35 protein-coding genes (1 of these 35 only partly in view) are annotated in these 42538 nt (G+C 71.6%); 22 read left to right on the forward strand and 13 right to left on the reverse strand.

Features of this window, described 5'->3' with window-relative positions:
• From N5D62_RS03460 to N5D62_RS03495, 8 genes are all read left to right on the forward strand, one after another.
• A protein-coding gene (locus N5D62_RS03460; RefSeq protein WP_279756135.1) for an FAD-dependent monooxygenase crosses the window boundary here: on the forward strand, positions 1-204 show its 3' end. It extends 1083 nt beyond the left edge of the window; the window shows 204 of its 1287 coding nt (coding positions 1084-1287); its start codon lies off the left edge, out of view; its stop codon occupies positions 202-204.
• A complete protein-coding gene (locus N5D62_RS03465) occupies positions 201-1427 on the forward strand; it encodes an MFS transporter (protein ID WP_279756136.1) in 1227 nt (408 codons plus the stop codon). The genes N5D62_RS03460 and N5D62_RS03465 overlap by 4 nt, the downstream gene beginning before the upstream one ends.
• 72 nt (positions 1428-1499) lie before the next feature.
• Positions 1500-2411, forward strand: a complete 912-nt coding sequence (locus N5D62_RS03470) for a Fic family protein (protein WP_279756137.1) — start codon at positions 1500-1502, stop codon at positions 2409-2411.
• Between the two features lie 179 nt (positions 2412-2590).
• A complete protein-coding gene (locus N5D62_RS03475) occupies positions 2591-3823 on the forward strand; it encodes an ABC transporter substrate-binding protein (RefSeq protein ID WP_279756139.1) in 1233 nt (410 codons plus the stop codon).
• A gap of 88 nt (positions 3824-3911) precedes the next feature.
• Positions 3912-4787, forward strand: coding sequence for a branched-chain amino acid ABC transporter permease (locus N5D62_RS03480; protein WP_279756140.1), 876 nt, complete (start codon positions 3912-3914; stop codon positions 4785-4787).
• A 4-nt stretch (positions 4788-4791) separates the two neighbouring features.
• Entirely contained in the window at positions 4792-6798 is a 2007-nt protein-coding gene (locus tag N5D62_RS03485) for a branched-chain amino acid ABC transporter ATP-binding protein/permease (protein WP_279756141.1), read from the forward strand.
• Between the two features lie 18 nt (positions 6799-6816).
• Positions 6817-7539: an ABC transporter ATP-binding protein gene (locus N5D62_RS03490; RefSeq protein ID WP_279756142.1), complete on the forward strand. Its 723-nt coding sequence runs from the start codon at positions 6817-6819 to the stop codon at positions 7537-7539.
• A gap of 180 nt (positions 7540-7719) precedes the next feature.
• Positions 7720-8787: a histidine kinase gene (locus N5D62_RS03495; protein WP_279756143.1), complete on the forward strand. Its 1068-nt coding sequence runs from the start codon at positions 7720-7722 to the stop codon at positions 8785-8787.
• A gap of 62 nt (positions 8788-8849) precedes the next feature.
• Here the strand turns inward: N5D62_RS03495 and N5D62_RS03500 are convergent, their stop codons facing one another.
• Positions 8850-9632, reverse strand: a complete 783-nt coding sequence (locus N5D62_RS03500; RefSeq protein ID WP_279756144.1) for an SDR family oxidoreductase — start codon at positions 9630-9632, stop codon at positions 8850-8852.
• A gap of 214 nt (positions 9633-9846) precedes the next feature.
• Here N5D62_RS03500 and N5D62_RS03505 point away from each other — a divergent pair, with 214 nt between their 5' ends.
• The 4 genes from N5D62_RS03505 (at position 9847) to N5D62_RS03520 (ending at position 13331) form a co-directional block, all read left to right on the forward strand.
• Positions 9847-10773, forward strand: coding sequence for a LysR family transcriptional regulator (locus tag N5D62_RS03505; protein WP_279756198.1), 927 nt, complete (start codon positions 9847-9849; stop codon positions 10771-10773).
• A gap of 24 nt (positions 10774-10797) precedes the next feature.
• A complete protein-coding gene (locus N5D62_RS03510) occupies positions 10798-12408 on the forward strand; it encodes a GGDEF domain-containing protein (protein ID WP_279756145.1) in 1611 nt (536 codons plus the stop codon).
• A 175-nt stretch (positions 12409-12583) separates the two neighbouring features.
• Positions 12584-12928 (forward strand): hypothetical protein, encoded by a 345-nt coding sequence (locus N5D62_RS03515; protein WP_279756146.1) that lies wholly within the window; start codon positions 12584-12586, stop codon positions 12926-12928.
• Positions 12909-13331 (forward strand): type II toxin-antitoxin system VapC family toxin, encoded by a 423-nt coding sequence (locus N5D62_RS03520; protein ID WP_279756147.1) that lies wholly within the window; start codon positions 12909-12911, stop codon positions 13329-13331. The genes N5D62_RS03515 and N5D62_RS03520 overlap by 20 nt, the downstream gene beginning before the upstream one ends.
• 12 nt (positions 13332-13343) lie before the next feature.
• On the opposite strand, the gene N5D62_RS03525 is transcribed toward N5D62_RS03520, so the two are convergent.
• From N5D62_RS03525 to N5D62_RS03535, 3 genes are all read right to left on the reverse strand, one after another.
• Entirely contained in the window at positions 13344-14636 is a 1293-nt protein-coding gene (locus N5D62_RS03525; protein WP_279756148.1) for an RNA polymerase sigma factor, read from the reverse strand.
• A 114-nt stretch (positions 14637-14750) separates the two neighbouring features.
• Positions 14751-15161, reverse strand: coding sequence for a VOC family protein (locus N5D62_RS03530; protein ID WP_279756149.1), 411 nt, complete (start codon positions 15159-15161; stop codon positions 14751-14753).
• Positions 15162-15372: 211 nt separating this feature from the next.
• Positions 15373-15741, reverse strand: a complete 369-nt coding sequence (locus N5D62_RS03535; protein WP_279756150.1) for a YciI family protein — start codon at positions 15739-15741, stop codon at positions 15373-15375.
• A gap of 280 nt (positions 15742-16021) precedes the next feature.
• On the opposite strand from N5D62_RS03535, the gene N5D62_RS03540 reads away from it, so the two are divergent.
• From N5D62_RS03540 to N5D62_RS03550, 3 genes are all read left to right on the forward strand, one after another.
• Positions 16022-17161, forward strand: coding sequence for a histidine kinase (locus N5D62_RS03540; RefSeq protein WP_279756152.1), 1140 nt, complete (start codon positions 16022-16024; stop codon positions 17159-17161).
• A gap of 28 nt (positions 17162-17189) precedes the next feature.
• Positions 17190-17990, forward strand: coding sequence for a LytTR family DNA-binding domain-containing protein (locus N5D62_RS03545; RefSeq protein ID WP_279756154.1), 801 nt, complete (start codon positions 17190-17192; stop codon positions 17988-17990).
• 87 nt (positions 17991-18077) lie between these two features.
• Positions 18078-19211, forward strand: a complete 1134-nt coding sequence (locus tag N5D62_RS03550) for a GGDEF domain-containing protein (protein WP_279756155.1) — start codon at positions 18078-18080, stop codon at positions 19209-19211.
• Positions 19212-19250: 39 nt separating this feature from the next.
• Here the strand turns inward: N5D62_RS03550 and N5D62_RS03555 are convergent, their stop codons facing one another.
• Positions 19251-20498, reverse strand: coding sequence for a spore maturation protein (locus N5D62_RS03555; protein WP_279756167.1), 1248 nt, complete (start codon positions 20496-20498; stop codon positions 19251-19253).
• A 246-nt stretch (positions 20499-20744) separates the two neighbouring features.
• On the opposite strand from N5D62_RS03555, the gene N5D62_RS03560 reads away from it, so the two are divergent.
• The gene (locus N5D62_RS03560; RefSeq protein ID WP_279756169.1) at positions 20745-21440 is read left to right on the forward strand and encodes a hypothetical protein; all 696 of its coding nucleotides are present in this window, start codon (positions 20745-20747) and stop codon (positions 21438-21440) included.
• On the opposite strand, the gene N5D62_RS03565 is transcribed toward N5D62_RS03560, so the two are convergent.
• The 8 genes from N5D62_RS03565 to N5D62_RS03600 all read right to left on the reverse strand — a co-directional run bounded on the left by N5D62_RS03565 (position 21412) and on the right by N5D62_RS03600 (position 34308).
• Entirely contained in the window at positions 21412-22440 is a 1029-nt protein-coding gene (locus tag N5D62_RS03565; RefSeq protein WP_279756170.1) for a two-component system response regulator, read from the reverse strand. The genes N5D62_RS03560 and N5D62_RS03565 overlap by 29 nt on opposite strands.
• Before the next feature lie 8 nt (positions 22441-22448).
• Positions 22449-25532 carry an MHYT domain-containing protein gene (locus N5D62_RS03570; RefSeq protein ID WP_279756171.1) on the reverse strand — a complete coding sequence of 1028 codons (3084 nt, stop codon included), beginning with the start codon at positions 25530-25532 and terminating at the stop codon, positions 22449-22451.
• Between the two features lie 187 nt (positions 25533-25719).
• Positions 25720-26502 (reverse strand): MetQ/NlpA family ABC transporter substrate-binding protein, encoded by a 783-nt coding sequence (locus tag N5D62_RS03575; RefSeq protein WP_279756172.1) that lies wholly within the window; start codon positions 26500-26502, stop codon positions 25720-25722.
• A 59-nt stretch (positions 26503-26561) separates the two neighbouring features.
• Positions 26562-27251, reverse strand: coding sequence for an ABC transporter permease (locus tag N5D62_RS03580; protein ID WP_279756174.1), 690 nt, complete (start codon positions 27249-27251; stop codon positions 26562-26564).
• Positions 27248-28255, reverse strand: a complete 1008-nt coding sequence (locus N5D62_RS03585) for a methionine ABC transporter ATP-binding protein (RefSeq protein ID WP_279756175.1) — start codon at positions 28253-28255, stop codon at positions 27248-27250. Before N5D62_RS03585 ends, N5D62_RS03580 begins: the two co-directional genes overlap by 4 nt.
• A gap of 353 nt (positions 28256-28608) precedes the next feature.
• Complete coding sequence (locus N5D62_RS03590) at positions 28609-29199, reverse strand: hypothetical protein (RefSeq protein ID WP_279756176.1); 591 nt, start codon at positions 29197-29199, stop codon at positions 28609-28611.
• 61 nt (positions 29200-29260) lie between these two features.
• A complete protein-coding gene (locus tag N5D62_RS03595) occupies positions 29261-30133 on the reverse strand; it encodes a carbon-nitrogen hydrolase family protein (RefSeq protein WP_279756177.1) in 873 nt (290 codons plus the stop codon).
• The gene (locus N5D62_RS03600) at positions 30130-34308 is read right to left on the reverse strand and encodes a YhdP family protein (RefSeq protein WP_279756178.1); all 4179 of its coding nucleotides are present in this window, start codon (positions 34306-34308) and stop codon (positions 30130-30132) included. Before N5D62_RS03600 ends, N5D62_RS03595 begins: the two co-directional genes overlap by 4 nt.
• 73 nt (positions 34309-34381) lie before the next feature.
• Here N5D62_RS03600 and glnE point away from each other — a divergent pair, with 73 nt between their 5' ends.
• The 6 genes from glnE to N5D62_RS03630 all read left to right on the forward strand — a co-directional run bounded on the left by glnE (position 34382) and on the right by N5D62_RS03630 (position 42472).
• Entirely contained in the window at positions 34382-37153 is a 2772-nt protein-coding gene (gene glnE, locus N5D62_RS03605; protein ID WP_279756179.1) for a bifunctional [glutamate--ammonia ligase]-adenylyl-L-tyrosine phosphorylase/[glutamate--ammonia-ligase] adenylyltransferase, read from the forward strand.
• A gap of 26 nt (positions 37154-37179) precedes the next feature.
• Positions 37180-37782: a rhombosortase gene (gene rrtA / locus N5D62_RS03610; RefSeq protein ID WP_279756180.1), complete on the forward strand. Its 603-nt coding sequence runs from the start codon at positions 37180-37182 to the stop codon at positions 37780-37782.
• 9 nt (positions 37783-37791) lie between these two features.
• Positions 37792-38676, forward strand: a complete 885-nt coding sequence (locus tag N5D62_RS03615; protein WP_279756182.1) for a DMT family transporter — start codon at positions 37792-37794, stop codon at positions 38674-38676.
• A 252-nt stretch (positions 38677-38928) separates the two neighbouring features.
• Positions 38929-40470, forward strand: a complete 1542-nt coding sequence (locus N5D62_RS03620; protein ID WP_279756184.1) for an efflux transporter outer membrane subunit — start codon at positions 38929-38931, stop codon at positions 40468-40470.
• A complete protein-coding gene (locus N5D62_RS03625) occupies positions 40467-41600 on the forward strand; it encodes an FtsX-like permease family protein (RefSeq protein WP_279756186.1) in 1134 nt (377 codons plus the stop codon). Before N5D62_RS03620 ends, N5D62_RS03625 begins: the two co-directional genes overlap by 4 nt.
• Complete coding sequence (locus N5D62_RS03630) at positions 41597-42472, forward strand: ABC transporter ATP-binding protein (protein WP_279756188.1); 876 nt, start codon at positions 41597-41599, stop codon at positions 42470-42472. Before N5D62_RS03625 ends, N5D62_RS03630 begins: the two co-directional genes overlap by 4 nt.
• Positions 42473-42538 lie beyond the last annotated feature (66 nt).

The following is a 42538-nucleotide window of genomic DNA, read 5'->3' on the forward strand; positions in this document are numbered from 1 at the left end:
GTCGACCAGGCGCTGCGCCGCGTCGAATGGCAACGCGCGCCGGACCGGTGGGCGACGATCCTGACGACGGACTTCCTGGCCCGCACCTTCGCCTGGCGCTGGCCGGGCCTGCCGGCCGCGCGGGGCCTGGGCCTGGCGGCGCTGCAGGCGCTGCCGCCGCTCAAGCGCGCGCTGGCGGGGCAGATGATGTTCGGCCGACGTTGAGCGCCTCCGCCACCTCTTCGGGCGCCTCCGACTACGCCGAGCCGGGCACCACGGCCTACCGCCGCATCGCGTTCGCGCTCTTCCTGGCGGGGTTCACGACCTTCTCGCTGCTGTACAGCGTGCAGCCGCTGCTGCCGCTGTTCGCGGCCGAGTTCAAGGTGGGCGCGGCGGCGAGCGCGCTGTCGCTGTCGCTGGCCACGGGCGCGCTGGCGTTCGCGATCCTGTGCGCGGGCGCGCTGTCGGAGAGCATGGACCGCAAGCGGCTGATGTTCGCGTCGATGGCGATGGCGGCGGTGCTGAACCTGATCGCGTCGGTGGTGCCGAGCTGGCACGCGATGCTGGTGGCGCGCGCGATCGAGGGGCTGGTGTTGGGCGGCGTGCCGGCGGTGGCGATGGCCTACCTGGCCGAGGAGATCCATCCGAAGGGCCTGGGCCGCGCGATGGGGCAGTACGTCGGCGGGACGGCCTTTGGCGGGATGATGGGGCGGGTCGGCGTGAGCGTGCTGAGCGACGCCTTCGGCTGGCGGCCCGCGCTGTTCGTCGTCAGCGTGCTGGGGCTGCTGGCGGCGGTCGGGTTCTGGTGGTTGCTGCCGCCGTCGAAGCACTTCGTGCGTCGTACCGGCGTGAAGCTGTCGGAGCACGCGGCGGTGTGGCGGGGCCACCTGACGCACCCGATGCTGCCGCTGCTGTTCGCGATGGGCTTCCTGATGATGGGCATGTTCGTGGCGGTCTACAACTACGCCGGCTTCCGGCTGATGAAGCCGCCGTTCTCGCTGAGCCAGAGCGCGATCGGGTTGATCTTCTGCGCCTACCTGTTCGGGATCGCCGCGTCGGCGACGGCGGGTGGCTTGTCGGACCGTTTCGGGCGGGCGCCGGCGCTGCTGTCGGGCATCGCGCTGGCGACGGTGGGCGTGGGGCTGACGCTGCTGAGTTGGCTGCCGGCGGTGATCGTGGGGATCGTGCTGCTGACGATCGGCTTCTTCGTGGCGCACTCGGTGAGCAGCGCCTGGGTGGGCGCGCTCGGCGGGCGGAGCAAGGGCCACGCGGCGTCGCTGTACCTGCTGGCGTACTACATCGGCTCGAGCACGCTCGGCGCGATGGGCGGCTGGTTCTGGGACCACAGCGGCTGGGGGGCGCTGGCGGGGTATGCGCTGGCTGTTCTGGCGGTGGCGGCGGTCGCGGCGTGGACGCTCCAGGCGCGTCAACGGACCCTCGCCGGTTGAAGCAGCTTTAGGTCATTTCCCCTCGATCGCGGATTCCAAGAATCCAGCCTCTCACGACCGTTGAGAGGCCCCATGCACCCCCACGCCGCCCTTGCCCGATCGACGCGGGCGATTCCTCGATTCCCCGAGGAGGAACGTCACTTCTCCCAGCCCGCCCACGCGCGCCCCGCGGCGCCGTTCCGCGATGAGCTCCTCGATCCCGAGCCCGGCCTCGAGCCGATGCGCGCGGCGCGATGCGCCTTCATCCAGGCGCGCGCCCGGCCGCTCGACCAGCATTTCCTCGCCGAGTTCCTCGTCGACTTCACCTGGGCGTCATCGCTGCTGGAAGGCAGCAGCTACTCGGCGGTCGACACCGCGACGCTGCTCGCCTGCGGGGAGCGCAATCCGTCCAAGCCGATGGACGAGGCGGTGCTCGCGCTCAACCACCGGCGGGCGGCGGAGCACCTCTGGGCGCACCCCGATCTCACGCCCGGCAACGTCTGCCGGATGCATGCGCTGCTCACCGACGACCACGGCCTCGCGGAAATCTGCGACTCCGACCACTTCCTGCCCGTCGAGCAACGCGGCAAGCCGCGGGAGTTCCAGGACATCCGCCTGCACCAGTCGGCCTACCTGCCGCCGTTCCGCCCCGGCACCGGCCATGCGACCTCGCTGCTGGAACGGGTCCTCGCCGTCGCCCGGACGCTGCATCCGGTGCAGGCGGCCTTCTACCTGCTCACGCGGGTGGCCTACATCCAGTCCTTCGCCAACGGCAACAAGCGCACCGCCCGGATCGCCGCCAACCTGCCGCTGCTGCAGTCGGGATTGCTCCCGCTGTCCTATGTCGACGTCGACAAGGCCGATTACCTGCGGGGCATGGTCGCCTTCTATGAACTCGGCAGCACGCGGACCATCGAGCACGTGTTTCTCCGCACCTACGCGACATCGATCCGCACCGCCTTGGGGACCGGTGACGACACGTCCATCGACCTGACACGAGGCTGAACACGCCGCTCGGGGTTTGCGAGTACGTAGTCGCATGCGTGCAATTCGACACGCTTGATGCACCATCCCTCGCGAAGGCTGACGCCGGGCGTCGTGCTGTTTGTTGTTCGTTGTGCCCTGACGCTCTCGGGTTGGCGTTCCGCCCCCCCTCTAAGACCAGACCCCATTCGGAGACAAACATGAAGTTCAGCGCGCGTTGGATCACCGCTACCGCCCTGGCCGCCGCCAGCTTCGCCGCCCACGCGGCCGACCCCATCAAGATCGGCGTGTCGGGCCCGTTCACCGGCGGCTCGTCGTCGATGGGCGTCAGCATGCGCGACGGTGTGCGATTGGCAGCCCAGGAAATCAACAAGAACGGCGGGGTCTTGGGACGCCAGATCCAGCTGATCGAACGCGACGACGAAGCCAAGAACGAACGCGGCGTCCAGATCGCCCAGGAACTCATCAACCGCGAGAAGGTCGCCGCCACCGTCGGCTTCATCAACACCGGCGTCGCCCTCGCCGCCCAGCGCTTCTACCAGGACGCCAAGATCCCGGTCATGAACAACGTGGCCACCGGCTCCGTGATCACCCAGCAGTTCAAGGACCAGCCCGACAACTACGTCTTCCGCAACGCCGCCCACGACTCGATCCAGGCGCCGATGATCGTCGAGGAAGCCATCGCCCGCCGCGGCTTCAAGAAGGTCGCCATCCTCGCCGACTCCACCAACTACGGCCAGCTCGGCCGCGCCGACCTGGAGAAGGCCCTCGAGCTCAAGGGCATCAAGCCCGTCGCGGTCGAGAAGTTCAACATCAAGGACGTCGACATGACGGCCCAGCTGCTCAAGGCCAAGGAGGCCGGCGCCGAGGCCGTGCTCACCTACGGCATCGGCCCCGAGCTCGCCCAGATCGCCAACGGCATGACCAAGCTCGGCTGGAAGGTCCCGATGGTCGGCAGCTGGACGCTGTCCATGGCCAACTACATCGACAACGCCGGCCCCGGCGGCGAAGGCGCGCGCATGCCGCAGACCTTCATCCAGGAACCGACCACGCCCAAGCGGCAGTCCTTCATCGTCAACTACCTCAAGACGTTCAACCCGAAGAACAGCCGCATCGACTCGCCGGTCTCCGCCGCCCAGGGCTACGACTCGATCTACCTGCTGGCCGCCGCCATCAAGCAGGCCGGCAGCACCGACGGCCCCAAGGTCAAGGCCGCGCTCGAGGACCTGAAGACCCCCGTCGAAGGCGTGGTGACGACCTACAACAAGCCGTTCACCAAGGCCGACCACGAGGCCATCACCGCCAACATCCCGGTGTTCGGCGAGGTGAAGGGCCAGCGCGTCGTCTACGCCTACGAGGCCGACTTCAAGGCCGCCTCCGAGGTCAAGGTCAAGGACGTCAACGCCAAGGGCGCGATGCCCCAGAAGAAGTGACCCCAGGAACGGCCGCCTCGCGCGGCCGTTTTTCCGTGCGCCGCCCCCGCGGCGGCGCCATCGTCCCCCCAGCAGTCCCGGACTCCGTATGCAGATCCTGACCCAACTGGTGTTCAGCGGCATCGCGCTCGGCATGATCTACGCGGTCATCGCCTTCGGCTACCAGCTGACCTTCTCGACCTCCGACACCCTGAACTTCGGCCAGGGCGACGCGCTGATGCTGGGCGCGCTCGTCGGGCTGACGCTCGTCGGCCACGGCGTCAACTACTGGCTGATGATCCCGATCGTGTGCCTGTTCGGCGCGCTGCAGGGCGCCTTCGTCGAGCGCATCGGCGTGCGCCCCGCCATCAAGATCAAGTCGGAGTTCGGCTGGATCATGTCCACCATCGCGCTGGGCATCATCTTCAAGAACGTGGCCGAGAACGTCTGGGGCCGCGACGACCTGAAGTTCCCCTCGCCGCTGCCCGAGGCGCCGATCAAGTTCCTCGGCGCCAACGTGCTGCCGATGGAGATCCTGGTCGTCGGCGGCGCGCTGGCGATGATGCTGGCCGTGGAGCTGTTCAACCGGCGCTCGATCTACGGCCGCGCCGTCGTGGCGACCTTCAACGACCGCGACGCCGCCAAGCTCATGGGCATCAACACCGGGCTGGTGATCACCTTCTCCTACGCGCTGTCGTCGCTGACGGCGGCCTTCGCTGGCGTGCTGATCGCGCCGCTGACGCTGACCGGCGCCACGATGGGCGCCGTCCTGGGCCTGAAGGCCTTCGCCGTGGCGATCATCGGCGGCCTGACCTCGGGCCTCGGGATCATCGTCGGCGGGATCATCCTGGGCATCGCCGAGACCACCACCGGCTTCTACCTGTCCACCGGCTACAAGGACGTGCCGGGCCTGGTGCTGCTGCTGATCGTGCTGGCGCTCAAGCCGGCCGGCCTGTTCGGCAAGACCGCGATCAAGAAGGTGTGACGTCATGAGCCCCACGTCCTCCTCTTCGTCCACCTCGTCCTCCGCCTCCACGCCGGGCGGCACCGCCGCGCCCCGCGCCCGGCTCGATCCGAAGAAGCTCGTCGCCGGCGCGGTCGCGATCGTCGCGCTGTTCGCGTTCCCGCTGGTGTCCGGCAACCCGTACTACATCCACCTGGTCGAGACGATCATGATCTACGCGATCGTGCTGTTCGGCCTGGACATCGTGGTCGGCTACACCGGGCAGGTGTCGCTGGGCCATGCTGGGCTGTTCGGCATCGGCGCCTACACGGCCGGCGTGCTGATCACCAAGTTCGGCCTGTGGGTGCTGCTGACGCTGCCGCTGGCGGTGGGCATCACCGCCGCGTTCGGCGCGCTGCTGGCGCTGCCGGCGCTGCGCGTCACGGGGCCCTACCTGGCGATGGTGACGCTGGCGTTCGGCACCATCATCCAGATCCTGATCAACGAGATGGATTTCCTGACCAACGGGCCGATGGGCATCACCCTCACCAAGCCCAAGCTGCTCGGCCACCAGCTCGACGAGACGGAGTTCTACTGGCTGGTGGCGGTGCTGCTGATCGCGTCGCTGGTGTTCGTGCACCGCGTGCTGCGCTCGCACCTCGGCCGCGCATTCGAGGCGCTGCGCGGCAGCCCGGTGGCGTCGGACTGCATGGGCGTCTCGGTCTACCGCTACAAGGTCTACGCCTTCGTGATCAGCGCCGGCCTGGCCGGGCTGGCCGGCGCGCTGTACGCCTATTCCGAGCAGTACATCTCGCCCAACACCTACAACTTCGAGCTGACGGTGCTGTTCCTGCTGGCCATCATCATGGGCGGCCGCAAGACCCGCACCGGCGCGCTGCTGGGCGCCGCGATCATCGTGGTGCTGCCCAAGCTGCTCGACGACCTGGAGCTGTTCCGCTACGTGTCGGTGATCTTCGCGATCCTGGTGGTGGCGGTGACGGTGGTGGCGCTGCGCCGCGGCAAGGTGGGCGCGACGCAGGCGGCGATCCCGGTCGTCGGCAGCATCGCGCTGGCGGGGCTGTCCTTCGTGCTGGAGACGATGACCGACTGGCGGCTGTCGATCTTCGGCCTGATCACGCTGTTCGTCGTGTACTACCTGCAGGACGGCATCGTCGGTTTCGTGCGCAACGCGCTGCAGATCAAGGCCCGGCCGGTGGGCGAGGGCGGCCCGGTCGGCGAGAAGCCGGCCGACGCGATCTCGCAGGCGGGCGCGGCCGGCGGCGCGGGCGAGGTCGTCATCGACGCGCGCGGCGTGCTGATGCAGTTCGGCGGCCTGAAGGCGCTCAACAACGTCGACCTGCAGGTGCGGCGCGGCACGATCCACGGCCTGATCGGGCCGAACGGCTCGGGCAAGAGCACGATGATGAACGTGCTCACCGGCATCTACGTGCCGACCGCGGGCGAGCTCAAGTTCGGCGATCGCTCGCTGGTGGGGCGGACCTCGGCGGACATCGCGCTGTCGGGCATCGCGCGGACCTTCCAGAACGTGCAGCTGTTCGGCGAGATGAGCGCGCTGCACAACGTGATGGTGGCGCTGCACCACAGCTTCGGCGCCAACCTGCTGCAGGTGGCGCTGCACTCGCCGCGCTACAACGCCGAGGACGCGCTGGCCCGCGCGCGGGCCCTGAGCCTGCTGGAGTTCGTCGGCCTGGCCGACCTGGCCTTCGAGGAAGCGCGCAACCTGCCCTACGGCAAGCAGCGGCTGCTGGAGATCGCGCGGGCGCTGGCGCTGGACCCGAAGCTGCTGCTGCTGGACGAGCCGGCGGCGGGGCTGACCGCGCCCGACATCAAGGAGCTGATGCGCATCATCGGCAAGATCCGCGACCACGGCATCACGGTGATCCTGATCGAGCACCACATGGACGTGGTGATGGGCATCTGCGACACGGTGTCGGTGCTGGACTTCGGCCAGAAGATCGCCGAGGGCCGGCCGGCCCAGGTGCAGGCCGACCCCAAGGTGATCGAGGCCTACCTCGGCGGCCAGGCGGCCTGAGCGCGGAGCGGAACTGACATGCTGAAGATCGATCAACTGCATGCCGGCTACGGCAAGGTCGAGGTGCTGCACGGCATCACGGTGGAGGTGCCCAAGGGGCGGGTGGTGACGCTGATCGGCTCCAACGGGGCCGGCAAGACGACGACGATGCGCGCGGTCAGCGGGATGATCGCGCCGAGCTCGGGCCAGATCACGCTCAACGGCAGGCGCATCGACGGGCTGGAGTCGTACCACATCGCCCGGCTGGGGCTGGCGCATTCGCCGGAGGGCCGGCGGGTGTTCGCGACGATGAGCGTCACCGACAACCTGCGGCTGGGGGCGTTCCCGCGCTACACCGGCGCGCGGCCCAAGGGCGACGTCGACGCGGACCTGGAGAAGGCGATGGAGCTGTTCCCGCGCCTGAAGGAGCGGCGCCAGCAGCTGGCCGGCACCCTGTCCGGCGGCGAGCAGCAGATGCTGGCGATGGCGCGGGCGACGATGCTGAATCCGGAGGTGGTGCTGCTGGACGAGCCGTCGATGGGGCTGGCGCCGATCCTGGTGGACGAGGTGTTCCGCATCATCGAGCGGCTCAAGGGGCAGGGCGTGACGATGCTGCTGGTGGAACAGTTCGCCGCGGCGGCGCTGGCGGTGGCGGACTACGGCTACGTGCTGGAGAACGGCCGCATCTCGCTGCACGGTCCGGCGGAGAAGCTGCGCACCGATCCGGCGGTGAAGGCGGCGTACCTGGGCGGCGGGCACTGACGCCGGGGCCCTGGGTGGCCGCCTGACAAACGCGACGACTTCGATCGGGCATCCAGCGGCTCCAAGCAGTTGGAATCGCGGCGATGTCCATCGCGAACGCGCAGGTGCGTCGCACCGGCGTGCTGCCTAGAGTGACTGCCTCGCCCCGCTCCGGGGCTTCTCCTCCAGCGAGGTGCAGTCATGACGAACGCTCCCCGACGCGAGCCCGATCGACCGCCGGTCGAGGCGTGGCAGGCGCAGGGCCTCTATCCGTTCTCCCGCGATCCGGAGACCTCGATCGAGGTGCTGGAGCGCCAGCTGTTCGATCAGGTGGCCTGGCACCTGTCGCGCTTCCATCCGGTGTTCCGCTCCCTGGCGCCCGAGGCGGTCGCCTTCCAGTTCCGGCTGCTGAGGCAGGCCGTGGAGTGCGGTCCCGAGGAACTGCAGACGCTGCTGACCGAGGTGCTGGACCTGCCGGCCGAGGACCGCCAGGTGATGGCCGAGTTGCTGAAGGACGTCTCGTTGTCCTCGGTCATCCGCGAGGCCCACGTGGTGACGGAGCGCCTGCTGCTGCTCGATGGCCTGGAGTCGATCGTGTTCGAGAAGGACCTGCAGCCGCATGTCAGGGAGCGCGGCGAACTGCACCGGATCGTCGCCCGCAATCCATGGCTCTTCGGGGAGCGATTCGCGCTGTCGGTGGACAACCGGTCCCTCACCGAAGTGCTGCGCAAGCACCGCGAACGGCTGGGAGACGACGTCCTCATCGATGAGCCCCCCGACGGGACGGCGCAGAAGCGCGCGTTCATCGACCTCATGTTCTCCCGCGCGACGCGCCGCCATCAGCCGTCGACCCTGGAGCACCTCGTCGTGGAACTGAAGGCGCCTCGCGTCCAGATCGGGCAGAAGGAGATCAGCCAGATCTGCGACTACGCCTCGCGCGTGGCCCGTGACGAACGCTTCCGTGCCGTGGACGCGAGGTGGTCGTTCTGGCTGGTCGGCCGGGACATCGAGGAGGGCGTGCTCGATGCGACCGAGCGCCGGAACCAGCTCGCGCTGCCCTTGGCGTTCAACCACGCGGTGCGCGTCGTGACCTGGGCGCAGGTCATCGACGAGAACCGCGCCCGGCTCCAGTTCCTGCAGGAGAGCCTGGACTACAAGGCCAGCCGGCAGGCCGGGCTGAAGCACCTGCAGCGGCGCTATCCCGACTGCCTCGGCGAGGTGGTGCAGCGCGCGCGCGAGCCGCGGACGGCCTATGCGCGCGCCGGGTGACCGCGGGCGAGGCGGCGTCGTCCCCGTCGCGGCGGTGGCCGCCGCCGCGGTCGCCCGACGCCTCAGACGAACATCCCGCCCGACGCCTCCACGCGCTGCGCGGTGATCCAGTGGCTGTCGTCGGACAGCAGCGCGGCGACCACCGGCCCGATGTCGTCGGGCAGGCCGGCGCGGCCCAGCGCCGTCGCCGACGCCACCATCTGGTTGACCGCCTCGTTGTCGCGCACCGCGCCGCCGCCGAAGTCCGTCTCGATCGCCCCCGGCGCCAGCGTGTTCACGCGGATGCCGCGGGCGCCGAACTCCTTGGCCATGTAGCGGCTCAGCACCTCGATGCCGCCCTTCATCGTCGCGTAGGCGCCGTAGCCGGGCAGCGAGAAACGCGCCAGGCCGCTGGAGACGTTCAGCACGCTGCCGCCGTCGTTGAGCAGCGGCAGCAGCGTCTGCGTCAGGAAGAACGGGCCTTTCAGGTGCACGCGCATCAACTCGTCGAACTGCGCTTCGGTCGTGTCGGCCAGCGGCGCATGCACGCCCATGCCGGCGTTGTTGACGAGGTGATCGAAGCGCTCGCGCTGCCATTGCGTCTTCAGCACCTGCCGGAGCGCCTGCGCGAAGGCCGGGAAGGCGCCGCTGTCGCCGACATCCAGCTGCAGGGCCGCCGCGCGGCCGCCCAGGCGCTGGATCTCGTCGATCACCGACTGCGCCTCGTCCTGGCGGCTGCGGTAGGTGACGATGCTGTCGATGCCGCGGCGGGCCAGGTGAACCGCCGCGTTGCGGCCCAGGCCCCGGCTGCCGCCGGTGATCAGCGCGATCTTGCGGGTCGTGGGGGAAGAGGTCGTGGTCGTCATGGTGAGCTCCTGTGAGGGGTGGGGATCGGATGCAGGCACTTTATTGATCGACGCTTGACGTATAAATCGCCTTGAATCGATTTGACCGTTCATCCAGGACGAACAAATGAGCGACCCCGCCACGACCTCAGCGGCCTTGCCGCCCTCGCCAGTCACGCCGGCCTCTCCAGCCTCTCCGGCCTCGCTGCCTTCCTCGACCTCGGCTCCGCCGTCGATGGAGACCTTGCAGGTCTTCGTCCGCGTCGCCGAGCTGGCCAGCTTCACGCAGGCGGCGCAGAGCCTGGGGCTGCCCAAGGCGAGCGCCTCCACCGCGGTGCAGCGGCTGGAGGCCAGCCTGGGCACGCGGCTGTTTCATCGCACGACGCGCCGGGTGCAGCTGACGCAGGACGGCCAGGCCTGCTACGAGCGCTGCAAGGACCTGCTCGCCGACCTGGACGACATGCAGACGATGTTCCAGCCGGCGGCCGCCGGTTTGCGCGGCCGGCTGCGGGTCGACATGCCGCTGCGGGTGGCGCACGACCTCGTCGTGCCGCGCCTGCCCGAGTTCCTGGCCGCGCATCCCGGGCTGGAGGTGGAACTGAGCAGCACCGACCGCCGCGTCGACCTGGTGCGCGAGGGCTTCGACTGCGTGCTGCGCGTCGGGCCGCTGGGGGACTCGAGCCTGGTGGCGCGGCCGCTGGGCGCGATGGCGATGGCCAACCTCGCGAGCCTGGCGTATGTCGAGGCCTTCGGCCTGCCGGAGACGCTCGAGGACCTCGCGCGGCACCGGCTGGTGCAGTACGTGACGACGCTGGGCCAGCGCTGCCCCGGCTTCGAATGGCGCGACGAGGCGGGCGTGACGCGTTTCGTGCCGATGGCCGGCGCGCTGACGGTCAGCGATTCGGGCGCGTACACCGCCGCCTGCCTGGCGGGGCTGGGGATCATCCAGGTGCCGCGCCACGGCTACGAGGCGGAGGTGCTGGACGGCCGGCTCGTCGAGGTGCTGCCGGGCTACCGCGCCGCGCCGATGCCGGTGCATCTGCTCTATGCGCACCGCCGGCAGCTGCCGCGCCGGGTGCAGGCCTTCATGCAATGGCTGGCCGAGCTGCTGGCGCCGCGGCTGTTGCCGCTATCCTCTGCTTCCTCGGCTTCGTCCTCCTGAACCGCCTTGCGCTCCGATCCCGCCTTGGACCTCCACGCCATCTCCCAGCAAGCCCGCGCCGCGCTGCAGTCGGGCGACGCCGTCGCCGCGCAGCCGCCCGGCGAGGAATGGCTGCTGATGGCGCTCGAGCAGGGCGACGAGCCGCAGCAGGCGCGCGCGCTGCTGCACCTGGCGCGCTGCGACCGCGTGCTGCATCACCCGGGCGACGCGCGCGGCCGCAGCGAGCAGGCGGCGCGCTTGTTCCGCCAGCAGGGCGACGCCGATGGCGAGGCCGGCGCGCTGTCGGTGCTGGCGCACAGCGCCTCGCTGGCCGGGCATCACGAGGAAGCGATCGAGGCCGCCTTGCTCGGCCTGCGGCTGGCGCAGCAGCGCGGCGACGGCGCGGCGCTGGTGGTGGCGCTGCAGGACCTGGGCGCCTGCCATGTCTGGGCGCGCAATTTCGACAAGGCGGCCGAGGTGCTGCGCCAGGCGGCTGATGCGGCCAATGCCTGCAAGCCGCGGCTGAGCCCGCTGACCGCCTGCCTGTGGCTGGCGATGGCGACGCTGCTGGCCTTCGCCGGCGAGCGCGAGCAGCGCGGCCAGTTGCCGTCGCTGGGTCCGCTGGAGGGCCACCTGATCAACGCGCGGCACCTGCTGGCGGAAGGCGATGCGGAAACGCAGTGCTGGTGGACGCTGATGCAGACGATGGCGCAGATCTGGAAGGGTGCGTCGGCGCTGGCGCAGCCGGAGCTGCAGCAGGCGCTGGCGCACCTGCCGGAGCAGGACCGGCACTGGCTGGCGGCGCTGGCGTGCTGGGTGCAGGCGGAGCTGGCCTGGGCGCGGCGGCTGTGGCCGCAGGCGCGGCGGGCGGCGGCGCAACTGGTGACGGCGTCGGATGCGGTGCAGCACGAGCCGCTGGCGCAGCTGGGCGAGTTGATCGCCAGCCAGATCGAGGAACAGCAAGGGCAGCCGCAGCGCGCGCTGCAGCGGATGCGCGCCCTGCGCGAGCGCGAGGCGCGGGTGCGGATCGCCAGTCTCGCGAGCCGCGAGGCGACGGTGCAATGGCAGCTCGACGCGCGGCGCAGCGAGCGCGACCGCGCGCAGCTCGCGGACGAGGCGCAGCGGCTGGAGAAGCTGTCGATGGAGGACCCGCTGACGGGCCTGGCGAATCGCCGCAGCTTCGAGGCGCACACGCGGGCGCAGATCGCGTCGGGCGGCGTGCTGAGCCTGGCGCTGATCGATGTCGATCACTTCAAGCAGGTCAACGACCGGCACTCGCACCTGGTCGGCGACCAGGTGCTGAACCAGATCGCGCGGCTGATGCGACAGCATGTCCGCGAGCACGATGTCGCCGCGCGGCTGGCCGGCGACGAGTTCGTGCTGCTGCTGCGCGGCGCGTCCGAGGAGGTCGCGCAGCAGGCTTGCCTGCGGCTGGACGAGGCGGTGCGCCGGCACGACTGGAGCGCGATGTCTGACGGCCTGCGGGTGAGCATCAGCATCGGCGCCGCGCAACGCCAGGACGGCGACACGCTGGAGACGCTGATGGCGCGCAGCGATGCCGCGATGTACGCGTTCAAGCGGGAGCGCAAGGGCACCGCGACGGCCGGCGCCTGGCTCACCGACGAGAGCGAAGGCGAGGGCGATTCGCCGGATTGAGAGTGCGTCGACGGCCGGGAAGGCCGTGGCCATCGGGGATCTGACGCGCGAGTCGAGAAATACACAAGAACTTGCGTGGCGATTCCGCCGAAAACGAGGGGGTGGGTGAACGCTGACCTGTCCGACCCGTGCCAAGAATGATTGCTTCCTTTGCACCTGCCTGTAAGGAGGCTTCATGACTGTGCTTGTAGACGTCGCGATCAGCGCTCATGACACGCGACTACCGCCCGCGCTCGCCGCGGGCAATCAAACGCTGAATGCGTTCGACGTGATTCCTGGCCCCTACTCGGTGACCGCTCGACGGCAGCTCGAGGCGATCAACCGCTTGATCCGTCTTCGAGACGAGGGGCGTTTCAGGCCTCGACCGGACGAGGCGAGCAGGGGGCACATGCGGCACGACGTGCCCGAGCGGATGCTGGCGATCTATTCGAAGCATCGCCAGCTCCTGGAGGAGCCGCCAGGAGGCGGAGATGTCGTGGCCTGGATCCGGGAGTTCCGCGATGAAGACGGTTGTCGTTGATTCGAATGTCGCGTTGGGCTGGTTGGTGCTGCGAAAGGACAACGAAGCGCTCCACCGCTATGCGGGCCGATTGGCCGAGTCCTCCGCGACTGCGGAGACGCGGCTCATCGCACCGTACGTCTTCACCGCCGAATGCGCCTACACCCTGCTGAAGCGAGGACGGGCGCAAGGATGGCCGGAGGAGGAACTCCAGATGTATGCCGAGTTGATCGACATGTACCCGGTGGCGATGGACGAGGACGTGATGCCTCTACCGGAGCATGTGGATTTCGCGATGGAACACAACGTGCAAGGTTATGACGCCCTGTATCTCGCACTGGCCATGGAGAAGAAGGCGGCCCTCGCCACCGCGGACAAGGGACTGCGCGCGGCGGCGGAAAGGGCGGGTGTCGAGCTGTTCTGACCCGCAGGGGCCTCAGTGCCCCTGCTCCCTCGCCCGCTTGAGCAGCAGTTCCTTCTCGCGCTCGTTGCCGGTCATCGCGGCGGCGCGTTCGAACTCCGCCTTCGCTTCCGCGTTCCGGCCGAGCTTGGCCAGCAGGTCCGCGCGCACGCTCGGCAGCCAGTGGTACTGCTTGAGCGCCGGTTCCTCCATCAGCCGGTCGACGATCTCCAGCCCCACCGCCGGGCCGAAGGCCATCGACAGCGCCACCGCGCGGTTCAACTCCACCACCGGCGACGGCTGCCGGATCGCCAGCGCCTCGTAGAGCGCCGCGATGCGCGGCCACTCGGTGTCCTCGGCGCGCGCCGCCCGCGCGTGGCAGGCCGCGATCGCCGCCTGCAGCGCATACGGCCCCAGGCCGTCGCCGTCGTCGGCCTGCGCGGCCAGCCGGTCCGCCGCCTCCAGCGCCGCGAGCCCCCGCTCGATCGACGCCGCGTCCCACATCGACCGGTCCTGCTCCAGCAGCAGCACCGCCTGTCCCTGCGCGTCCACCCGCGCCGCCGCGCGCGACGCCTGCAGCTCCATCAGCGCCAGCAGCCCCTGCACCTCGGTCTCGCGCGGCGCCAGCCGCACCAGCATGCGGGTGAGCCGCAGCGCCTCGTCGCACAGGTCCTGTCGGATCAGCCGGTCGCCGCTGGTGGCCGAGTAGCCCTCGTTGAAGATCAGGTAGAGCACCTCCAGCACCGCCGACAAGCGCTCGGTCAGCGCCTCGCCGCGCGGCAGCTCGAACGGCACCTTCGCGTCGCCCAGCGTGCGCTTGGCGCGGACCAGCCGCTGCGCCACCGTCGGTTCCGATTGCAGGTAGGCCCGCGCGATCTCGGCCGTCGTCAGCCCGGCCACCATCTTCAGCGTCAGCGCCACCCGCGCCTCCAGGCTCAGCACCGGATGGCAGGCGCAGAACATCAGCCGCAGCACGTCGTCGCCGATCTCGCGCGCCGCGCGGTCGTCATCCAGGCTGTCGACGAAGTTCGGCACGATCATGGCCTCGCGCGCGTCGAGCTCATGCCCGAGCTGCTCCAGCTTGTCGCCGCTGAGCTTCACGTGCCGCAGCCGGTCCAGCGCGCGGTGCTTGGCCGTGGTCATCAGCCAGGCCGCCGGCTTGTCGGGCAGGCCCTGCGTCGGCCAGGTCTCCAGCGCGGCCACCAGCGCGTCCTGCGCCAGCTCCTCCGCCAGCGGGACGTCGCGCGTCAGCCGCGACAAGGCGCCGATGATCTTGGCCGACTCCTGGCGCCAGACGGTCGTGATCGCGCGGTGGGTGTCCTGGTTCATGCGCGCGATCGTACGGCCTCGCGCCCCGGGACCCCGTTCCGCATGGCCGCGCCCCCTCGCCGGCGGACGCGGGGGGCCGCGGGCGACAGGCCCGGCGGCCGGGGCCGTCGACGATCAGGCGCCCGGGAACTGCGTGATGTCCATGTACATCAGCTCCCAGATGTGCCCGTCCGGGTCCGCGTAGGCCTGGGAGTACATGAACCCCATGTCCTGCGGCTCGCGCGGCACCGTGCCGCCGGCCGCCCGGGCCTTGGCGATCAGTTCGTCCACCTGCGCGCGGCTCTCGCAGGACAGGCAGGTCAGCACCTCGGTGGCCGTGTGCGCGTCCGAGATCTTGCGCGGCGTGAAGGTCTGGAAGAACTCCTCGACCAGCAGCATCGCGTAGATGTCGTCCGAGATGATCATCGACAGCGCCTGCTCGTTGGAGAACTGCGGGTTGAAGGCGTAGCCCATCGCCGCGTAGAAGCGCTTGCTGCGCTCGACGTCCTTGACGGGCAGGTTCACGAAGATCTGTTGGTGTCGCATGTCGGAACTCCTCAATGGGGGTGAAGTCGCGGAGCGCGTGCTGGGGTGCCGGTGGTCGCATCGTGCCCTCCTGATCGCGGCGCCCCGTCGCTGGGGCGTCCACACAGGCACGACGCGCCAGCGCCGCCGGTTTCGACAGGACGCGACGCGCGACTCAAAAAAAATCCGGGCCGACCGGCCCGGATGTCGCGCGGGGAAGGCGGCACCGCCCTCAGGAAGCCTTCGACTCCTCGAAGCACGGCACCATCGAGCGGACTTCCACCGTGCACCATTCCGCCGCCGGGCATTCGCGGGCGATGGCGATCGCCTCCTCGCGGGTCTTCACGTTCAGCCAGAAGAAGCCGCCGACCATCTCCTTGGCCTCGGCGAAGGGGCCGTCGAGCGCCGTGATCCGGCCGTCGCGCTTGTTCACCCGGGTCGAGCCGTTGACCGACTGCAGCGACTGCGCCGCGTGCAACAGCCCCTGGGCCCGCAGCTGGTCGGCGTAGGCGGTCATGCGGTCATAGGCGTCGCGGCCTTCCTCGGGGGTGCGGGCCTCGCGCTGGCCGACAGGTTCGTTGATCAGCAGGACGTAGCTCATGGGGGTCTCCGTGCAATGCGGTCAAAAGGGGCGATCGTCGGTGAGCGGCGGTCGATCCAAGGTCGATCGGCGGTCGATCAGCGGGCTATTGGACACCACACGCCCAAGCCACTGCCAAAGGTCAGGGCTTGCGCCGCCACCGGCATTTCCGTGGCCCCGGCAGCCGCGACGTCGTGGCGACCGGGCCGGCCGCGCCGGGCGCCGTCGATCCGTCCGCCGCGCTGTCGATCCGTCGTTTCCCCCGGCGGGACGGCCGCGCCGCCTCCCTACACTGCGCCGCATGACTCCCGCCTCTCCCCGTCCCCTCTGGCGCGATGGCCGCCGCCTGCGGGCCTCCTGGCATGCCTGGCTCGGCAACGACCTGCAGGCCAGCGGCCCGGCCTGGCTGCAATGGCTGTGGACGGTGCTGTTCTCCTGCGTGCTGGCGGTCGGCTTCACCGTGCTCGGTTTCGTGGCCAACGCCCGCGTCGCCCGCTGGACCGATCCCGCCGCCTGGGCCTGGTGGTACGGCAAGAACGTCATCGTCTGCGTGACCATCGGCCTGGTCATCCAGACGCTGTTCACCTTCCTGATGCCGCTGGTGGGCGGGCGCGCCCGCGTGCGGGCCTGGCCGGCCTGGCGCCGGACCGTGTTCTTCAGCGCCGTGCCGATGCTGGGCGTCGTGATCGGCTGGGTGCCCGGCATGTGGCTGGCCGGCACCTGGCAATGGGTCCGGGTGGACTGGTCGCAGGGCGGCAAGGTCATCGGCGTGACCGCGGCGCTGTCGCTGGCGATCACCTTCGTGCTGCACCAATGGTTCGGCGCGAAGAACCGCCAGCTCCAGACCGAGCGCCGCGCCACCGAGGCCCAGCTGCGCCTGCTGCAGGGCCAGATCGAGCCGCATTTCCTGTTCAACACGCTGGCCAACGTCCACTCGCTGATCGACTACGACGCGCCCAAGGCCAAGGCGATGCTGGGCGCCTTCACCGCCTACCTGCGCGCCTCGCTGGGCGGGTTGCGGCGCGAGACCGGACCGCTGGAGGACGAGCTCGCGCTGGCCGACGCCTACCTGACGGTGCTGCGGACCCGGATGGAGGACCGCCTGCGCTTCGAGGTCCACGCCACGCCCGAGGCCCGCGTCGTGCAGCTGCCGCCGATGCTGCTGCAGCCGCTGGTGGAGAACGCGGTGCACCACGGCCTGGAGCCCAAGATCGACGGCGGCACGGTGCGCGTGGACGCGACGCTGCGCGACGGCCACCTGGTCGTCGAGGTGCGCGACGACGGTGTCGGGCCGGGCGTGTCGCGCCGCGGCGGCAACGGCATCGCGCTGTCCAACATCCGCGAACGGCTGATGGCGCAGTACGGCGACCGCGCCTCGCTGACCCTCGAGCCCGCCGACCCTGGCTGCCGCGCCACGCTGCGCGTGCCCCTCGATCACTGATTCCACCGACTTGACCGACCGCCCCCCCATGACCGCCATCACCGCCCTGATCGCCGACGACGAACCCCACCTGGCCCGCGCGCTGGCCGCGCAACTGGCCGAGGTCTGGCCCGAGCTGGACATCGTGCATGTCGCCCGCAACGGCGCCGAGGCCGCCGAGCGCATCGCGGCGTTGCAGCCGGACCTGGCCTTCCTGGACATCCAGATGCCGGGCCTGACCGGGCTGGAGGTGGCCGAGGGCATCGAGGGCGCCACGCGCGTCGTCTTCGTCACCGCCTACGACCAGTACGCGGTCCAGGCCTTCGAGCAGGAGGCGATCGACTACGTGCTCAAGCCGGTCGAGGCGGACCGCCTGACCCGCACCGTGGAGCGCGTGCGGCGCGCGCTGGCGCAAGCGGACGGCCGGGCCGACGCCGGCGTGGACGCGCGGCTGCTGGCGGCGCTGCAGCGCCTGCACGGCACGGGCAATGGCGCGGACGGGGCCGGCGCGTCGCGGGCCGCGGGCCCGCTGCGCTGGGTGCGCGCGACGCAGGGCGACCTGATGCACCAGGTGCCGGTCGACGAGGTGCTGTTCTTCCGCGCCGACGACAAGTACACCTGCGTGCAGACCGCCGCGACCGAGTACCTGATCCGCACGCCGATCCATGAGCTGGCCGCGCAGCTCGACGGCGAGCGCTTCTGGCAGGTGCACCGCTCGACGATCGTGAACCTGGACCACGTCGCCGGCACCCGCCGCGACGAGCTGAGCCGGCTGTTCGTCCGCGTCCGCGGCCACGCCAACGAGCTGCCGGTGAGCCGCGCCTACGTCCATCTGTTCAAGGCGATGTGACCGCGCCGGGCGGCCGGTGCGCGGGCCGGCCCCGGCCGCCCGCGCGCGGGGCGTCGCGTCATGGGAGCGGCCTACACTGCCGGGCTCATGCAACTCGACCCCCGCTCGATCACCGTCATGACCGCCTTGATGGCGGCCGTCATGGGGGCGGTGCTGCTCGGCGTGCGGCGCAACTACCCGTCGACGATCCAGGGCCTGCTGCCCTGGTCGCTGGCGCCGATGACCTGCGCGCTGGCCGCCGGCGTGTACGCGATGCAGGGCGCGCTGCCGGACTTCGTCGTCGCGCAGACCGGCAACGCGCTGCTGCTGACCGGCTGCGGGCTGTTCTATTTCGGATCGCAGCGCTTCTTCGGCCGGCCGGTGACCTGGCGGCTGTGGGGCGGCATCGCGCTGCTGAGCCTGGCGGTGCTGACCTGGTTCCTGATCCGGCCGGATTACCGCGTCCGCATGGTCGTGTTCACCGCGACGATGACGGCCTGCGTGCTGGCGCATGCCTGGCTGGTGCGGCGCGACGGCCGCGGCTTCGCGGCGCGGCTGATCGCCGGCACGCTGGCGCTGCAGGCGGCGGTGCTGGTCGGACGCGGGCTGGCCAGCTTCTGGGTCGACGGCGCGCAGTCGTCGCGCTTCGCGATGACGACGGTGCAGACCGCCTACATCGCCAGCTACTGCTTCAGCGTGCTGCTGCTGAGCGTGGGCGTGCTGCTGATGGCCAGCGAGCGGGTGCGCGAGGAGTTCGAGCTGCTGGCCACCCGTGACGCGCTGACCGGCGCGTTGACGCGGCGCGCGGTGCTGCAGGCCGGCGGCGAGGAATTCGACCGCTGGCGCCGCTACGGCCAGCCGCTGTCGCTGCTGCTGCTCGACATCGACCACTTCAAGCTGGTCAACGACCGCCACGGCCACCAGACCGGCGACCGGGTGCTGGCCGAGGCGGTCGCCGCGATCCGCGGGCAGTTGCGCGCGACCGACCGGCTGGGCCGCTACGGCGGCGAGGAGTTCGTGATCCTGCTGCCCTCCACCGATGCCGAGGCCGCGCGCGCGTCCGCGGAGCGGGTGCGCGAGGCGCTGGCGGCGCACGTGCCCGCGCCGGACGTGCCGCCGTGCACGGCCAGCATCGGCGTGGCGGTCGCGCAGCTGGGCGACGTCAGCATCGACCAGCTGCTCGCGCGCGCGGACGCGGCGCTCTACCGCGCCAAGGCGAACGGGCGCGACCGCGTCGAGTGACGCGCGGCCCGGCCGTCTTTCGGCCGTCCTCCGGCTGGATCACTTGAAGAACCAGTACCCGACCAGGATCGCGCCCACCAGGCCGACGACGTCGGCCAGCAGCCCGCAGGTCAGCGCGTAGCGGGTCTTCTTGATGTTGACGCTGCCGAAGTAGACAGCGAGCACGTAGAAGGTGGTCTCGGTCGAGCCCTGGATGATCGCGGCGAGCTTGCCCTCGAAGCTGTCCACGCCGTAGGTCTTGAGCACGTCCACCATCAGCCCGCGCGCGCCGCTGCCCGACAGCGTCTTCATCAGCCCGACCGGCAGCGCCGGCACGAAGTCCGTCGGCAGGCCCAGCGAGGCCACGCCGGCGGCGATGCCCCGCACGACGAACTCCATGCAGCCGGTGGTGCGGAACACCGAGATCGCCACCAGGATCGCGATCAGGTAGGGAATGATCTGCACCGCGACGCCGAAGCCCTCCTTGGCGCCCTCGACGAAGGACTCGTAGACGTTGATGCGGCGCCAGGCGCCGACGGCGATGAACATCACGATGATGCTCAGGATCACGCCGCTGCCCAGCAGCCCGATGTACTGCGACATCACCTCCGGCGGATAGCTGTGCAGCCAGCCGAAGACCGCCGCCATGATCGCGACGAAGCCGCCGACGAACACCAGCACCGGCGCGCTGAACAGGTTGATGCGCTGCACCCACGCCACCGCGATCAGGCCCGACATGAACGAGATGAAGGTCGCCACCAGCGTGGGCAGGAAGATGTCGGCCGCGTTGAAGCCCACCAGGCCCTGGTCCACCGCCATCGCCTGGCGGATCGCGATCACCGAGGTCGGGATCAGCGTGATGCCCGCCGTGTTCAGCACCAGGAACATGATCATCGCGTTGGACGCGGTGTCCTTGCGCGGATTGAGATCCTGCAGTTCCTTCATCGCCTTCAGGCCCAGCGGCGTGGCGGCGTTGTCCAGGCCGAGCATGTTGGCCGAGAAGTTCATCACCATCGAGCCGCCGGCCGGGTGGCCGCGCGGCACCTCCGGGAAGATCTTCGCGAAGAACGGCCCCATCGCGCGGGCGAACAGCTGGATCACGCCGGCGTTCTCGCCGACCTTCATCAGGCCCAGCCACAGGCTCATCACGCCCACCAGGCCCAGCGAGATGTCGAAGCCGGTCTTGGCGGTGTCGAAGATGCCGGTCAGCACCTGCGTGAAGATGGTCAGGTCGCCCTGGACGAGCCGCGCCAGCGCGACCGCGAAGCCGATCAGGAAGAACCCGATCCAGATGAAGTTCAGCACCATGGGCGCGCATTATTCCGGCGCCGCGCGCGCCGGGCCGCGGCGACTCGGGATTGCGAGCATCACCTTCTGGCGGACGGCCATAACCGCCGCCGCCGCGCGCCGAACGCCACGCCCGCGACACGCTGGCGGCTGACGCATGCCGGTCGGCGCGCCCCGTGACGAGCCCGGGTCCGGGTCATTGAGGGCGCAGTCGACCGTCCGAAGAATGCGCCGGCCCTCCAGATGGCGGAGGGCTGGAGTGTTCCGATGACGATCGCGTACACGATGATCTCGCCGCGGGTGGCGCTGACGACGCTGCGCTGCGGCGCGACCGCGATGTACGCGGGCGACGGGCCGGCCCTGGTCTTCACCCAGCGCCGCACCGGGGCGACGCGCATCGGCACGGTGGCGATGGGGCGTGCCCGCCTGGCGATGCTGCCGCCGAGCGGCCTGGCGCTGGTTCATTTCAAGGGGACCGATCCCTTCGGCACGACCGGTGCGCCGCTGGCCAGCTACGCCGAGGAAGCGGCGCTGCTGCGCGATCCCGCCTCGTCCCCGGCGCCGCGCACCGAGGGCACGCGCCTGTACGTCCATGGCAAGCAGGTCGTCGACGCCTATCCGTTCGGCCCCACGCTCCATTCCGAGCGGGCGTATCACTTCGCTCGGCAGGTGCTGGCGCTGCGCGCGTTCACGGCCGACCGCCGCGGCACGCCGGGCGATTTCCATGCGCTGGAGAACCCCTCCACCGGCGAGCTGGCGTTCTACCGGCTGCGCCGCGTCGAGGCGGACGGGACCTATCCCGCGCCGCCGTCGCACGGCCAGGACGATCACTGGTGGGAGCACCTCGGCACCGCGCTGCCGTCGCGGCAGCAGGCGCTCGCCGGGGTGGCGGGCGCGGCCGCGTCGTCGGACGCGGCCTCCGCGCCGGGCGCGGTCACTCCTCCTCGAGGAAACGCTCCCTGACCTCGAGCACCTGCGGCAGCACGCCGATGAACTGCTCGACCAGCGCCGGATCGAAATGCCGGCCGGCCTGCGCGCGCAGATGGGCCACTGCCTGCTCGACCGGCCACGCCGGCTTGTAGGGCCGCACGCTGGTCAGCGCGTCGAAGACGTCGGCGATGGCGACGATGCGGGCCTCCTGCGGGATCGCCTCGCCGGCCAGCCCCTCGGGGTAGCCGCTGCCGTCCCACTTCTCGTGGTGCGCCAGCGCGATGCGCCGCGCCAGGCCCAGCAGCCCGGTCGTCTGGTCGCCCAGGATCTCGGCGCCGATGGCCGGGTGGCGCTTCATGACCTCCCACTCGGCCTCGGTCAGCGGACCGGGCTTCTGCAGGATCGCGTCGGGGATGCCCAGCTTGCCGACGTCGTGCATCGGCGCGGCATGCAGCAGGTCGTCGGCGGCGTGGTCGGTCCAGCCGGCCGCCCGCGCCAGCAGCTGCGCGTAGTGGCTCATGCGCACCACGTGCCAGCCGGTCTCGTTGTCCTTGTACTCGGCCGCGCGGCCCAGCCGCTGCACGATCTGCAGGCGCGTCTCGCGCAGCTCGTCGGCGCGCACCAGCGACAGGTGGGTGCGCACCCGCGCCCGCACCACCGGCGGGCTCAGCGGCTTGGCGATGTAGTCCACCGCGCCGGCGTCGAAGCCCTCGGTCTCGTCGCGCGTGTCGGCCAGCGCCGTCACGAAGATCACCGGCGTGCGCCGCGTCGCCGGCTGCGACTTCAGCACCCGGCACACGTCCAGCCCGCTCATGCCCGGCATCATGATGTCCAGCAGCACCAGCTGCGGCGCCTCCGCCCGGGCCAGCTCCAGCGCCTTGTGCCCGTCGCGCGCGAACAGCAGCCGGTAGTCGTCCTGCAGCACGTGCCGCAGCACCTGCAGGTTGGCCGGCTCGTCGTCGACGAGCAGCAGCTTGGGGCGGTGGTCCAGGGGCGCCGCGTCGCGCGGCGCGTGAAGGGAGGCAGTCGTCATGGGAACGGTCATGGCGTCGCCGTCGCGGCGGGCGCGGCGAGGCTGAGCTGCGTGCGCAGCGACTGCAGCAGCTGCAGCGCGGCGTCGAAATCGAAATCGTCCAGCGCGCGCGCCAGCGGCCCGACGCGCTCGGCGCCGAAGGCCTCGCGCAGCGCGGCCAGCGACTCGTCGTCGAGCTCGCTGCGCTTGAGCGCCGCGGCCAGCCGGTCGATCAGCTGCTTCTTCGTGCGCAGCGTCTCGGCGGCCACGGCCAGTTCGGCCGAGGAGGTGGCGGCCAGCGGCGCCGGCGCGCTGGCGGCGAAACCGGCCGGCCCGCCGTCGAGCTCGCCGATCGCGTCCAGCGTGTCCTGCAGCGCCAGCGCCAGCGCGTCGACCAGCGCCATCAAGTCTTCCTGCCGGCCCAGGCGGAGCGCCGATTCCACCGGCTGCGCCGCCGCGAGCAGCCGCGGCATCGCCAGGCTGCCGGCCACGCCGCGCCAGCGGTGCACCAGGCCGCGCATCTCGATCCACTGGCGGCCGTGCGTCAGCTGGTGCAGCCGCGCGACGCCGTCGCGCTGCTCCTCGGCGAAGCGGCGCAGGCCGCGCTGCCAGGCGGTGACGCTGCCCCACAGCCGCAGGCCCTGCTGCCAGTCGAGCGCGCCGGCGGCGATGCCGATGGCGCGCGTCTCGACCGCGTGGCGCGTCGCCGGCACCGGTCCCGCCGCCGCGGCCGAGCGGCCCGGCGTCAGGCCCAGCACCCGGGCGATCTCGGCGAACAGCCGGGCCGGTTCCACCGGCTTGACCGCGAAGCCGTCCATGCCGGCGGCCAGCGCCGCCTGGCGGTCTTCCTCCAGCACGCTGGCCGTCAGCGCGACCACCGGCGTGTGCCCGCGGCCCTGCGCCTGCTCGAAGTTGCGGATCCGGCGCGTCGCGCCCAGGCCGTCGAGCCCCGGCATGTGGACGTCCATCAGCACCGCGTCGAAGCGCTCGTCGGAGAAGGCCTTCAGCGCCTGCAGCCCGTCGGCGGCGAGCGTGACCTGGTGGCCCTCGCGCGACAGCACCAGCTGCAGCAGCTCGCCGTTCTGCGCGACATCGTCCGCCACCAGCAGCCGCAGCGGCGGCAGCGCCACGGCGGCGTCGGGCGCGTCGGATTCGGCGCGCGCCGCGTCGCCCGCCGGCAGCGGCAGCCGGACGTGGAAGGTGCTGCCCTGGCCGAGTTCGCTCTCGACGGTGATGCGGCCGCCCATGCGCTCGACCAGCTGGCGCGAGATCGTCGTGCCCAGGCCGGTGCCGCCGAAGCGGCGCGTGGTCGAGGCGTCCGCCTGCGCGAACGCGTCGAAGATGCGGTCCAGCCGGTCGGGCGCGATGCCGATGCCGGTGTCGACGACCGCCAGGTGCACCTGGCCGCCGTCCTGGCGCATGCGCAGCGTGACCTGGCCGTGCTCGGTGAACTTGATCGCGTTGCCGACCAGGTTCAGCAGCACCTGCTGCACGCGCAGCGGGTCGCCCAGGAAGAAACGCGGCGCGGCGTCCGGATAGTCCAGGTGCAGCGCCAGGTTCTTGCGCTGCGCCAGCAGCCGGAGCGAATTCAGCGCTTGCTCGCAGACCACGCGCAGCGAGAAGTCGACCACCTCCAGCTCCATCGCGCCCTTGTCCAGCTTGGCGGTGTCCAGGATGTCGTTGAGCAGCGCCAGCAGCGAACGCGCCGAGCCCCGCACCGTCGTCAGGTGGCGGCGCTGCGCGTCGGTCAGCGTGGTGTCCAGCAGCAGCTCGGTGAAGCCCAGGATCGCGTTCATCGGCGTGCGGATCTCGTGGCTCATGTTGGCCAGGAAGGCGCTCTTGGCCGCGGCGGCCGCCTCGGCGCGCTCCTTGGCCTCCTCGAGCTGGCGCTGCAGCCGCTTCGGTTCGGTGATGTCCAGGATCACGCCGTCGATCCACTGCGGCGCGCCGTGGCCGTCGCGCACCGCGCGGCCGCGCTCGGAGACCCAGCGCTCCCCGGCGTCGCGGGTGTGGACGCGGTACTCGATCGCATAGGGCGCGTCGGCGGCGATGGCGATCTCCACCGCCGCGTTCACCCGCGCCTGGTCGTGGCGATGGATCAGCGCCGCGAAATGCTGGCGCCCGGCCAGGAAGTCGTCGGCGGTCCAGCCGGTGAGGGCCTCGACCGCATCGTTGATCAGCAGCATCGACCAGTTCTCGTCGAGCCGGCAGCGGAAGGTCACGCCGGGGCTGTTGGCGATGACGGTGCGGTACTTGGTCTCGCTGTCGCGCAGCGCCTGCTCCATCAGCAGCATGCGCTGGCGCTCGGCCAGCAGCTCGGTGTTGAGCCGGCGCAGCGCCAGCAACCCGTTGGCGCCGGCGGTGATCGCGCTGATGGCCAGCGCCATCACCGTCACGGCCAGGGCCAGCCAGCCGGCGTTGGCGATGCTGCCGTTGCAGGGGCCGTCGGCGGTGCCGACGAACCGCGCCGCGCCCATCGCCGTGTAATGCATGCCGGCGATGGCGCAGCCCATCACCACGCCGCCCAGCGCGATCGCCCAGGGCTTGCTGAGCACGCCGGCCAGGCCGAAGCGGATCCACAGCGCCAGCATCGCCAGCAGCACCGCCACCACGATGGAGGCGGCGAACCAGGCCGGGTCGTAGCGCAGCGCGACGGACATCTCCATCGCCGCCATGCCGGTGTAGTGCATCGCGCCGATGCCGGCGCCGACCAGCACGCCGCCGACCGCGAGCCGCCAGACATCCAGCCGGTGGCGGGCCAGCAGCGCCAGCGCCACCCAGGACGCGATCAGCGCCGGGACCATCGAGGCGGCGGTGAGGCCGGCGTCGAAGCCGACCTGCGCGCACAGCTGGAAGGCCAGCATGCCGATGAAGTGCATCGCCCAGATGCCGCCGCCCAGCGCCAGCGCGCCGGTGGCCAGGATCATCTGGCGGCGCCAGCCGACGGCCGGCTTGGCCATGCCCGCGACCTGCAGCGCCAGCGCCGAGGTCAGCGAGGCCACGACCAGCGACAGCAGCACCATCGGCCAGTCGTGGCGGCCGCTGAGCAGCAGCGTGGGATCGCCGTCCCGGAAGAGGAAGAACTGCGGCAGGACCGCGGAGAGTTCGGACACGGAAGGGTCGGGTCGTGCGCCCGCGCGGGCGTCCGGACCCGGGCAAGGGAGGAGGGCGCCATGGTGCCGCGAAGCGGCGTTCGACCACCGGCACAAATGCGCGGTAACCGTCTCCCAAATGCAAGCGCCCCGCAGGTGCGGGGCGCTATGCGGCTATCGCTACGCCGCATCGGGCGGCGAGCGGGGATCAGAACGCCGGAACTACCGCGCCTTTGTATTGGGTCTGGATGAAGCGCTTGACGGCCTCGCTCTGCAGCGCGGCGGCCAGCTTCTTCACGGCCGGGGCGTTCTGGTTGTCGTCGCGGGTGACCAGCCAGTTGGCGTACGGCGATTCGCCGCCCTCGATCGCCAGCGCGTCCTTGGACGGATTCAGCTTCGCTTCCAGCGCGTAGTTCGTGTTGATCAGCGCCAGGTCGACCTGCGGCAGGATGCGCGGCAGCGTGGCGGCCTCGATCTCGCGGAACTTCAGCTTCTTCGGGTTCTCGGCGATGTCCTTGGGCGTGGACAGGATGTTGGCCTTGTCCTTGAGCTTGATCACGCCGGCCTTGTCCAGCAGCAGCAGCGCGCGGCCGCCGTTGGTCGGGTCGTTGGGGATCGCGACGGTGCCGCCCTCGGGCAGCGCGGCCAGCGTCTTGTGCTTGGTCGAGTAGGCGCCGAACGGCTCCACGTGCACCGCGGCCACGGCCACCAGGTGGGTGCCCTTGCCCTTGTTGAACTCGTTCAGGTAGGGCTTGTGCTGGAAGAAGTTGGCATCCAGGCGCTTCTCGGCGACCTGCACGTTGGGCTGCACGTAGTCGGTGAAGACCTTGACCTCGAGCTCGACGCCCTGCTTGGCCAGCTCGGGCTTGACCAGGTTCAGGATCTCGGCGTGCGGGACGGCGGTGGCGGCGACGCTCAGCTTCTCGGCCGAGGCGGTGCCGGCGGCGGCCAGCGACAGGGCCGCGATGGCGGCGGCGATCAGTTGTTTCATGGGTCCAACTCCTCTGATGGATCGTGTGTTCGAGTGAATGACGCGAGGCCCGGCGGGCCTCACCGATGCGAGACGCGCGCGACCAGCCAGTCCCCCAGCATCTGCAGCAGCTGGACGAGCACCAGCAGCAGCACGACGGTGACGACCATGACCTCGGTCTGGAAACGCTGGTAGCCGAAGCGGATGGCCAAATCGCCCAGGCCGCCGCCGCCGATGACGCCGGACATCGCCGTGTAGCCGACCAACGTGATCGCGGTGACGGTCAGCGCGGAGACGATGCCGGGCAGCGCCTCGGGCAGCAGGCCCTGCCAGACGATCTGGCGGGTGCTGGCGCCCATGGCCTGGCCGGCTTCGACGATGCCGCGGTCGACGCCGCGCAGGGCGGTCTCGACCAGGCGCGCCAGGAACGGCGTCGCGCCGACGACCAGCGGCGGGATCGCGCCGGCCACGCCCAGCGAGGTGCCGGTGACCAGCAAGGTGAACGGGATCAGCACGATCAGCAAAATCACGAACGGCAGCGAGCGCAGCACGTTCACGACGAAGGACAGCAGCCCGTACAGCCGGGGCGAGGACAGCAGCCGGTCGCGGTCGACGAGGTACAGCGCGATGCCCAGCGGCAGGCCCAGCAGCGCGGTGAACAGCAGCGAGCCGCCCAGCATCAGCAGCGTGTCGCCGCCGGCCAGGGTGATCTCGGACCAGTCGATCGCCTGGAGCGTCTGCAGCAGGGTGGGGGTGGCGGCGAGGCTCATGCGCGCAGCTCCTCGACCTGCACGCCGCGGTCGGCCAGCAGCTTGCGCGCGGCGGCGCGGTCGCCGGCGCTGATCGCGATCGTCAGCTGCCCGTAGGGCTGGCGCTTGATGCGGTCGATGCGGCCGGCCAGGATGCCGAAATCCAGGTTCGCGTGACGGGCGACCTCGCCCAGCAGGGGCTCGTAGGTGCGTTCGCCGTAGAAGGTCAGGCGCCAGAGGCTGCCCCGCACGTGCGCGTAGTCGTCGCGCTGCTCGCCTTCGTCGACATGCTCGGCGGCCAGCACGAAACGCCGGGCCGTGTCCGAGCGCGGATGCAGGAAGACCTGCGCCACCGGGCCGGTCTCGACGATGCGGCCGCCCTCGAGCACCGCGACGCGGTCGCAGACGCGGCGCACCACGTCCATCTCATGGGTGATGAGGACGATGCTCAGCTTCAGCTCGTCGTTGAGCTCCGCCAGCAGGTCCAGGATCGAACGGGTGGTCTCGGGGTCGAGGGCGCTGGTGGCTTCGTCGCACAGCAGCACTTGCGGATCCAGCGCCAGCGCGCGGGCGATGCCGACACGCTGCTTCTGGCCGCCGGACAACTGCGCCGGGTACTTGTCCGCCTGGTCGGCCAGGCCGACGCGGGCCAACAGGCTCGCCACCCGCGGGGCGATGCGCGCGGCGTCCCAGCCGGCGATGCGCAACGGCCAGGCGACGTTCTGCGCGACGGTGCGGGAGCTCAGCAAATTGAAGTGCTGGAAGATCATCGCGATCTTCTGGCGGGCGGCGCGGAGGCCGGGGGCGTCGAGCGCCTGCAGGTCCTGGCCGTTCACGACGACGCGGCCACTGTCAGGACGCTCCAGCAGGTTGATCACCCGCAGCAGCGTGCTCTTGCCGGCGCCCGAGGCGCCGATGATGCCGAACACCTCGCCGGGCTCGATCCGCAAGTCCACGCCGGTCAGCGCCGGAATGCGGCGGCCATCGACCAGATAAGACTTGTGCAGGTTTTGGAGTTCGATCACGGAAGAAAGATGGACGCTCGGCGCAACTGGCTCCAGTTGCGGTCATGCGCCTCTTTGGGGCGAAAACCCGTGATCGTTAGGGATTACCCGGCGATTGGCAAGCAATCAATGCTCATATGCATATTCCGGGGTCGGGAATATGCTGAATTCGAATATGGGGAAGGGTTGGTTCGCGAGGGGTTTGCTGGTCCTGCCGCGGCACGGGCGTTGGCCGCCGAGTCATGGGGCCCGGGCGGCAAGCGCCCAAACCCCACGCCTCACCGTCCCTGCATCACGACCGTACTTGCACGGTTTTGCGACCGAGGACTTCCGCGGTTTTGGGACCGTGGCCCTTCGCGGTCTTGTGACCGGGACTAGCCGGGGAGGGACAGGGAGGCGAGTTCGCGGACCAGATCCGCGATGTTGTTGCGCAGCGCGGCTTCGGTGGCGATGCGCAGCTGTTCCGTCGGGTTCAGGCTGTCGTCGATGCCGGCCTTCTGCGTCGTGCGCAGCGTGCGCTGGTAAAGCACCTTGCCACCCCCAGCCGCCCGCTCGCTGAGCGTGTAGCGGACCGACAGCGCCACCTCCGGCGCCACCGGCACGTTGGGCTGCGCCAGCGCCAGCAGTTCGACCTTCAGTTGGAACCGCCCGGTGTCCGGCACGTCCGGCATCAGCCCCAGGCGTCGCAGCGACTCCTGGTAGGTCTGGTTCAAGGTCATGTCGTTGATCCGCGTGCCCCACCAGCGCGAGGTCTCCTGGCCGCCGACGATCGGCAGCAGGTCGATGTTGCGGCGCAGCTGCGGGCTGACCCAGGAGCGCAGTTGCAGCGACTCCATGTCGGTCAGCGAGGCCTCCAGCGGCCGGGCCGGCGCGCCGCAGCCCGCGATCAGCGCGCAGGCGCAGGCCGCGGCGGCCAGCGGCGCGAGCGCGGAACGGAGGGAACGGGCAGGGCGGCGGGCGGTCATGCCGGGCATCTTGCCTGCGCGCGCCGCGGGGCGATCGTCCGAAGTGGACCGGATTCGCGGGTCAGAGCCGCCGGTGCTGCAGCGCCGGCAGTTGCTCCCGCACCTGCGCGAGCCGCGCCGGATCGAGCTGCGCCACCGCCAGCCCTTCGCCCTCGGGCACGCAGGCCAGCACCTCACCCCAGGGGTCGACGACCATGCTGTGGCCCCAGGTCCGGCGGCCGTTCTCATGCGTGCCGCCCTGGGCGGCGGCGATCACGTAGGCCTGGTTCTCGACCGCGCGGGCGCGCAGCAGCAGCTCCCAATGGGCCTGCCCGGTGGTGAAGGTGAAGGCCGCCGGCACGCTGATCAGGTCCAGCGGCCGCGCGCCGCTGAAGCTCATCGCCCGGTACAGCTCGGGGAAGCGCAGGTCGTAGCAGATGGACAGGCCGATGCGCAGCGCGGCACCGCCGGCGAGGGGCGCCTCCACCGTCACCGGCGCCTCGCCGGCCTCCAGCACGCGGGCCTCGTCGTAGCGCTCGCGGCCGTTGTCGTAGCAGAAGAGGTGCAGCTTGTCGTAGCGCCCCGCCAGCGAGCCGTCCGGCGCGAACACGCAGGTGGTGTTGCGCACCCGCTCGGCCGGCACCGGCTGGCCGTCGATCGCCATCGGCAGCGTGCCGCCGAGGATCCACACGCCGTGCTCGCGCGCCGCGCGGCTGAGCGCGCCCTGGATCGGCGCGTCCAGGTCGCCGGGCTGCTCGGCGAAGGGCAGCTTGTCGGTGTCCTTGTGCCCCATCAGGCAGAAGTACTCGGGCAGCGAGACCAGCGACGCGCCCTGGCGCGCCGCCTCGGCGATCCAGTGGCGGGCGCGCGCGAGGTTGTCCTCGAGCCGGGTGGTCGAGACCATCTGGACCGCCGCGACCGTGACCGGCGCGGCATGCGGGGTGGACGTGCTCATTGGACGGCTTCTCCTTGCGCGGTCGTGTTGTAGCTGCCTTGCGGCTGCGCACGACGCGGCAGTTGCTCGATGCGGGGATCGGACCAGGTGCCGGTGACGCGGAATTCCTCGGTGTTGGCCGCGGCCAGCGGCTTGCGCAGCAGCCACTGCGCCAGGAACGCGCCCAGCCCGATCGCCGGGTTGACCGCCGCGTAGGCCAGCGCCGCCCCGCCGGCATTGATCTCGGGCAGCACCAGCACGTGCAGGTCCTGCGTCTCGGCCGCGAGGTCGGCGCTGCCTTCCATCAGCACCGCCGCCTGCAGGCCCTTCATGCGCAGGTTGTCGCTGCGGGCCACGCCCTTGGCGATGCGGATGTCGCCGGTGACGTTGTCGAAGGCGAACCCTTCGGAGAACACGTCGCGGAAGTCCAGCATCAGCCGGCGCGGGATCGACTGCAGGCTCAGCACGCCCAGCAGCCGCCCGACGCCGGGCTCGGCCTTGAGGAACTGGCCCGATTCCATCGAGACGTTGAGCTGGCCGCCCATGCTCGCGTAGTCCGGCGACAGCGGCGAGCCGCGCCAGGCCACCTGGCCGGTCAGCTCGCCCTTGCCGCCGCGCAGGACCTGGCCCTGGCCGAGGCGCTCCAGCAGCTTGCCGGCGTCGGCGACGTCGAGCTTCCAGTCGAGCTCGGTCCGCCGCGTCGCCTGGCCGGCCTCGGGCGCCCACTTGCCGGAGGCGCTCAGCGTCGCGTCCGGGCTCTTGAGCACCAGCCGGTCGAGCTTCCAGTCGCGCGCCTCGCTCTGCTGCTGCGCGTCGATCTCGAGCCGGCCCAGCCGCTTGCCGCGCAGCTCGAAGTCCTCGACGACGATGTCCAGCGTCGGCACCGAGCGCGGCTGCTTGTCGAGCAGCTGCTCGACGCCGTCGACGTCGCTGCGCGGCACCGACAGCCGCGACAGCCGCGCGTAGACCCGGCCCGGCTGGTTGCCCTTGGCCGCGCGGACCTCGATCAGGCCGCTGAGCTGCTGCGCGTCCATCGACACGCGCCAGCCCGCGCCCGCGTCGTGCGAGATGCCGGCGGTGACGGCATTGAGCGTGCGGCCCGCCACCTGCAGCGTCTGCGCCTTGAGCGTCAGCTGAGACGGCGCGTAGCCGCCCTCCGGCGCGCTGTCCAGCACCGCGCCTTCCTTCGCGCCGGTCAGCGCCGGCAGCGCGGTCTGCCAGGCGTCGGCATTGACCTGGTCGAAGGTCGCGCGGGCCACCACGCCCTGCGCCGGCAGCTCGGGCAGCTTCTCGCGCACCGCGATCGCGCCGCGCAGCACCTTGGCCTCGTGCCCGGTCGTGTCGCGCTGGTAGACCGCCTGCAGCGGGCCGGCGTCGACCCGGAACTCGTCGCGCGTCGCGCCGGCCGGCGCGCTGACCGCGCGCGTGGCCACGCGCAGCGGCCAGGTCTCTTCCGGCGCTTTGTGCATCGGCGCCGGCAGCGCCACCGCGATGCCCTGCATCGGGCTGGTCACCGTGATCTCGGTCTGGCCGCCCTTGAGCACGCCCAGCTCGAACCTGACCGCCGTCTGCCCCGTCATCGCCGAGGCGATCTGCTGCAGCCCCAGCTCGGGCGTGGCGCGCAGCGCCTCGGCGGTGACCGTGCCCTGCGCGGCGAAGCGCATCGTGCCGTCGGGCTGGCTGCCGCCGTCGAAGGTGGCGTCGCCGCCCAGCACCCGCGCCTGCCCGCCGCGGACCTGCAGGCCCTTCTGGTCGAACTCGATCCGCGCCTTGGCCTGGCCCAGCAGCGGCGTGTCGGGCCGCATGCGGACGTCGTTGCCGGCCAGCGTGACCTGGCCCTTCACCGTCGTGTCGTCGATGTGCATCAACGGCAGCCGCAGGTTGAGCTTGAGCGCCATCGCGCCGGTGGCGGTGGTCGTGTCCAGCGCATGGCTGGTCAGCGCCGCGACCGGCGAGCTCTTCACGTAGCGCAGCGCGTCGGCGAAGGCGCCGCGCGCCTGGCCATCGATCTCCAGCACCGGCGCGTGGTGGTACAGGTCCGCGATCGTGCCCTGGACGTTGACCAGGTCCACGCCCATCAGCTTGGCCTTGCCGTTGCGGATGGCCATCGCGGCGCGGTCGAAGACCAGCTCGGCGTCGAGCTGCTCCATCTGCGGCCAGGGCGACTGGAAGGCCGGCTGCTCGCCCTCGGCCGGATGGCTCGGGACATAGGCCAGCGTCAGGTCGCGGACCTGGCCCGAGACGCGGAACTGGCCCTTGCTGCGCGGCGCGTCGAAGGGGAAGTCGACCAGGTCGCCTTGCATCCGCACCTGGATCTTGTGGACCGTGCCGTCGCGGATCGCGTCGCGGACGTAGCGCCGCGCGTCATGGCCCATCGACGCCGGCAGGTAACGCAGCACGCGCGGCGCGCGGATCTCGTCGATGCGCCCGGTCAGGTCGAGCCGGCCCGAGTCATGCGGCCGCTTGCCTTCGCCGCTCTGCCAGCTGCCGTCGATCTCGGCATGCAGGTCGTCGTTGAGCAGCTGGACATCGCTGAACTCGACGGTCCAGCGGGTGCGCGGCTCGCCCGGCGCGGACGCGGCCGATGCGACGGAGGCCGCCGCCAGCGGCCGGACCGGCGCCGTCGCCGGTATCGCCGTGGCCGGCGCGCGCTTGCCGCCGGCCGCCAGCGGGCGCTGGGCGCGCCAGTGCAGCGTCGCCTGCGCTTGCTTCAGCGGCACGGTCGCTTCCTCGAACACGCCGGGCAGCGTCACCTCGCCGTCGCGGATCGCCAGCGTGGCGGTGCCGCCCTGCTCGGTGGCGTCGAATTGCAAATCGGCGCCGCGGACGCCGGGCCGGCCGGTCGGCGGCGACGAGCCCGGGTCGGCCGGCGGCTCCGGCGCCGCGGCGGTCAGCTGCAGGCCCTGCAGCTGGCCCTTGGCGCGGTAGGCGCGCGGCGCGTCCAGCGTGCCGTCCCAGTGCACCTGGACCGCGTTGAGCAGGCCGCCCGGTTTCATGTCGGCGATCAGCTGGCGCTGCGTCTCGGCCAGCGGCAGCCGCGACAGGATCTGCGCGCCGAGCGCCAGGTCCAGCTGTTGCGCGTGGAAGTCGCCGCCGGTCAGCGCGCCGGTCTTCGCGTCGCGCTTGACTTCGAGCGCCCAGTCCGATTTCGGCCAGTCCAGCCCGTCGCCGGCCTGGAAACCGAGCTGTTTCGCCTCCAGCGACAGCGATTGCGGCGTCTGCTTGAGCACCAGCCGGCCGCCGATCTTGGCCAGTTCCAGCTCCGGCAGCCCCGGCGCGACGCGCAGCCGCACCGCGCGCAGGCCCATGTCCAGCGTCAGGCTGCGGGGCTCGCCGCGCTCCAGCTCCAGCCAGGCTCGCAGCGCGCCGTCGCCTTCGCTGAGTTCGACCGGCAGGTCGACGTAGCGGCGCAGCTCGCGCACGTCGGTGCGCGGCAGGTGGCCGAACAGCTGGCCGCTCCAGCGCTGCAGCGCGCCGGGCCGGTCCAGCAGCGACTGGGTGAACTCGCCGCGCAGCGTGAAGCGGTCGCCCCAGCCGGCCGGCGGCGTCGCGTCCAGCCGCAGCCGGTGGCGGCGCAGGCCGTTGCGCAGCACCAGGTTCAGGTCGAACAGCTCCAGCGGCGGCGCCGCGCGCAGTTCGTCCACCCAGCGGATGCGGCCATGCAGGATCACGAACTCGTGCTGCTCGAAGAACCAGTCGGTGGCGGCCTCGGACGCCTGCGCGTCGGACGGACCGTCCACGCTCAGCCCGGCGATGAAGACGCGGCCCTGGGCGTCGCGGCGCAGCAGCAGCTCGGGGCTGTCCAGCAGCAATTGGGAGAAACGCAGCTCGAGCGCCAGCAGCGAACGCGGCGACAGCGAGGCGCTGACGCGGGGCAGGTGCAGGGATTCGCGGCCGGCGGCGTCGACCACGCGCACGTCGCGCAGGTCCAGCGTGGGGATCCAGCCGGAGGACTTGGCGCTGATCGCGCCGATCTTCACGGGTACCCCCAATGCCTGGGTGGCTTGCTTTTCGAGCTGGGGCCGCCAGTCGTCGATGTGGGGCAGAATCGCCCAGTGCAACGCGAGCCAGGCCGCGATCAGCAGGGAGAAAAGCCCCAGCGAGGTCAGCCCGAGCCAGAGGGCACAACGTGCCCACCAGCGTCGCGTCGCGACCGCGGAACCGGAGTCAGTGCTGGTGACGGCGGACGAAGACATGTAGGAGGGGACGGCGGTCGCCGATTTTGGCACAGCCGTTCCGGCCACGAGCCAGCGAGAGCTTTCTTTACCGATGGATTCAGTTGCCACGGCAAACCCCGATCCGGCCGGCGTTTCTCCGGCCGCGACCGCGGACCATAGCCGTTTCGTTCAGCGCATCCGCCGCCGTTACGCGGCCGATCTCCCCATGCTGCCGCCCGGCCTGCCGGACGACGCCGTCATGCGCGCCGTCGTCGAGCAGCTCCGGCAAGGCGGCCGCCCGCTGCCCGCGGCGCTGCGGGTGATGCGCCAGCTGGTGATGGAACGGCTGGCGGTGCTCGACATCGAGCAGGGCGCCCCGATGACCGACATCACCCAGGCGATGACGCACCTGGCCGAGGTCGCGCTGGACATCGGCGTGGCGCACTGCCGCGCCGAGCTCGACGCCCAGTACGGCGCGCCGCGCGACGCCGTCGGCCAGGACATCGACTTCTGGGTCGTCGGCATGGGCAAGCTCGGCGGACGCGAGCTCAACGTCTCCTCCGACATCGACCTGATCTATGTCTACGAGGAAGACGGCCAGACCGAAGGCCCCGACGCCGGCCCGGGCCGGCAGCGGATCTCCGCCCATGAATACTTCGCGCAGCTCTCGCGTCGCCTGTCGACGCTGATCGGCGACGTCACCGAGGACGGCCAGGTCTTCCGCGTCGACCTGGCGCTGCGCCCCAACGGCAACTCCGGCCCGCCGGCGGTGTCGATGGCGATGCTGGAGGAGTACTTCCTGGTCCAGGGCCGCGAGTGGGAACGCTTCGCCTGGCTCAAGAGCCGCGTCGTCGCGCCGCGCGAGAGCGTCAAGTCCGGCCGCGCGATGCAGTTGCGCAGCCTGGTGACGCCCTTCGTCTACCGGCGCTACCTGGATTACGGCGTCTTCGAGGGGCTGCGGCAGCTGCACCGCAAGATCCGCGACGAGGCCCAGCGCCGCGCCGCCGGCCGCCCCGAGCGCGCCAACGACGTCAAGCTGTCGCGCGGCGGCATCCGCGAGATCGAGTTCATCGTCCAGCTGCTGCAGGTGGTGCGCGGCGGGCAATTCCCCGAGATCCGCACCCGCTCGACGCTCAAGGCGCTGACGCGGCTGGCCGCGCGTGGCCTGATGAAACCCGAGACCGCCGCCGCGCTGGCCAAGGGCTACGACTTCCTGCGCCGCGTCGAGCACCGCATCCAGTACCTGGACGACCAGCAGACCCACTGCCTGCCGTCCGCGGACGAGGACATCGGCTGGATCGCGCGCAGCCTGTGCCTGACCTGCAACAGCCACGCCTGCCCACTGCTGGACAAGCTGATGGAGGTGCGCGAGCTGGTCGCCACCGAGTTCGACGCGCTGCTGCACGACGGCGTCGCGCCGGGCGGCAAGGGCGGCTGCAAGAACGGCGTGTGCGGCGGGCCGCCGCTGCCGATCGACAGCGAGGAGTTCCTCGACAAGCTGCCGCCCGAGCTGGCCGCCAACGTGCGCCGCTGGGCGCAGCAGGCGCGGGTGCAGAACCTGCGCGAGGAATCGCGGCTGCGGCTGGCCAAGCTGGTCGGCCGCGCGGCGCTGGCGGTGCGCCAGGGCGAATGCACGCTCGACGCGGCGCAGCGCTTCGTCGACTGGATCGAGCCGCTGCTGCGGCGCGAGAGCTACCTGGCGCTGCTGGTCGAACGGCCGGCGGTGCAGGGCCGGCTGCTGCGGCTGCTGGGCCTGGCGCGCTGGCCGATGCGCTACCTGATGCAGCATCCCGGCGTGATCGACGAACTGGCCGACGCGCGGCTGCTGCATGAGCGCTTCGACGGCGCGGCCTTCATCCAGGACCTGCAGGCGCGCCACGACGCCTGGGCCGAGCACGGCGAGGCCAGCGAGGACGCGCTGCTGGACAGCGTGCGCCGCGCCCACCATGCCGAGGTGTTCCGAACGCTGGTGCGCGACGTCGAGGGCCAGATCAGCGTCGAGCAGGTCGCCGACGAACTCTCGCTGCTGGCCGACGCGACGCTGCAATGCGTGCTGGACTGGGCCTGGGACCGGCTCAAGCAGAAGCACCGCCCGGCGCCGCGCCTGGCGGTGATCGCCTACGGCAAGCTCGGCGGCAAGGAACTGGGCTACGGCAGCGACCTGGACCTGGTGTTCCTCTTCGATGACGACGACGACAACGCCGCCGAGATCTACGGCGGCTTCATCCGCAAGCTGATCACCTGGCTGACGCTGCGCACCGCGGCCGGCGAGCTCTTCGACATCGACACCGCGCTGCGGCCCAACGGCAACTCGGGCCTGCTGGTCACGTCGATCGCGTCCTTCGAGCGCTACCAGGGCGGCCGCGGCAGCAACACCGCGTGGACCTGGGAACACCAGGCGATCACGCGGGCGCGCTTCTGCGCCGGCGACGCGTCGCTGGCCGAGCGCTTCGAGGCCACGCGCCGCGCGGTGCTGACCGCGCCGCGCGATCCGGCGGCGCTGCGCGACGAGGTCGTCGCGATGCGCGAGAAGCTGCGCGCCGCGCGCGCGGTGCGGGCCGGTTTCTTCGACGTCAAGCACAGCCCCGGCGGCATGGTCGACGCGGAGTTCGCGCTCCAGTACCTGATCCTGGCGCACTCGGCGCAGCATCCGGAGCTGCTGGCCAACGCCGGCAACATCGCGCTGCTGCAGCGCGCCGAGGCCGCCGGCCTGCTGCCGGCCGACGTCGGCCGCGCGGCCGCCGACGCCTACCGCGAGCTGCGCCGCGTGCAGCACCGGGCCCGGCTCGACGAGCAGGCCACCGCGCTCGACGGCGAGGCCGCCGAGGCGCTCGCGCCGCAACGCGACGCGGTGCTGGCGCTCTGGCGGGCCGTTTTCGGCTGACGCCCCGGGACGCAGCGGAGCCGCGGATGCCGGGACGCGCGTGGCTCCTCGTCGCCATGGCGCTGGCGGTGGGCGCGATGGTCGTCTGGATCCAGCCGGCCTCCGTGCAGGCCGCCCTCGAATGGCGGCCCGACCGGGCCCTCCAGGAACCGTGGCGCGCCGTCAGCGCGGCCTGGCTGCACTGGAGCGCCCAGCACCTGATCGCCAACCTCGCCGGCTGCGCGGTGGTGGGGCTGCTCGGCGTCGCCGCGCGGCTGACCCCGCGCGATGCGCTGGCCTGGCTGCTGGCCTGGCCGCTGACCCAGTTCGGATTGCTGTTCGAGCCCAGCCTGGCGCGCTTCGGCGGCGCCTCGGGCGTGCTGCACGCGGGCGTGGCGGTCGCGGCGATCGGCATGCTGCGGATGCGGGCCTCGCATGGGCGCGAACGCGCGGTCGGGCTGCTGATCCTGATCGGCCTGGTGGTCAAGGTCGCGGCGGAGCGGCCGCTGTCCGGTCCGCCGCTGCGCGCCTGGGACGGCTGGAGCATCGCCATCGCGCCGCTGGCGCATCTGACCGGCCTGGCTGCCGGCGTGGCGACGGCGCTGGCCTGTGCGTTGGCCGCGCGGCTGCGGACGCGCCGCCGGGCATGATCCGCCGCCATGCAACGCAAGCAGCAACTCGACGGCACGGCGGTGGTCATCCTGATCGGATGCTGCCTGCTGTGGGGCCTGAACCAGGTCGCGGCCAAGGCCGCGCTGACCGAGATCGGCCCGCTGTGGCAGGCCGCGCTGCGCTCCGGCCTGGCCGGCGCACTGGTCTGGGGTTTCGCCGCGGCGCGCGGCATCGCGCTGTTCCGGCCTGACGGCAGCCTGCCCGGCGGGCTGCTCGCGGGATTGCTGTTCGCGGCCGAGTTCGCCTGCATCTTCATCGGGCTGCAGTACACGACGGCGTCGCGGATGGTGGTGTTCCTCTACCTGTCGCCGTTCGTCGTCGCGCTGGGCATGCCGCTGATCTCGCCGGCCGAGCGGCTGACGACGCGCCAGACGCTGGGCCTGCTGGTCGCGTTCGGCGCGGTGGCCTTCGCCTTCGGCGAGGGGCTGCACGGCACCGGGCAGCCGATGCAGTGGCTGGGCGACGCGCTGGGCGTGGCCGCGGCGCTGCTGTGGGGCGGCACCACGCTGGCGATCCGCGCGACGCGGCTGTCCTCGGCCAGCGCCGAGAAGACGCTGCTGTACCAGCTGGCCGTGTCGGCGCTGGCGCTGGCCGCCGGCGCGCTGGCCACCGGCGAGGCGGTGCCCTTGGACTGGTCCTGGCGGCTCGCCGGCTTGTTCGGCTTCCAGGCGGTGATCGTGTCCTTCGCCAGCTACCTGCTGTGGTTCTGGCTGATCCGCCATTACCCGGCGACCAAGCTGTCCAGCTTCACGCTGAGCACGCCGCTGTTCGGGCTGCTGGCCGGGGCGCTGCTGCTCGGCGAACCGATCACGCCGCGCCTGATGCTGGCGCTGGCCGGGCTGGCCGCCGGCATCGTGATGGTGAACCGGTAAGCGCCGCGTGACGGGCCCGTGACCATGCGCCCGCCCGTCTCCATCGAATCTCCACAATTTCGCAGCGCGCCCTCCATCGTCGCCGGCCAGACTGCGCCCCGCCGGCGCCGGGAACCTGGCCCCTCCTGCAATGAGCCCCCGCTGTGCCCGGCCCCCATTCCTTCCGCTCTCCGTCCCGCCGTCGCCGGCGGATCCAGCGCGACGCGACCGCCCCCGGTCGTCGCGTCCGCCTCCTGGGTTTGCCGCCTGCTCATGTCTTCCCCGTTCCGTCCCCTGGCCGCCGGCTCGATCTCCGTCCTGACGGCCGCCCTGCTGACGGCCTGCGCCACCCAGCCGCCTCCGCCGCTGCCTGACGCCACGCCCGCCGCCTGGACCAACGCCGAGCCGCCGGCCGGCCCCGCCACCGCGGCGGCGCCGGCGGTCTCGCTGCGCGGCTGGTGGAAGGCCTTCAACGACCCGGTGCTGGACGCGCTGGTCGACCAGGCGCTGGCGCAGAACCTGGACCTGGCGCAGGCGGTGGCGCGGCTGCGCAAGGTGCAGGCGCTGTCGGTGGTGGACGAGCGGCGCTTCCGCCCGGTCATCAGCGCCAACGCCCGGACGCTGCAGGACACCTCCGCCACCGACACCTACTTCCATGCCAGCGTGGACATGGTCTGGGAACTGGGCCTGTTCGGCGAGGCCGAGAGCGTCGCCCAGGCCTCGCGGGCCGGCTGGCTCGCCACGCAGGCGCGCGACCAGGCGCTGCGCGTCTCGGTGGTCGCCGAGGTGGTGCAGCGCTACCTCGAGCTGCAGTCGCAGGCCGAGGCGCTGCGGCGCCAGGACGAGGCGCTGGCGCTGGAGCAGGACGCGCTGGGCCTGGACCGCGCGCGCCAGGAGGCGCGGCTGTCCACCGCCGACGAGACCGACCAACTGCGCATCCGGATCGCCCAGATCCAGGCGGCGCAGGCCGCGCTGCGCGACGCGCAGGAGGCCTCCGCCCGCGCGCTGGCGACGCTGCTGGGCCACTCGGCGCCGGATCCCGCCTGGAAGCGGCTGGCCGGCGTCAGCCGCCCGGCGTCGACGCGCGTGGCCGAGCTGCCGTCGGACCTGCTGCGCACGCGTCCCGACATCCAGGCCGCCGAGGCCACCGTGCTGCAGGCGGCCGCGGACGTGGGCATCGCCCGCTCGGCGCTGTACCCGCGGCTGTACCTGGGCGGCTCCTTCCTCTATGCCTACAACCTGACGGCCAATCGCCGGACCAACTCCGGCAGCGAGCCGGCGCTGGGCCCGGTGATCGACATCCCGCTGTGGGACTGGGGCGTGCGGCGCCTGCGCGTGCAGGCCGGCGAACACGAGCTGGACGCCGCGCTGATCGGTTACCGCAAGGCGGTGCTGGACGGCGTCAACGAGGTCGAGACCGCGCTGTCCAGCCTCGCGCGCGCCGGCGACCGGGTCGAGGCGCTGGGATCCGCGTGCGAGGCCGTCGAGCGCCGGCTCGGCTCGCAGGCCACGCTGCAGGGCCTGGGGCTGTCCAGCCGCTACGACCGCCTCGAACTGCGGCGCCTGGACTTCCAGGCGCAGGCCGACCTGGCCAGCGCGCGGCATGCCCGCTCGACGGCGTTCATCGCGCTGTACAAGGCGCTGGGTGGCGCGCCGCTGCCGCCGGTCGACGAGGAAGCCCAAGCCGCCGCCGCGCCGCGCGCCGACGCCGCCCCACAGGCGGCCGCGCCGATCGCGACCGCCACGCCCGCCGCCTCCGCGCCGGCCCCCGCCGCCGCGACGCCGCGAGCCGCGACGCCCGGAGCCCGCCCATGATCGCGCTGGCCCGCAAGACGCTGGTCTACGAATGGCGCCGCTTCGTGCCGGTGGTCGTGTCGATCGGCTTCTCCGGCGTGCTGCTGCTGGTGCAGGCGGCGCTGGTGCTGGGCATCTTCGGCAGCGCCTCGCTGTACGTGACCGCGTCCTCGGGCGACCTGTGGGTCGGCTACCCGGGCACGCAGAGCGTGAACTTCGGTCGCGCCATCAGCCCCGACCTGCCGATGCGCCTGCGCATGGACCCGGCCGTCACGGCGGTCGAGCCCTACCTGTGGGTCGACGCCGACTGGGCCGCCGAGCGTTCGGCCGGCAACGTGTCGATCTACCTCTCCGGCATCTCCACGCGCGCCGACGCGATGATGTTTGCCCGCCTGCTGCCGGCGCCGCTGCGCGAGCGGCTGCGCGAACCCGGCGCCGTCATCGTCGATCCGTCCGACCTGGACACGCTGGCCGTCGAGCCCGGCGGCCGCGCCTGGATCAACGCGCATCCGGTGCGCGTCGTGGGCACGCTGCCGGGGCTGCGCGGCCTGGGCGGCGTCAACGTGCTCGCGTCGCTGGACACGGCCGCGACGATCGGCGGACGCGGCGCGGAGGACGGCGCGACCTATTACCTGGCCCGGACCGCGAGCCCGGCCGCCGCGCTGGAGGCCCACGAGCGGCTGAGCCGTCCGGACAGCCGCTTCGGTCCCCACGAGGTCTGGACCGCGCAGGCCTTCGCCGAGCGCACCCAGCGCTACTGGCTGGTGGACACCGGCGCCGGCGTCGCGGTGCTGTTCATGTCGATCATCGTGTGCGCCGTCGGCGCGCTGATCACCGGGCAGTCGCTGAGCGCGGCGATCGCCAGCTCCTCGCGCGAGTACGCGACGCTCAACGCGATGGGCGTGAGCCGCGGCACGATGGTGCGGGTGGTGCTGGAGCAGGCCGCCTGGCTGGGCGGCGTGGGCGTGGTGTTCGCGGCGCTGGTCGGCGCGGCGCTGCTGGTGGTGGCGAGCGCGCACCAGGTGCCGGTGGCGATGACGCCGCTGGTGGCCGCGGGCTGCGTGGGCATCGTCGTGGTGCTGGTGCTGTTGTCCAGCGTGTCGGCCGTGCGGCGCCAGCTCGACATCGAGCCCGCGACGCTGCTGCGATGAGCGGGCCCACGACGATGACGACGCCGATGACCAACCCGATGAGCCCCTCGATGACGACGCACGCGACGCCCCGGGACGAGCCGCGCCTGCCGGCTTCCGGCTGGACCTCGCCCGACGCCGCGCTGCACGGCACCGAGCCGACCATCGAGGCGCGCTCGCTGAGCAAGTCCTTCTCCACCGGCGCGCAGCGCGTGGACGTGCTGCGCGGTGTGTCCGTGTCGGTGATGCCCGGCGAGCTGACGCTGGTGGCCGGGCCCTCGGGCTGCGGCAAGAGCACGCTGCTGGCGCTGCTGTCCGGGCTGCAGGCGCCGGACGCCGGCACGGTGGTGGCCTGCGGCGAGGACCTGTCCACGCTGAGCCGCCGCGAGCGCGAGCGCTTCCGGCTCAAGACCAGCGCCTTCGTGTTCCAGAACTTCAACCTCTTCCCGGCGCTGACCTCGCTGGAGCAGGTCCAGCTGGCGCTGAGCTGCATGGGCATCGACCGCGACGAGAGCGCGCGCCGCGCCCGCGAGGCGCTCGAGGAGGTCGGCATGGGGCACCGCTTGCGGATGCGGCCAGCCGAGCTTTCCGGCGGCGAGAAGCAGCGCGTGGCGATCGCCCGGGCGCTGGCCAAGCAGCCGCGGCTGCTTTTCGCCGACGAACCCACCAGCGCGCTGGACGCCGCGAGCGGCCAGGTCGTCATCGACCTGCTGCACCGCATCGCCCGCGCCCACGGCTCCACGGTGCTGTGCGTCAGCCACGATCCCCGCCTGCTGCGGCATGCCGACCGGGTGATCGAGATGGAAGACGGTACGCTGCTCGCCGACCGGCGCCTCCCTTCGACCCCCGCGACCGTCGCCCCGCCGGCGACGCCCGCGACCTTCACTCCGTAGCGATCCCATGTCGTTCCTCGCGCGTGCCTCGAGCCGCTCCCCGATTTCCCGCCCGACCCCGCGGCC

The organism is Mitsuaria sp. GD03876 (genome assembly GCF_029840635.1).
GTDB lineage: Bacteria > Pseudomonadota > Gammaproteobacteria > Burkholderiales > Burkholderiaceae_C > Roseateles.

Bases quoted from the DNA above. Each gene is read 5' to 3' on its own strand.
- N5D62_RS03470 (WP_279756137.1), top strand. From the start codon at position 1,500: ATGCACCCCCACGCCGCCCTTGCCCGATCGACGCGGGCGATTCCTCGA.
- N5D62_RS03475 (WP_279756139.1), top strand. From the start codon at position 2,591: ATGAAGTTCAGCGCGCGTTGGATCACCGCTACCGCCCTGGCCGCCGCC.
- N5D62_RS03480 (WP_279756140.1), top strand. From the start codon at position 3,912: ATGCAGATCCTGACCCAACTGGTGTTCAGCGGCATCGCGCTCGGCATG.
- N5D62_RS03485 (WP_279756141.1), top strand. From the start codon at position 4,792: ATGAGCCCCACGTCCTCCTCTTCGTCCACCTCGTCCTCCGCCTCCACG.
- N5D62_RS03490 (WP_279756142.1), top strand. From the start codon at position 6,817: ATGCTGAAGATCGATCAACTGCATGCCGGCTACGGCAAGGTCGAGGTG.
- N5D62_RS03495 (WP_279756143.1), top strand. From the start codon at position 7,720: ATGACGAACGCTCCCCGACGCGAGCCCGATCGACCGCCGGTCGAGGCG.
- N5D62_RS03500 (WP_279756144.1), bottom strand. From the start codon at position 9,632: ATGACGACCACGACCTCTTCCCCCACGACCCGCAAGATCGCGCTGATC.
- N5D62_RS03505 (WP_279756198.1), top strand. From the start codon at position 9,847: ATGGAGACCTTGCAGGTCTTCGTCCGCGTCGCCGAGCTGGCCAGCTTC.
- N5D62_RS03515 (WP_279756146.1), top strand. From the start codon at position 12,584: ATGACTGTGCTTGTAGACGTCGCGATCAGCGCTCATGACACGCGACTA.
- N5D62_RS03520 (WP_279756147.1), top strand. From the start codon at position 12,909: ATGAAGACGGTTGTCGTTGATTCGAATGTCGCGTTGGGCTGGTTGGTG.
- N5D62_RS03525 (WP_279756148.1), bottom strand. From the start codon at position 14,636: ATGAACCAGGACACCCACCGCGCGATCACGACCGTCTGGCGCCAGGAG.
- N5D62_RS03530 (WP_279756149.1), bottom strand. From the start codon at position 15,161: ATGCGACACCAACAGATCTTCGTGAACCTGCCCGTCAAGGACGTCGAG.
- N5D62_RS03535 (WP_279756150.1), bottom strand. From the start codon at position 15,741: ATGAGCTACGTCCTGCTGATCAACGAACCTGTCGGCCAGCGCGAGGCC.
- N5D62_RS03540 (WP_279756152.1), top strand. From the start codon at position 16,022: ATGACTCCCGCCTCTCCCCGTCCCCTCTGGCGCGATGGCCGCCGCCTG.
- N5D62_RS03545 (WP_279756154.1), top strand. From the start codon at position 17,190: ATGACCGCCATCACCGCCCTGATCGCCGACGACGAACCCCACCTGGCC.
- N5D62_RS03550 (WP_279756155.1), top strand. From the start codon at position 18,078: ATGCAACTCGACCCCCGCTCGATCACCGTCATGACCGCCTTGATGGCG.
- N5D62_RS03555 (WP_279756167.1), bottom strand. From the start codon at position 20,498: ATGGTGCTGAACTTCATCTGGATCGGGTTCTTCCTGATCGGCTTCGCG.
- N5D62_RS03560 (WP_279756169.1), top strand. From the start codon at position 20,745: ATGACGATCGCGTACACGATGATCTCGCCGCGGGTGGCGCTGACGACG.
- N5D62_RS03565 (WP_279756170.1), bottom strand. From the start codon at position 22,440: ATGACGACTGCCTCCCTTCACGCGCCGCGCGACGCGGCGCCCCTGGAC.
- N5D62_RS03575 (WP_279756172.1), bottom strand. From the start codon at position 26,502: ATGAAACAACTGATCGCCGCCGCCATCGCGGCCCTGTCGCTGGCCGCC.
- N5D62_RS03580 (WP_279756174.1), bottom strand. From the start codon at position 27,251: ATGAGCCTCGCCGCCACCCCCACCCTGCTGCAGACGCTCCAGGCGATC.
- N5D62_RS03590 (WP_279756176.1), bottom strand. From the start codon at position 29,199: ATGACCGCCCGCCGCCCTGCCCGTTCCCTCCGTTCCGCGCTCGCGCCG.
- N5D62_RS03595 (WP_279756177.1), bottom strand. From the start codon at position 30,133: ATGAGCACGTCCACCCCGCATGCCGCGCCGGTCACGGTCGCGGCGGTC.
- N5D62_RS03600 (WP_279756178.1), bottom strand. From the start codon at position 34,308: ATGTCTTCGTCCGCCGTCACCAGCACTGACTCCGGTTCCGCGGTCGCG.
- glnE (WP_279756179.1), top strand. From the start codon at position 34,382: ATGGATTCAGTTGCCACGGCAAACCCCGATCCGGCCGGCGTTTCTCCG.
- rrtA (WP_279756180.1), top strand. From the start codon at position 37,180: ATGCCGGGACGCGCGTGGCTCCTCGTCGCCATGGCGCTGGCGGTGGGC.
- N5D62_RS03615 (WP_279756182.1), top strand. From the start codon at position 37,792: ATGCAACGCAAGCAGCAACTCGACGGCACGGCGGTGGTCATCCTGATC.
- N5D62_RS03620 (WP_279756184.1), top strand. From the start codon at position 38,929: ATGTCTTCCCCGTTCCGTCCCCTGGCCGCCGGCTCGATCTCCGTCCTG.
- N5D62_RS03625 (WP_279756186.1), top strand. From the start codon at position 40,467: ATGATCGCGCTGGCCCGCAAGACGCTGGTCTACGAATGGCGCCGCTTC.
- N5D62_RS03630 (WP_279756188.1), top strand. From the start codon at position 41,597: ATGAGCGGGCCCACGACGATGACGACGCCGATGACCAACCCGATGAGC.